We start from the raw sequence: 57,507 nt of genomic DNA, 5'->3' as shown, positions 1-57,507 counted from the left end.
TGGGCGGCGACAGCCTCAAGCTCGGCATGCACGCCCCGGAGGCCTACCGCGGGGACACCGCCCGGGCGCTGGCCGACACCAAGGGCTGGATCGCCGACGGCTGGCACACCGTCTACCTGACGGAGGGCCACGGCCCGGCCGCCCGTACCGTCGAGGTCCTCGCCGGCGAGGGCATCGCGGCCCGGCTGGAGGCGGACCTGCGGGTGCTGGAGCCGTCCGTCGTGCAGGTCGCCTGCGCGTCGCTCGACAACGGGTTCGTGGATCCGGCGCTGCGCCTGGCGGTCCTCACCGAGACCGACCTGACGGGGCAGCGCACGGCGACGAAGGACCTGGGCCGGATGCCGACCCGGCGCCGCAAGTCCGTCGACCCGCTGACCCTGGAGGTCGGCGACTACATCGTGCACGAGCAGCACGGCGTGGGCCGCTACATCGAGATGGTGCAGCGCACCGTGCAGGGCGCGACCCGCGAGTACCTCCTCGTCGAGTACGCGCCCGCCAAGCGCGGCCAGCCCGGCGACCGCCTGTACATCCCCACGGACCAGCTGGAGCAGGTCACCAAGTACGTGGGCGGTGAGGCCCCGACCCTGCACCGGCTCGGCGGCGCCGACTGGACGAAGACCAAGGCGCGCGCGAAGAAGGCGGTCAAGGAGATCGCCGCCGACCTGATCAAGCTGTACAGCGCGCGCATGGCGGCCCCCGGCCACACCTTCGGCCCGGACACCCCCTGGCAGCGGGAGCTGGAGGACGCCTTCCCGTACGCGGAGACCCCCGACCAGCTCACCACCATCGCCGAGGTCAAGGAGGACATGGAGAAGTCGGTCCCCATGGACCGCCTGATCTGCGGCGACGTCGGCTACGGCAAGACCGAGATCGCGGTCCGCGCCGCCTTCAAGGCGGTGCAGGACGGCAAGCAGGTCGCGGTCCTGGTCCCCACCACGCTGCTGGTGCAGCAGCACTTCGGGACGTTCTCCGAGCGGTACGCGCAGTTCCCGGTGAACGTGAAGGCGCTGTCGCGCTTCCAGAGCGACACCGAGTCCAAGGCCACCCTGGAGGGGCTGAAGGAGGGGTCCGTCGACATCGTCATCGGTACCCACCGGCTGTTCTCGCAGGAGACGAAGTTCAAGGACCTGGGCCTGGTCATCGTCGACGAGGAGCAGCGGTTCGGCGTCGAGCACAAGGAGCAGCTGAAGAAGCTGCGCGCCAACGTGGACGTGCTGACCATGTCGGCGACCCCTATCCCGCGCACCCTGGAGATGGCGGTGACCGGCATCCGCGAGATGTCGACGATCACCACCCCGCCGGAGGAGCGGCACCCGGTGCTCACCTTCGTCGGCCCGTACGAGGAGAAGCAGATCGGCGCGGCCATCCGGCGCGAGCTGCTGCGCGAGGGCCAGTGCTTCTACATCCACAACCGGGTCGAGTCCATCGACCGGGCGGCCGCGAAGCTGCGTGAGATCGTGCCGGAGGCGCGGATCGCGACGGCCCACGGGCAGATGTCCGAACAGGCCCTGGAACAGGTCGTGGTGGACTTCTGGGAGAAGAAGTTCGACGTCCTGGTCTCGACGACGATCGTCGAGTCGGGCATCGACATCTCCAACGCCAACACCCTCATCGTGGAGCGCGGCGACAACTTCGGCCTCTCGCAGCTGCACCAGCTGCGCGGCCGTGTCGGGCGTGGCCGCGAGCGCGGGTACGCGTACTTCCTGTACCCGCCGGAGAAGCCGCTCACGGAGACCGCGCACGAGCGGCTGGCCACCATCGCCCAGCACACCGAGATGGGTGCGGGCATGTACGTGGCGATGAAGGACCTGGAGATCCGCGGCGCGGGCAACCTGCTCGGCGGCGAGCAGTCCGGTCATATCGCGGGCGTCGGCTTCGACCTGTACATCCGCATGGTCGGCGAGGCCGTGGCGGACTACCGGGCGGCGATCGAGGGCGGGCCGGAGGAGGAGCCGGCGCTGGAGGTGAAGATCGAGCTGCCGGTCGACGCGCACGTCCCGCACGACTACGCGCCGGGCGAGCGGCTGCGCCTGCAGGCGTACCGTTCGATCGCCTCGGCGAACTCGGAGGCCGACATCAAGGCGGTGCGGGAGGAACTCACCGACCGCTACGGCAAGCTGCCGGAGCCGGTGGAGAACCTGCTGCTCGTGGCCGGCCTGCGGATGCTGGCGCGGGCCTGCGGGGTCGGGGACATCACCCTCCAGGGCCCCAACATCCGCTTCGGACCAGTGGAGTTGCGCGAGTCGCAGGAGCTGCGGCTGAAGCGGCTCTACCCGGGGACGGTGCTCAAGCCCGCGACCTCGCAGGTGCTGGTCCCGCGCCCGAAGACCGCCCGGGTCGGCGGCAAGCCGCTGGTCGGCCGCGAACTGCTGGGCTGGACCGGGGAGTTCCTCACCACGATCCTCGGCTCGTAGCCGCGGTCCGTATGTACGCGCGCGGGGAGGGCGCCGGCCGTGGCCGACGCCCTCCCCGCGTGTGTGTGCGGGCCTACTTGTTGGGATCGTCGTCGATACCGAGCCGCTCCTCGGCCTGCTGCTGGGCCTTGTCGATCTGATCGGCGTACTTGTTGCCGGTCTTTTCGTTCGCCTCTTGTTCGAGGTTGTCCGAGATGCCCTTGCCCTTGGCCTTGGCCTGGTCCCTGAACTTGTCGAAAATCCCCATACGGGAGCTCCTTCCGTGTCCCGTTTGCGACGGTACGCCGGTTCCCGCCCCCGTGCGCGCCGAGCCCGGCGGGCCCGGCGGGCCCGGCCGGAGGGAAGGTCAGGACTTCTTCCAGGGGGCGCAGCCCGTCGTCTTGAAGTAGCCGTCGCCGGCGGCGATGGTCACTACCGCCGGGCCTTCCGGGTTCTCGTTGGCGATGATCGAGTCGGTCTGGTGGTCGGCGGACTTCGAGCGTTCCCAGTAGCAGCCGGCCGAACCCTCGGCGGGGCCGGTGGACTTGTAGGTGCCGGGGGCTATGTCGAGGCCCACCTTGGCCATGCCGCCGTCGGCGGGGATCTCCGTCTTCGGGGTGCCGGTGGCCTTCGGGTCGACGGTCTCCCAGTCCTTGCAGCCGGTGGACTTGAAGATCTTGTCGGCCTCGCCGATGGTCACGTAGCTCGTGCCCGACACGTTGTCGTTGGCGATGATCGAGTCGAGTTCGCCCGTGGAGTCCTTGGCGCGTTCCCAGTAGCAGCCCAGGCCCTTGTTGCCGGTGGTGCGGTAGGTGCCGGGCTTGACGTCCGAGCCGACCTGGAAGGTGCCGCTGCCCTTGATCGCGGCCTTCTTCTTCTCCTCGGACGGCTTCGCGCCCGACTGCGGCGTGCCGCTCTGGGCCGGGTCCGCCGGCTTGCCCGCCCCGGGGGTGCCGGCGGCCGCCGGCTTCTGGGCCCCGGCGTCCTTCCCGTCCTTCGCCGTGTCCGTGCCGCCGCCACCGCAGGCGCCCACCACGACGAGGGCGAGGACCGCTCCGCAACCCGTGAGCACCTTGTGGCGGGCGATCCAGCTCTTGCGCGGGGTGTGGGACTGGGACATGGGGATGCTCCTGTTCCTGCCGGGTGGTGTCGGTGGGTTGCCGGTCCAGTCCTGCGTGACCGGTTCGCTCCGCCGGGTGACGGGATCATCACAACAGAGGGTGTGAACCGAGTCAACACGATTCACAGGAAATTTCAGATTCACGCTGTGAAGCGGTCTCACAGCTGTGTACGGGTATGCTCCCGTCATGCAGGAGGAGAACGCGGCGGCGAACGCCGCAGAGGTCACGGCCGCCGAGATCGCCCGCCTGGCCGGGGTCGGCCGCGCGGCCGTGAGCAACTGGCGCCGCCGCCACCCCGACTTCCCCAGACCCGTCGGCGGCACCGAGACCAGCCCCTCCTTCGCCCTGCCCGAGGTCGAGGACTGGCTCCGCGCCCAGGGCAAGCTCGCCGAGGTACCGCTGCGCGAACGCGTCTGGCAGCAGATCGCCGCCCACCCCGGCGGAGCCGTCACCGCACTCGTCGAAGCGGGCGCCGCGCTGCTCGTCGTACGCGACCGGCCCGCGCTCTGGCTCGAGCTGACCGGCGCCCCCGACGAACGGATGGCCGCCGCGCTGCCCCCCGTACTCGACGAGGTGCTCACCGCCCGGCTCGGCCCCGGCCACCCCCTCGCCGCCGGCTACGGCCACCCCGTCGGCCCCGCCTCCGTACCGCTGCTGCGCGCCGTCGCCGAACTCGCCGTCGCCGAACTCGCCGCCGGGCACGGCGCCCGCAAGGCCTTCGAGTTCCTCCTCGGCCGCCACCTCGACGCCAACCCCCGCCAGTACACCCTCACCCCCGACGGCTGCGCCGCCCTGATGGCCGCCCTCGCCGGACCCGGCGTCCGCACCGCACTCGACCCCGCCTGCGGCACCGGCAGCCTGCTGCGCGCCCTGCGCGGGGTCACCGTCCTGCACGCCGAGGAGGTCTCGCCCGAACTGGCCGCGCTCGCCGCGCTGCGCCTGGCCCTGCACGGCACCGCCCAGGTCCGCGCGGCCGCCGCCGACAGCCTGCGCGCCGACACCTTCGCCGGGACCGCCGTCGACGCCGTGCTCTGCCACCCCCCGTTCAACGAACGCAACTGGGGCCACGAGGAACTGGCCTACGACCCCCGCTGGGAGTACGGCCTCCCCGCCCGCACCGAATCCGAACTCGCCTGGATCCAGCACGCCCTGGCCCACCTGCGCGACGGCGGCACCGCCGTGCTGCTCATGCCGCCCGCCGCCGCCGCCCGCCGCTCCGGCCGCCGCATCCGCGCCGACCTGCTGCGCCGGGGCGCCTTGCGGGCCGTCGTCTCGCTCCCGGCCGGGGCCGCGCCCCCGTACGGCATCCCGCTCCAGCTGTGGGTGCTGCGCCGGCCCGCCCCGGGCGGCCAGGCCCCCGCCGGGCTGCTGCTGGTGGACACCGCCGGGCTGGTCCCCGAGGGGCAGGCCCGGGCCGGGTGGCCCGCCGTGCACGAAGCGGTGCTGTCCGCGTGGACCGCGTACGAGGCCACCGGCGCGGTGCGGGAGGTCCCCGGGGTCAGCCGGGTCGTACCCGTCGTCGAGCTGCTGGACGACGACGTGGACCTCACCCCCGCCCGCCACCTGCCGCCCCCCGCCGCCGGCGGCGGCCTCGCCGAACTGGCCGCCGTACGCGAGCGGCTCGACGACACCCTGGCCCGCGCGGCCCGCCTCACCCCGCAGCCCGCCGCCCCCGCCGCCGGATCCGAGTCCCGGCTCCCGCAGACCACCATCGGCGAACTCGCCCGCGCCGGAGCCCTCCTGCTGCGGGCAGGCGCCGGCGGCGCGAGCGGACTCGGCATCGGCTCCGGCATCGGCTCCGGCTCCGGCGAGCTGCCCGTCCTCACCGAGCACGACGTCCACATGGGCACCGCCCCCTCCGGCACCCTCGCCCCCGCCACCGGGCCCGGCGCCGAGGAACCCTTCCTGGTGCGGCCCGGCGACGTCGTCGTCCCCGTCGTCGGCGCCGCCGGCACCGCCCGCGTCATCGCCGCCGACCCGGCGGGCGGCGCGGGCGCGGTCCTCGGCCGCAACCTCCAGCTGCTGCGCCCCGACCCGGCCGCCCTCGACCCCTGGTTCCTGGCCGGATTCCTGCGCGGCACCGCGGGCACCCGCCGCGCCAGCAGCCACGCCTCCACCGCCACCCGCCTCGACGTACGCCGGCTGCGGCTGCCCCGGCTGCCGCTGGCCGAGCAGCACCGCTACGGGGCGCGCTTCCGCGAGCTCGCCGAGTTCGAGGACGCGCTGAGGCTGGCGGGACGGCTGGGGGAGCAGCTCGTACAGGGCCTGTACGACGGCCTGTCGGACGGATCGGTCACCCCGGGCTGAGCCCGTACTGCGACCTCACAACGGTTGGGCGCATCCCCTCACGGACGGCCGGAAACCCTGTATACGCTCAGACCCTCGACCCTTTCCGTACGCCCCGTCAGGAGCAAGCGATGCACGGCCCCGGCCTCCCGCCGCAGCAAGGCCCCTACGGGCGTCGGCCCCTGTCCGGGGCCGCGATGACGCTGCGCGTGCTGTTCACGGCCCTGCCCGTGCTGAGCTGCGGGTTCCTGGCCTGGGGTTCGCTGCTGCGGCTCGCGCTGCTCACCCGCAAGGGGCGGGACTGGGCCCTGCTCGTGCTCAGCGGGCCGCTGGCCGTCCTCTGGATCGTCTTCATCGAGATGGACCCCTCCGCCGAGACCAACGGCTGGCAGGGCAACGTCGGTGCCGGTGGCTCGCTCTTCACCGGTTTCGCGATCTGCGTGTACTACCTCGTCTCCGACATCCGCCACCACGAGGCGGCGGCCCGGTCCCTGGCCCCGGCCGCGCAGCCCGCGCCCTGGTACCCGGCGCCGCAGACCCCGTACGGACAGCACCAGCCGCCCCACCAGCAGCACCAGCCGCCCCACCAGCAGCAGCACCCGTCGCTCCAGCAGACCTCACCCTCCTACGGCTACCCGCCCGTGCAGCAGCCCCCCGCCGCCCCGGCCGCCCAGCCGGCCGCGCCGGTCCCGCCGCAGCCCACCCCGCCCCCGCGCCTCGGGCAGGTCCGCGCCGAACTCGACGAGCTCAGCGAGCTGCTGCGCAAGCAGACCCCGGCCCGGCCCCCGCAGCCCGGCGGCCCGTACCAGGACCCGAACAGCACCGCCGTCCAGGGCCCGGAGCAGTGACCGGCCCCGTGACCGGAGCGGAACGCCTCATCGGTGAGCGCTACCAGCTCGCCACCATCCTCGGCCAGGGCGGCATGGGCCAGGTCTGGACCGCCTACGACCGCCGCCTGGACCGCCGCGTCGCCGTCAAACTGCTGCGCCCCGACAAGGTCGCGGGCCCCGGCAGCGTCGCCGAGGAGCTGCGCCGCCGCTTCGTGCGCGAATGCCGGGTCACGGCCCAGGTCGACCACCCCGGCCTGGTCACCGTCCACGACGCGGGCAGCGACGGCGACGAACTCTTCCTCGTCATGGGCTACGTCGAGGGCTCCGACCTCGCCGACCACCTCGCCGAACACGACCCCTACCCCTGGCCGTGGGCGGTCGCGGTGGTGGCGCAGCTGTGCGCGGTGCTGTCGGCCGTGCACGCGGTGCCGATCGTGCACCGCGACCTCAAGCCCCGCAACGTGATGGTCCGCCCCGACGGCACCGTCCTGGTGCTGGACCTCGGCGTCGCCTCCGTGATGGACACCGACACCACCCGCCTCACCAGCACCGGATCCCCGATCGGCAGCCCCGCCTACATGGCGCCCGAACAGGCCATGGGCGGCGCCGTCGGCCCGTACACCGACCTGTACGCCCTCGGGGTGCTGCTGTACGAACTCCTCAGCGGCAACGTCCCCTTCGCCGGCTCCACCGCCCTCGGCGTCCTGCACCGCCACCTCTACGAGCCCCCGGCGCCCGTGCGCCCGCTGCGCCCCGAGGTCCCGCAGGAACTGGAGGCGCTGATGCTGCGCCTCCTCGCCAAGGACCCCCAGGACCGGCCCGGCAGCGCCCAGGAGGTCTACGAGGCCCTCCAGCCGCTGCTCCCGGCACGCGGCAGCGCCGCCCCCGCCGGCCCCCTCGACCCCACCCGGCCCTTCCTGCGCCCCCAGGCCCCCTGGCCGGACCGGGCCGCGTCCGTGATCCCGCCCCGGCCGGCGACGCCGCCGCGCCCCGACATCCCCGGCGCGGTGGACGAGGCCCGCAAACTGCTGGACCAGGGCCGCCTCACCCAGGCCGTGGACATCCTCGGCGGGATCCTCCCGGCGGCCGTCGCCGAGCACGGCGAGCACTCCCCGGTGGTGCGCAGCCTGCGCAAGCAGTACGCGGCCACGCTGATGGACGACGGCCAGTACCGCCGCGCCCTGCCCGAACTGCGCCGCCTCGCCGAGGAGTTCCCGGCCGGGGACCCGCAGTCGCTGCGCTTCCGCTACGACGCCGCCCAGTGCCTGGAACAGCTCGGCGAACCGGCGGCGGCGCTGGCGGAGTACCGCTCGCTGCTGCCGCTGTTCGAGAACCACTACGCCAACCCGGACCCGGGCCTCTCGCTGGAGGTCCGCCGCCGCATGGCGCACCTGCTGCTCTCGCTGGGCGACCGCCCGGCCGCCCACGACACCCTGGTCCGGCTCCTGTTCGACGCGGACCGCATCCACGGCCCCTCCCACCCCCTCCCGGTGGAGATCCGCCGCACCCTGCAATGGCTGGGCCAGGTCCGCTGAGCTAGGGCCTCGTCAAACTCCCGTCTGCCCCGGGCGACGACGCGAGTTTGACGACAGGCCCTAGTGCTGGACGGCGGCCCGGCGCCGCCGGAGTACGGCCAGCGCCAGGACGGTCAGCACCGTCACCCCCGCCAGGGCCGAGCCCGCGACCAGGCCCGGCGGGCGGAAGGTGCAGTTCACGGTGGTGGTGCGGCCGTCCAGCGGGACCGCCAGCAGGCCCAGGTGCGCCGAGGCGGGGCGGCCGTCGCAGGTCCAGCCCGCGACGGCGGGGGTCGCGACGAGCGCCGTGCCCGTGCTGCCCGGGGGCAGGGTGGCGCGCAGGCCCGCGCCGCTCACCTCCACCGAGGTGGCGGCCGAGGCGCGCAGCGCCGCCACCGCCAGGGTGAGGCGGGAGCGGTCCAGGCAGGACAGCTCCCACCGGTCGGGGGCCGGCCGGTCGAACTCCAGCGCCGAGGCGGCCCCGTTGGAGCGGCCCAGCGGCTGGAGCGCCGCCCGGTTGCGCGGGGCGTTGCCGTTCAGGCGGGAGGGCTTGCCGTCGGCGAGGCGGGCCGTGGCGTTGTACTCGGGGGCCCACAGGAAGGCGTCGGTGCCGGCCCGGCACACCCCGGGCGCGACCGGGGCCTCGTAGACCTTCGCGCCCAGCAGCAGTTCCTGGTTGGCGAACGGGTCGTCCCCGTAGGCGGCGGCGGGGCCCGCCGGGCGGACGGTGACCAGCGGCGGGACCTCGGCCCGTACGACCTTCTCGGCCCGCAGCCGGGCGCCGACCGAGAACACGGCGTCCGTCACCGGGTTGTCGAGGCTCTGGACGTTGCGTCCGCGCGAGGTCCAGCCCGCGCCGAGCGCCGCCATGGTGCGGGTGAACACGTCCGGGGTGTGGCTGCTGTAGTAGGAGCCTCCCTCGCCGCCGAGCAGCATCGGGTCGTTGCCCGACAGCGCGGGCCGGCCCGCGTCGGTGCGGTACGCCGGCCAGCCGTCGGCCGCCGCGAGGGCCTCGGCGCGCACGGTGTGCTTGCCGCTCCAGGACGGGTAGTCGTCCAGCCCGGCCAGCTTGCCCTTGTGGCCGTACGCCGTCGTCGCGGCGGCCTGCGCCACCAGTACGGCCGCCAGCAGCGCCGCCGCGGGCAGCACCAGCCGTGGCCGGCGCACCGCCCACCAGGCCGCCGCCGCCAGCGCCAGCCCGCCGCAGAACAGGGCGGAACCCCAGGCGGTGGCCAGCGCGCTGCCGCTCGCCCACAGCAGGGCCGCCGCCAGCACCCCGGCCCCGGCCGCCGTGGCCCGCAGCCCGGGCGGGCCCGCCGCCAGCCCCGTCCAGGCGGCCATCACCACGATCCCGGCCAGCACGAAGGTCTGCCGGTACGGGCTGCCGTTCGGGGTCGCGAAGACGTGCCAGGCCAGATGGGTCGGCGCCCACTGCAAGGACAGCAGCACCGCCGCCACCAGCCCCGCCCACCACCGCCGGGTCCGCGCCGGGACCGCCCGGTGGAAGGGCAGCGCCGCCACCAGCAGCAGGGTTCCGGTGCCCACGAACACGGCGGGGGAGCCGAAGGAGTACGTCGCCGGCATCAGCCGCGCGAACAGGTCCGACCACGGCACCGGCCCGAACTGCTTGAACCAGCCCGGGTAGGCCTGCTTCGAGCTGAGGAACAGCGGCACCAGCACCGGCGCCGCGAGCGCGATCCCCAGCAGCGTCGCCGCCGCCCCCCGCCCCACGGCCGCGGCCCGCTCCCGCAGCCCGTCCTGGGTGAGCACCACCCGCACCAGCAGCACCAGCGCCGCGCCCAGCGTCGCCATGTACGCGGTGTAGAAGTTCGCCGTCCAGCAGAGCGCCACCACGAGCACCGCCGCCACCGGCCGGCGCGAGCGCAGCGCCCACTCGCCCGTCAGGCACAGCAGCGGGAGGGCGATCAGCCCGTCCAGCCACATCGGGTTGTAGGAGGCCTCGATCACCGACCAGCCGCACAGCGCGTACGAGGCCCCCAGCAGCCCCGCCGCCCACCACGGCCCCCGCCGCTGGGTGCGCAGCAGCCAGGCCATGGCCGCCGCCGCGGCCGTCATCTTCAGCACGGTGACCACGTACACCGCGAGGTCGATGTCCTCGCGCGGGAACAGCGCCACCAGCACGGCGAACGGGCTGCTCAGGTACGTCCCCAGGTCGGGCAGGAAGCTGGTCCCGTACCCGGACTGCCAGTTGAAGAGGAGGCCGCCCTCGGCCCGCCCGTGCAGCAGGTCCCACAGGTGCGCGTGGAACGGCACGAACTGGTTGCCGAGGTCATTGACGCTGCGGTGGCGCGGACCGTACGGGAAGACCCGCGCGACGGCGTCCCCGGAGCACACGGCCACCGCCGTGAGCAGGGCCGCGAGGCCCGAACCGAGGAGGGAGGACCGCCGCGCGGACCGCCGTGGAGGGACCGGCGCGGTGGGTCGGCCGGTGCGGTGCGGTGAGAGCTGCGAAGTCGACATGGTGGCCCGACCTTCGCAGGAACGCAGGACCCGGCGGTAGCCGGGGGGTGAACACGCATCTCGACACCCCCGGAATCGTTGGTCGAACCGGTGGCCCGGACCACCCTGACCTCATACCATCGATCACCGCACGGCCCTTGTGCATGAACGCACAATCTCCCGGCCCTGGAGGCTCCTTTGCACCGTCGCACAGCGCTCTCCGTCTCCGCCGCCCTCCTCGCGGCGGCTCCCCTGCTGGCCGCCTGCTCCGGCGGTACCCGCCCCGGCACCGCGGCCGTCGTCGGCGGGGAACGCATCACGACCTCCGCGCTCCAGGCCCAGGTCAACGACGTCCGTGCCGCGCAGAACCGTTCCGAACAGGGCGCCCAGCTCATCGGGGCGACCCCCGGGCTGGAGCGGATCAAGCTCAACAAGATGATCCAGACCGCCGTCCTGGAACGCGCGGCGAAGGACGCCGGGGTCGGCGTCAGCACCAAGGAGATCGAGGACGTCCGCAAGGCGCAGCTGGAGCAGGCGGGCGACGCGAAGACCCTCGCCTCGGCCGCCCTCCAGCAGGCGCAGCTGGCCCCGGACCAGATGGACGCCGACACCCGCTTCAAGCTGCTGCGCGACAAGCTCTTCGCGCACTACGGCAGCCAGGACAAGGCGCTGGCCGAGCTGGGGAAGGCCGCACAGTCCCTCGACATCGAGGTCAACCCCCGTTACGGCCGCTGGGACGCGCAGCAGATCCTCCTCGGCGACCAGGAGACCCCGTGGATCACCCAGCGGACCCGGCCCGAGCAGGCGGCCCCCGCCGGAGCCTGAGCCCCGCGCCCGGAGGTAGGTTCGGAGGGTGACCGACCACACCGCCGAACCCGCCCCCGCCGCCGGAGCCGATGCGGAGGCCGATGCCGCCGCCGCGTCCACCGGCCGCATCGTCCTGCTGACCGCCAGCCACCGGGTCGCCCCGGGCCTGCTCTCCTGGCCGGCCTGGGAGGCGCTGCGCGGCGCCGACCGGGTGCTGTGCGCCGACCCGGCCCACCCGCAGCTGCCGTACCTGCGCGAGGCGGGGGTGGAGGTGGCGCACGAGGTCCCCGACGCGCACGCGCTCGTCGACGCCTGCGCCGGGGGCCGCACGATCGTGCTGATCCCGGCCGGCGAGGGCGACCAGCGGCTCACCGACGGCCTGGCCCGCCTCGCCGGCTCCGGCCGCGTCGCCATGCCGGACCTGGAGCTCCTGCCCGGCTCCTACGACCTGCCGGGCGCGCGGCTGCTCGACCTGGTCCAGGTGATGGACCGGGTCCGGCGCGAATGCCCCTGGACCTCCCGGCAGACCCACGAGGGGCTGGTCAAGTACGCCATCGAGGAGGCGTACGAGCTGGTCGAGGCGATTGAGGACGGCGACCGCGAGGCGCTGCGCGAGGAGTTGGGCGACGTCCTGCTCCAGGTGTTCTTCCACGCCCGCATCGCGGAGGAGGGCGGCCCCGGTGAGGACGACGAGCCGTTCTCCGTCGACGACGTCGCCGGGGACCTGGTCGAGAAGCTGATCCGCCGCCACCCGCACGTCTTCGGCGACGCCGAGGCGCACTCCCCGGAGGACGTCAGCGCGCACTGGCAGGCCACCAAGGCCGTCGAGAAGCAGCGCGAGTCGGTCACCGACGGGATCCCGCTGGGCCAGCCCGGCCTCGCGCTCGCGGCCAAGCTCGCCGGCCGGGCCCGCGCGGGCGGCATCGGCGTACCGCTGCCCCGGGGCGAGGGCATCGGGTACGAGCTGCTGGAGCTGGCGGCGCGCGCCGAGGCGGCCGGCACCGACCCGGAGACGGCGCTGCGCGCGGCGGCCCGCGTCTACCGGGACGCGATCCGGGCGGCCGAGGGCGTCGACGTCCCCTAGGCCCTCGGCCCTCAGTACTCGCGCGGGGCGCGGCCCGAGGGGTTGTGCCAGTGCGGGTCGGGGCGGTTGAGGAACCACTCGCCGGAGCCCAGCGGCCGGGTCCGGGCGGAGCCGGAGGCGGGGAGGGCGTCGTAGAAGAGGCGTTCGGGGAGGGCGCCGAGCTCCTCCAGGAGGTAGGCGGTCTCCTCGACGAACTGCGGGGGGCCGCTCAGGTAGACGTCCTGCTCCCGCCACAGGCCCCGGTTGCCGAGCGCGGTCGTCAGCCGGTCGGTGGCCTGGTTGCGGTGCTGCCCGGGGGCGGGGGTGATGTAGGTGACGCCGAGCCAGCCGAGGGCGGCGGCGTACTCGTCGATCAGCGGGCGGTCGTAGAGGTGCGCGGAGTCCCGGGCGACCACGAAGAGGCGTACGTCGTGATCGGGAGGGTGTTCCGCGAGGTCCTCCAGCATGGCCCGGACCGGCGCCCAGCCCGTGCCGGCGGCGATGAAGGTGACGGGCCGGTCCGCGCGGCGCAGCGCCAGCTGCCCGCCGGGGGCGCCGAGCCGCAGCATTTCGCCGAGCTGTACGTCGCGCACCAGCGCGGTGCTGAGCCGGCCGCCCTCGATCCGGCTGACGTGCAGGTCGACGGTGGTGTCGGGGCGCGGGGCGTTGCCGAGGGAGTACGTGCGCCAGGTGGTCGGGACCCGGTCGCTGCTCACGCTCACGTACTGGCCGGGGACATAGGGGAGAGGCGCGTGCGGGCGCAGGGTGAGCACCCCGATGTCCCGCCCGTACTGGAGGTGGCGGACCACCTCGGCGTCCCACCAGGGCGGCTCGGTGCCGTCGGCCGCGCCGGCCGTCATGGCGTCGGCGATCACCTGGTACGCCTCGGTCCAGGCCTTCTCGACGTCGGGGGTCCAGGCCTCGCCCGAGGTCTCGGCGAGGGCGGCGAGCAGGCTGGCGCCGACGGCCGAGTAGTGCTCGGGGCCGACGAGGAACTTGCGGTGGTCGCGGCCGAGGTCGCGTAGATAAGGAGCGAGGGTCTCGCTCTCCAGGTGCGCGACGACATGGGTGAGCGCCGCGAAGAGCCGGTCCCGCTGCCTCTCCATGTCCTGGAAGGAGGCAGGAAAGAGTTCACGCACCCCGGGGTTGTGCCAGAAGAGGTGGGAGTAGAAGAACTTGACCGCGTGCTCGGCCCGTCTCTCCACCACCGCGAAACTGCTTTTCAAGATCCTCACATCCACAAACCCGAAAGTAGGAATGCCCGCGAACCTGAGGTCAAGTCATGTCCGATCTACGGACAGCCGCGACGAACCACCTATATGGGGCCACCGCCGCGGGCCGGGATACGGTCGTCGGGTGCACGATCAGACCTCCGCGGACCCCGCCGACTCCTCCTCCCCCGAGGGCCCGACCCTCTTCGACTGGGAGTTCGCCACCGACCCCTATCCCGCCTACGCCTGGCTGCGCGAGCACTCCCCGGTGCACCGCACCAAGCTCCCGAGCGGCGTCGAGGCCTGGCTCGTGACCCGCTACGCCGACGCCCGCCAGGCCCTCGCGGACCAGCGCCTCAGCAAGAACCCGGCGCACCACGCGGAGCCGGCGCACGCCAAGGGCAAGACCGGGATTCCGGGGGAACGCAAGGCGGAGCTGATGACGCATCTGCTGAACATCGACCCGCCGGACCACACCCGGCTGCGCCGCCTGGTGTCGAAGGCGTTCACCCCGCGCCGGGTCGCCGAGTTCACCCCGCGCGTGCAGGAGCTCACCGACCACCTCATCGCGCAGTTCGAGGGGAAGGGGGAGGCGGACCTCATCCACGAGTTCGCGTTCCCGCTCCCCATCTACGCCATCTGCGAGATGCTCGGCGTACCGCGCGAGGACCAGGACGACTTCCGCGACTGGGCCGGGATGATGATCCGCCACGGCGGTGGCCCGCGCGGCGGGGTCGCCCGCTCCGTGAAGCAGATGCGCACCTACCTCGGGGAACTGATCCACCGGAAGCGGGACGATCTGGGCAACGACCTCATCTCGGACCTGATCCGGGCGAGCGACCACGGCGACCACCTGACGGAGGCCGAGGCCACCGCGATGGCCTTCATCCTCCTCTTCGCCGGCTTCGAGACGACCGTGAACCTCATCGGCAACGGCGTCCACTCCCTCTTCATGAACCCCGGCCAGCGCGAGCTCCTCCAGGCCTCCCTGGCGGCCGGGGAGAGCGCCCTGCTGGAAACCGGAATCGAGGAGCTGCTCCGCTACGACGGCCCGGTGGAGCTCGCCACCTGGCGGTTCGCCACCGAGCCGCTGACCCTCGGCGGGCAGGAGATCGCGGCCGGCGACCCCGTGCTGGTGGTCCTCGCGGCGGCCGACCGCGACCCCGAGCGGTTCACCGACCCCGACACCCTGGACCTCTCCCGGAGTGACAATCAGCACCTCGGATACGGGCACGGAATCCACTACTGCCTGGGCGCTCCGCTGGCCCGGCTCGAAGGGCAGACGGCGTTGTCGACTTTGCTGACGCGTCTGCCGGATCTGGAACTTGCCGTTCCCCCTTCGGACCTGCGGTGGCGCGGCGGACTCATCATGCGTGGCCTGCGCACGCTCCCCGTCCGCTTCACACCCCGAAACGACTGAGTCGCGCGAGCGGGCCGTAGCGGAACCCCGACTGACCGGAAGTCAGCCCCCGGTCGAACTTGTGACATCCGTTCGAAGGCCGCTAGGTTCTGCCGTTACCCCGCCGTTATGCGAAAGGTGCAGCCTCATGCTTCCCGGGAACGGCCGCCACAGACGCCCCCGCCAGGTCCCTGCCCTGGTCGTCACCGCCGGAGTCACCGGCTCAGCCCTGGCCCTGCCGCTGCTCGCCGCCACGAACGCGAGCGCCGCCGACACCGCCACGTGGAACAAGGTCGCCGACTGCGAGAGCGGCGGCACCTGGAGTGCCAACTTCGGCAGCGGAGCCTACGGAGGACTCCAGTTCACCCTGGAGCAGTGGCGCAACGCGGGCGGACTCGCCTACGCCGAGCGCCCCGACCTCGCCAGCCGCTCCCAGCAGATAGCCGTCGGCGAGCGGGTGCTCGCCTCCCAGGGCCCCCAGGCGTGGCCGCTGTGCTCCGCCTCGGCCGGGCTGACCCGCGAGGGGCCGGCCGCCGACGTGGACCCGGGCGACGCCGCGACCCACAAGCCGGTCGCCCCCACCCCGTCCCGGCCGGACGACTCGGTGCCGGTCACCGGGACCGGCCGTACGCCCACGGACTTCGGCGCCCCGACCCCGAAGCCCGGCCAGGGCCAGGGTCCCGTCGCCCCCAGCCCGAGCGTGCTGCCGGACTACCCGCTTGGCCCCTCCAGCGGACTGCCCGTCATGCCGGATCCGGACTACACGACGCCGCCGGTCCAGCCGACGGTTCCGCCGACCACCGCCCCGGGCACCCCGACCGCCCCGGCGACCCCGGGCACTCCGGGAACCCCCGGCGTCCCGGTGGACCCCACGGCCCCGGTCACCCCGGGCGCCTCCGGCACCCCGAGCACCGCGCCGACGGGCACCCCCGCCCCCGGCGCCCCGGCCACCCCGGGAGCCACTCCCGGAACTCCGGCCGCCGGAGCGGTCGACGGGGCGGGCAAGCACCGCGGCCCGGCCGCGGTGGAGGTGCCGGCCGCTCCTGGCACCGCGTCAGCGACCGCCGCACCCACGTACACGGTGAAGGAGGGCGACAGCCTGGCGGCCATCGCCGACGCCAAGGGGCTCAAGGGCGGCTGGGGCCAGCTCTACAAGTCCAACGAGCAGGTCATCGGTGGGGACGCGGACCTCATCAAGCCCGGTCAGAACCTGGATCTAACCAAGAAATAGGGGCAGTTCGGTCATCCGGAAAGAGCTGAATGTCCGTTATCGGTAAGTGAGACATGCGTCTCTTCCGGTCAACTGGGGTGTCTCATTCCGGAACTTCCGAAAACCCCGCCCCCACCTGCGTAAACGTGGTCCGGAAGGGGGCAAGTGGGCCGGTTTCTCCCCGATGTCGCGCGTTGAACATCGGGGGGAGACCTGTCTACCTTCTGAATCGCTCGCCACCGCGAGCTCCCTCGACCGCATCGCCGAATCCTGCCGGCGGACGGGGGGAACAGTCGTCGCGCAAGCGCCGAAGGCAGGAGCGGGGGAACCAAGGTAGGCGCCGGGAAAGGCCGTTGAGAGACGGCCGGGACCGGCTAGGGGTTAAGCCACGCGCCAGTCGCGTGACCGGGCACTCATCCGCCCGAACCCGACAGCTCACCTCGAAGGCGTCGGTGAGGAGAACTCCATGCTGCTTTCCGGCAAGGGCAAGCACCGTCGCGGCTCCAAGGCCGTCCGCATCGTCACGCTCGCCGGTGTCGCCGGTGTCGCCGTCGCGGCGCCGCTGATGACCGCGGGCGCCGCTTCCGCCGCGACCGCCGGCGAGTGGGACCGCGTCGCCCAGTGCGAGTCCAACGGCAACTGGTCCATCAACACGGGCAACGGCTACTACGGCGGCCTGCAGTTCTCGTCCTCCACGTGGGCGGCCTACGGCGGCAAGGCGTACGCCTCGCAGGCCAACCAGGCCAGCAAGTCGCAGCAGATAGCCATCGCCGAGAAGGTCCTCAAGGGCCAGGGCAAGGGCGCCTGGCCGTCCTGCGGCGTCGGCCTGTCCAACTCCTCGTACAACGGCGGCGGCTCGACCACCACCCCGGCCAAGCCGAAGCCCGAGACCAAGCCGGCCCCGGCCAAGCCCGCTCCGGCGAAGCCGTCCACCCCGAAGGCCGACACCGGGACCAAGGCCGGCGGCTCCGGCTCCGGCTGGACCCCGTCGAAGCCCGCTCCGGCCAAGCCGTCCACCCCGAAGGCCGAGACCCCGGCGACCGGCGGCACCGTGCAGACCGGCAACGGCTCGTACGTGGTCAAGGAGGGCGACACCCTGGGCACCATCGCCGAGGCCAACAAGGTCAAGGGCGGCTGGGAGAAGCTCTTCGAGCTGAACAAGGACACGGTCTCCGACGCGGACCTGATCTTCCCGGGCCAGAAGCTGAAGCTCAGCTGAATGCTCGTGTAACACCCGCACCACCCGCAGCATCCCGCCGCCCGGCGCGTGCCTCCACGCGCCGGGCGGAGGCGTGTCCGGGGCCCGTCCGGGGCCGCCCGGAACCGCCCGGTCCTCCCGATCCGCTCGAAGAATCCAGAGCCGTATGTCCGGGAAGAGGGGTATTCGGTCCCTTTTTCGTCCCAGGACCCGGGCGGTCGGCCGGTCGAGTGCCCGGAGCCGGTTAGGCTCTAGTCGGCAAGGCCGTCCCACGGCCTGACACGCCACCGCACACCCAGCGTCACATCCCAGAAGGAGATGCTCGTGCCGTCCATCGACGTCGTCGTAGCCCGGGAAATCCTGGACTCCCGAGGCAACCCCACGGTCGAGGTCGAGGTGGGCCTCGACGACGGCAGCACCGGCCGTGCTGCCGTTCCGTCCGGCGCCTCCACCGGAGCGTTCGAGGCCATCGAGCTGCGTGACGGCGACCCCAGCCGTTACTTCGGCAAGGGTGTCGAGAAGGCCGTCCTCGCCGTCATCGAGCAGATCGGCCCGGAGCTCGTCGGCTACGACGCCACCGAGCAGCGCCTGATCGACCAGGCCATGTTCGACCTGGACGCCACCGACAACAAGGCCTCCCTCGGCGCCAACGCCATCCTCGGCGTGTCCCTCGCCGTCGCGCACGCCGCGTCCGAGGCCTCGGACCTGCCGCTGTTCCGCTACCTCGGCGGCCCGAACGCGCACCTGCTGCCCGTTCCGATGATGAACATCCTCAACGGTGGGTCGCACGCCGACTCCAACGTCGACATCCAGGAGTTCATGATCGCCCCGATCGGCGCGGAGTCCTTCTCCGAGGCGCTGCGCTGGGGTGCCGAGGTCTACCACACCCTCAAGAAGGTCCTGCACACCAAGGGCCTCTCCACCGGTCTCGGTGACGAGGGCGGCTTCGCCCCGAACCTGGACTCCAACCGCGCCGCGCTCGACCTCATCGTCGAGGCCATCAAGCAGGCCGGCTACACCCCGGGCAAGGACATCGCGCTCGCGCTCGACGTCGCCGCGTCCGAGTTCTACAAGGACGGCAAGTACGAGTTCGAGGGCCAGTCCCGCTCGGCCGCCGAGATGACCGAGTACTACGAGGAGCTCGTCTCCGCGTACCCGATGGTCTCCATCGAGGACCCGCTGTACGAGGACGACTGGGCCGGCTGGAAGACCCTCACCGACAAGCTGGGCTCCAAGGTCCAGATCGTCGGTGACGACCTGTTCGTCACCAACCCCGAGCGCCTGGCCCGCGGTATCGAGGAGGGCTCCGCGAACGCCCTGCTCGTGAAGGTGAACCAGATCGGTTCCCTCACCGAGACCCTCGACGCCGTCGAGATGGCCCAGCGCAACGGCTTCAAGTGCATGATGTCGCACCGCTCCGGCGAGACCGAGGACGTCACCATCGCCGACCTCGCCGTCGCCGTGAACTGCGGTCAGATCAAGACCGGCGCCCCGGCCCGCTCGGACCGCGTCGCCAAGTACAACCAGCTGCTGCGCATCGAGGAGATCCTCGACGACGCCGCGGTGTACGCGGGCCGCTCCGCCTTCCCGCGCTTCAAGGGCTAATCACGGCCTGCAAGGTCTAGCCTCCGTACGTCCCCGCACTCGGTCCCGTACCGTGTGCGGGGACGTATTGCGTAGTACGCACCAGGGGAGGCGGAACCATGGCCGGGAACCGGGACCGGTTCTCCACCTTCTCGACGGCGACCAGGCTCAAGCAGTTCGGCGAGCGGACCGCCGCGCACGTCTACCGGTCGCAGTCCCGCCGGCACATCCGCCGCAGCCGGCTCACCGGCCGCGCGGCCCTGCTGGTGCTCGTCCTCTGTACCCTGGTCGTCGCCCTCGCGTATCCGATGCGCCAGTACGTCTCCCAGCGCTCGGAGATCGCGGAGCAGCAGCGGTCCGCCGCCGACGCGCGCAAGCGCCTCGAACAGCTCCGCGACGAGAAGGCCCGCTGGCAGGACCCGGCCTACGCCGAGCAGCAGGCGCGCAAGCACCTGCACTTCCTGCGCCCGGGGGAGACCGGCTACATCATGCACGACCCCGGGGCCGCGGCCGCGGAGCACCGTCGAGGCGGACAGACCGGGTCCGACCGCCCCTGGTACTCCAACGTCTGGGACGGCGTCGACAAGGCCGACCGGCCCGGCGACTGACCCGACCCGCCCCGCCCCGCACCCATCCACGAGAACGAAGAGACTTCCTCCAGGCATGCAGACGCCCCCGCCCCAGACCGACCGGACCGAGCCGACCGACGCGGACATCGAAGCGTTCGAGCAGCAGCTCGGCCGCCCGCCGCGCGGGCTGCGCGCCATCGCGCACCGCTGCCCCTGCGGGCAGCCGGACGTCGTCGAGACCGCCCCGCGCCTCCCCGACGGCACCCCCTTCCCCACGCTGTACTACTTGACGTGCCCGCGCGCGGCCGGTGCCATCGGCACGCTCGAGGCCAACGGCGTGATGAAGGAGATGCAGGCCCGGCTCGCCGAGGACCCGGAGCTCGCCGCCGCCTACCGGGCCGCGCACGAGGACTACATCCAGCGCCGCGACGCCATCGAGGTGCTCCAGGGCTTCCCGAGCGCCGGCGGCATGCCGGACCGGGTCAAGTGCCTGCACGTGCTCGTCGGCCACTCGCTGGCCGCGGGGCCCGGCGTGAACCCGTTCGGCGACGAGGCCCTCGCGATGCTGCCCGAGTGGTGGGCCAAGGGCGCCTGCGTCACCCCGTGCGGGGAGAAGACGGAGGAGGGCGCATGACCCGGGTCGCCGGCATCGACTGCGGTACGAACTCCATCCGCCTCCTCGTCGCGGACTATGAGCCGGCCACCGGCGAGCTGGTCGAGCTGGACCGGCGGATGACCGTCGTCCGCCTCGGCCAGGGCGTCGACAAGACCGGCCGGCTGGCCCCGGAGGCGCTGGAGCGCACCTTCGCCGCCTGCCGCGAGTACGCGGCGGTCATCAAGGAGCTCGGCGCGGAGAAGGTCCGCTTCGTGGCGACCTCCGCCTCCCGGGACGCCGAGAACCGCGACGACTTCGTCCGGGGCGTCCTGGACATCCTGGGCGTCGAGCCCGAGGTGATCTCCGGGGACGACGAGGCCGAGTTCTCCTTCACCGGCGCCACCAAGGAGCTCACCGGGCGCACCGACCTGGAGCGGCCGTTCCTGGTCGTGGACATCGGCGGCGGCTCGACGGAGTTCGTGGTCGGCGAGGAGCACGTACGGGCCGCCCGGTCCGTGGACGTGGGCTGCGTCCGGATGACCGAGCGCCACCTCGTCGTCGACGGGGTCGTCACCGACCCGCCGACCGGGGCGCAGGTCGCCGCGATGCGGGCCGACATCGAAGCGGCCCTGGACCTGGCGGCCGGGACGGTCCCGCTGGCCGAGGCCCGCACCCTGGTCGGTCTGGCCGGATCGGTGACCACGGTCGCCGCGATCGCGCTGGGTCTGTCCGAGTACGACTGGGAGGCGATCCACCACTCCCGGATCTCCTACGACCAGGTCCGCGCGATCAGCGAGCGCATGCTGACCTCCACCCACGCCGAACGCGCCGCGATCCCGGTGATGCACCCGGGGCGGGTCGACGTCATCGGGGCCGGCGCCCTGGTCCTCCTGGCGATCATGGAGCGCACCGGCGCCACGGAGGTCGTGGTCTCGGAGCACGACATCCTCGACGGAATCGCGATCAAGACCGCAGAAGAGGTTGAGGCCGACAAGCGGCGTTCTGACCTGCTGAATCGCTGAACGAAGGCGCTCCGGCCAGCTGATCGGAGCGCCCTCATCGCGGTACGGATCGTCTCCCAGCGCGGTCAGTGCAGCGAGGATGCGCATCGCGGCCGCCTCTTCGAGCGCGTTGAAGTACCTGTCCCGGCGCCGAGTCGATGCGGGTTCACCGGAGGTGCTCGACGGAATCGCCTGGTCCGCAGCCTGAGCGGGGCTGGACCGGGCCTGGACGGGAGCCCGTCGGGGGCTCGTCCGGGGGCCGAAAGTCCCCCCGTCCGAACGAACTTCGTGAAGTTCTTCACAAGGAAAAAGGGTCTGTCGGCCCCACGGAAGGGTCCGTCGGGGTCCTCCGGAGGCCCGCAGGCCCTTTTCTGCGTCCGTTTGTGCGAATCGGGAGCGCGACGGGATCCGTGTCGGAGGTAAGGACGAAGGCCCGTGGTCCAGTCCGGTTAAGGCCCTACGGGCCAGTTCAGACCTGGTGAACAACGACTCCGGCAGGGCCGCGGTTCCCGTTGCGGCTCATGATCTGGGTCACGTGGGCCGCGCAGTGTAACAGAGGCCTTGTGGCACCTTGTGAAGGGGCTCACGAGCGTCACCCCTTGGGGTGCTGGATACTCATTCCATGAGCACCACGGAGCGTCCCAGGATCCTCGTTGTAGGAGGTGGGTACGTAGGCCTGTACGCGGCCAAGCGGATCATGAAGAAGATGCGCTATGGCGAGGCGACCGTCACGGTCGTCGACCCGCGGTCGTACATGACCTACCAGCCCTTCCTCCCCGAAGTGGCCGCAGGCAGCATCTCGCCTCGGCACGTCGTCGTCCCGCTGCGACGCGTGCTGCCCAAGGCAGAGGTTCTCACCGGCCGGGTCACCACCATCGACCAGGACCGCAAGGTCGCCGTCGTCACGCCGCTGGTCGGCGAGGCGTACGAGCTGCCCTTCGACTACCTGGTGATCGCGCTCGGCGCCGTCTCCCGCACCTTCCCGATCCCCGGCCTCGCCGAACAGGGCATCGGCATGAAGGGCGTCGAAGAGGGCATCGGCCTGCGCAACCACGTCCTCGAGCAGCTCGACAAGGCCGAGTCCACGACGGACGAGAACGTCCGCCGCAAGGCACTCACCTTCGTCTTCGTCGGCGGCGGCTTCGCCGGCGCCGAGACGATCGGCGAGGTCGAGGACATGGCCCGCGACGCCGCGAAGTACTACTCCACGATCAAGCGCGAGGACATGCGCTTCATCCTGGTCGACGCGGCCGACAAGATCCTCCCCGAGGTCGGGCCCAAGCTCGGCACCTGGGGCAAGGAGCACCTCGAGTCCCGCGGCATCGAGATCTACCTCAACACCTCCATGGACTCCTGCGTGGACGGCCACGTGGTGCTGAAGAACGGCCTCGAGGTCGACTCCAACACCCTGGTGTGGACCGCGGGCGTCAAGCCCAACCCGGTGCTGGCCCGCTACGGCCTGCCCCTGGGCCCGCGCGGCCACGTCGACGCCGAGCCCACCCTCCAGGTCAAGGGCACGGACTACATCTGGACCGCCGGCGACAACGCCCAGGTTCCCGACATGGCGGCCCGCAAGGCCGGCGTCGAGAACGCCTGGTGCCCGCCGAACGCCCAGCACGCGCTGCGCCAGGCCAAGGTCCTCGGCGACAACGTCATCTCCGGCATGCGGGGCTTCCCGCAGAAGGAGTACGCGCACTCCAACAAGGGTGCGGTGGCGGGCCTCGGCCTCCACAAGGGCGTCGCGATGATCGTCATGGGCAAGATGAAGATCAAGCTCAAGGGCCGGCTCGCCTGGTACATGCACCGTGGCTACCACGGCATGGCCATGCCGACCTGGAACCGCAAGATCCGCGTCTTCGCCGACTGGACCCTCGCCATGTTCCTCAAGCGCGAGGTCGTCTCCCTCGGAGCGCTGGAGACCCCGCGCGAGGAGTTCTACGAGGCCGCCAAGCCGGCGCCGGCCCCGGCCGCCGCCGCTGCCCCGGCCGAGAAGGCCAAGGCGTCCTGACCCGGGTCTGACCCCGAGTACCTCCGCGTGTCCCCGAAGGGGCCGCCCGCCATCCGTGGTGCGGGCGGCCCCTTCGGCGTGTCCCGGGCGCGCGGGCGGGTCGCTGGAGTACCTCTGGAGTGCCCCTGGAGGCCCCGGGCGCCACTGATTGCCCCGGCCCCGGAGTGGGTAGGCCGTCCGGCCGGAGCCTTCTGGAGGTGCCTACGATGACCGACGCCGCGCCGCGGCTGGCCGCAATCGCCGAAACCCTGCTGGGCGCCCCCCTGCCCGTCCGCATACGGGCCTGGGACGGCAGTGAGGCCGGCCCGGCCACCGGGCCCACCCTGATCCTGAACCACCGGCGCGCCCTGCGCCGCGTCCTGTGGAAGCCCGGCGAACTCGGGCTCGCCCGCGCCTGGGTCGCCGGGGACCTCACCGCCGACGGCGACCTCTTCGAACTGCTGGACCGCGTCGGCGGGCTGCTCTGGGAACGCGAGCCCGCCCCCGCCCCGGCCGCCCTCCCCCCGCGTACCGGGCTCGCCAAACTCGCCGCCCTGCGCCCCCACCTGCCCGCCCGGGCCTCCGGCGCCGCCGGGACGGCCGCGCTGCTGCGCGACCCGGCCGCACGGGCCGCCGTACGGGACCTCGTGGCCCTCGCCCGCCCCTGGGCCGCGCCCGCGCCGCCCGCCGAGGAGGCACCCCGCCGCGGCGGGGTCGCACACTCCAAGATCCGCGACCGCCAGGCCATCAGCCACCACTACGACGTCGGCAACGAGTTCTACGCCCACGTCCTGGGCCCCTCGATGGTGTACTCCTGCGCCTACTGGAGCCCCGGCGGCACCCTGGAGGACGCCCAGCGCGACAAGCTCGACCTGGTCTGCCGCAAGCTCGGCCTGAAGACCGGCGACCGGCTCCTCGACGTCGGCTGCGGCTGGGGCTCCATGGCCCTGCACGCCGCCCGCGAGTACGGCGTCCGGGTCACCGGCATCACCCTCTCCCGCGAACAGGCCGCCTTCGCCCGCAAGCGGATCGCCGAAGAGGGCCTGACCGACCGGATCGAGATCCGCGTCCAGGACTACCGCGACGTCAAGGACGGCCCGTACGAGGCCATTTCCTCGATCGGCATGGCCGAACACGTCGGCGCCGACCGCTACCGCGAGTACGCCCGCACCCTGTACGCCCTGCTGAGCCCCGGCGGCCGGCTGCTCAACCACCAGATCGCGCGGCCCCCGGAGCCGGACGAAGAGGCGTACCGCATCGACGAGTTCATCGACGCCTACGTCTTCCCCGACGGGGAGCTGTCCCCGCTCGGCACCACCGTCGGCGAACTGGAGCGGGCCGGCTTCGAGGTCCGCGACGTGGAGGCGCTGCGCGAGCACTACGCGCTCACCCTGCGGGCCTGGGTGGCCCGGCTGGAGGAGCACTGGGAGGACGCCGTACGGCTCACCTCGCCCGGCCGGGCACGGGTGTGGCTGCTGTACATGGCGGCCTCCGCCCTCGGCTTCGAGCACGGCCGCCTGGGCGTCAACCAGGTCCTGGCGGTCCGGCCCGCGCAGGGCGGCGGCTCGGGGCTGCCGCTGCGCTCCCGGGCCTGGGGCGCCGGGCAGTGACGCCGGAAGGGCCCGGGGCGTGGCGCCCCGGGCCCTTCCGTGTCCCGCTCCCGCTACGGGGGTTACTCGGTCTTGATGGCGGTCAGCATGTTCAGCCGGGCGGCGCTGCGGGCCGGCCACATGGCGGCCAGGACGCCGACCAGTCCGGCGAGGGCGAAGAAGATCCCGATCCGGTCGAAGGGGATGACCAGCTCGTAGCCCGGGATGGCGCCTGCGATGGTCCGGCCGCCGGCCCAGGCGAGGAAGACGCCGACACCGATGCCGAGGACCGCGCCGAAGAGGGAGATGACCACGGCCTCCAGGCGGATCATGTTCTTGACCTTGCCGCGGTCGAGGCCGACCGCCCGCAGCATGCCGATCTCCTGCTGGCGCTCGTAGACGGACATCGCGAGGGTGTTGACCACACCGAGGACGGCGATGATCAGGGCCATGCCGAGCAGGCCGTACATGACGTTCAGGGCCATGTTCATCTCGCCGGCCATCTCGTTGCGGATCTCCTCCTGGGTGGAGACCTTCACGGCCGGGTTCTTGCCGAGGGCGTCGATCACGGACTGCTGGTTCGCCTTGGAGGAGCCGCCGTCGGTCTTCACGAGGACCTCGGGCAGGTACTGCATCTCGTTGTGCGAGGCGAGGATCTTGTTGTCGAGGACGTAGTCCGACAGCTGGCCCTTGTTCTCGAAGAGCGCGCCGACCTGGAGCTTGCCCTTCTGGCCGTCGTCGTACTGGACGTCGAGGGAGGAGCCGACGGCCAGACCCTTCTTCTTCGCCTCCTCGGCGGAGACCATCAGCTTGCCCTGGCCGAGGGAGGCGAGGTCACCCGCGGTGGTACGGACCGTCAGGACCTGCGGCAGGGCCGCCGGGTCGACGCCGTTGACGCCCTGGTGGCCGCCGCCGAGCTTCACGTACTCCATGGTCTTCGGCGAGACCGCGGTGACGCCCTTGCCCTTCGCCAGGGCGGGCAGCACCGACTTGTCGAGGTTCATGCCCTCGCCGGCCATCGTGACCTTGTAGTCGGCCTTGATGTTCTGGACGCTCGCCTTGTCGACGGCCTGGCCGACGGTGATGCCGATGACCGACATCGCGGTGACCAGGGTGAGCCCGATGGTCAGGGAGGCGGCGGTGACGGCGGTACGGCGCGGGTTGCGGACGGCGTTGAGCGCGGCGAGCTTCCCGGAGACCCCGAAGACCTTCTCGAGCAGCGGGCGGATCAGCGCGATGACCGGGCGCGACAGCATCGGCAGCAGCACGAACAGACCGATGATCAGGAAGAACGCACCGCCCGCGATGGTCGTGCGGCCGTCGCTCTTCTGGCCGGCGCCGAGCAGGACCAGGCCGACACCGACGACGGCGAGGACGCTGCCGATGGAGTTGCGCAGCACCAGGGACTTCATGGTGGCCGGGAGGTGGGCGCTGCCCATGGCGGCGACCGGGGCGATCTTGGCGGTGCGGCGGGCGGGCAGCCAGGCGGCGAGCATGGTGACCACGACGCCGATGACCAGGGCGGCCACGACGGTCGTCGGGGCGATGATCAGCGCGCCGGCCGGGATCTTGGCGTCGAAGAGGTCCATCGCGGAGCGCATCGCGACCGCGAGGCCGATGCCGGAGACCAGGCCGATGACCGAGGAGACGGCGCCGACGACGGCGGCCTCGGCGAGGACGGAGCGCTTGACCTGCCCGCGGTGGGCGCCGACGGCGCGCAGCAGGGCGAGCTCCTTGGTGCGCTGCGCGATCAGCATGGTGAAGGTGTTGTAGATCAGGAAGATGCCGACGAAGAGGGAGACGCCGGCGAAGATCAGCAGGCCCTGGCTCATGCCCTGCATGGCCTTCTCGATGAACTTGGCCTGCTCGGCGGCGAGCGCGGCGCCGGTCCTGGCGTTGGAGCTCTCGCCCAGCAGGGGCTTGATGTCGGCCAGCAGCTGGTCGGCGGTGGCGCCGGCCTTGGCGGCGACGGAGAGCTCGCTGTAGAAGCCGGGCTGGAGGTACAGCTCCTGGGCGATCTTCGTGTCGAACAGGACCAGGCTGCCGCCCGCGTTGACCGCGCCGTCCTCGGTGGTGAAGACGCCGGAGAGGGTGAACTCCTTGACCGGGCCGTTGGTGGCGACGCGGATCTTGTCGCCGGTCTTGTAACCGCCCTTGGCGGCGCTGTCCTTGTCGAGGGCGACCTGATCGTCGCGGACCGGGCCGGAGCCGTCGGTGAAGGTGTAGCGCGGGTCCTTGCCGTCCTTGACGGGGGCGAAGTTGGAGCCGGCGTTGGCCCAGCCGCTGCCGATCAGCTTGCCGTTCTCGTCGCCGACGCCCGCGAAGCCGGTGACCCGGCCGGAGACGGAGTCGACGCCCTTGACGGCCTTGATCTTCTCGAGGGTCTGCTGGCTGATCCCGGGATCGCCCTGCTTCTGGCCGTCCTCGGAGCGGCCGGGGCCGTGGTCGGTGACGGAGACCGCGACGCCCTCGTAGGACTTCGCGGACTGGTTCGACATCGCCTTGCTGAGCGTGTCGGTGAAGACGAGGGTGCCGGAGACGAAGGCGACGCCGAGGGTGACGGCGAGCACCGTCATCAACAGCCGGGCCTTGTGCGCGAGGACGTTGCGCAGGGCGGTACGGAACATGGGGATCTCAGTCCTGGGGCTGGAAAGTCTGGAGGAAGCCCCGGGCGGCCACGGGGGCCTCGCGGGGGCTTCGGAGGGCTTCGGGAGCCGCCGGGCGGCGCCGGTTCAGCTGGTGCGGCCCTTGGCGTCGAAGGCCTTCATCCGGTCGAGCACGCCGTCGGCCGTGGGGCTGAGCATCTCGTCGACGATGCGGCCGTCGGCGAGGAAGATGACGCGGTCCGCGTAGGAGGCGGCGACCGGGTCGTGGGTGACCATCACGACGGTCTGGCCGAGCTCGCGGACGGAGTTGCGCAGGAAGCCGAGGACCTCGGCGCCGGAGCGGGAGTCGAGGTTTCCGGTGGGCTCGTCGCCGAAGATGATCTCGGGGCGGGAGGCCAGGGCGCGGGCCACGGCCACGCGCTGCTGCTGGCCGCCGGAGAGCTGCGTCGGACGGTGGGAGAGCCGGTCGGAGAGGCCGACCATGGCGATCACGGTGTCCAGCCACTGCTTGTCGGGCTTGCGGCCCGCGATGTCCATGGGCAGCGTGATGTTCTCCAGGGCCGTCAGGGTCGGCAGCAGGTTGAAGGCCTGGAAGATGAAGCCGATCTTGTCGCGGCGCAGCTGGGTCAGCTGCTTGTCCTTGAGGCTGCCGAGCTCGGTCTCGCCGATGCGGACCGAGCCGGAGGAGAAGGTGTCCAGCCCGGCGACGCAGTGCATCAGCGTGGACTTGCCGGAGCCGGAGGGGCCCATGATCGCGGTGAACTGGCCCTGCGCGAAGTCGACGGAGACGTTGTCGAGTGCGACCACCTGGGTCTCGCCCTGGCCGTACACCTTGGAGAGGCGGTCGGCGCGGGCGGCCACGGCCTGGGTGGTGTGCGGGGCGTAGTTCATGGCGGTCACGGAGGTACTCCTGTCGAGCGGCTGCTGCCTGGGGCGGGACCCTCCCATCGTCTCCGCGCCCACCCCCGCCGGGGATCAGCCCCGGTGCCCGTTCGGTGGCCCACTGGAGTCTGACCGGCGGAGGCGCGGAGTCCTCCTCTGGTATGACAGGGCCCCCGAGAGCCGGCCGTGCGCCGCGGCCGCGGCCGGGGCGGTCCGGGGCGGTCCGGGGGGTGGCACACGGGGTGGTCCGGGGTGGCGGACGGGGTGGCGCGCGGCAGCGAAATTCCGTCAATCCCACGGCGGGGGGCAGCCTCGCCCGGAGCGGTGCCACCGCGACTTATCGGCTCTGACGCCCCCTCAAGCGCCAATAAAATCAGACAACATCGGATAGACGTCCGTCTGTCGTCCTGGGGGTTCCGGATAGGGTCGGCATAGCGTTCAAGGCTTTTCTACGGGGGCCCGCTGCGCCTTGCCCGGATGGTGGAATGCAGACACGGCGAGCTTAAACCTCGCTGGCCCTCGGGCCGTGCCGGTTCGAGTCCGGCTCCGGGCACTTCAGCGGCTCCCTCCGTTTATCCACTGCGGTTCGCCGCCACTTCTCCTAAGATCCTCCTCCAGCAGTAGGGTGCTTCCTTTGCGAGCGCATTACTCTGAGAGCAAGGCTGCGCACCGTGGCCATGGAGGAGTGAGATGAGGAGCAGTAACCCGGTCTTCTCGCGACGGGGGTTCAGCCGCGACAACGGCGGCTACGCGGGCTTCGAGGCGCAGCACGCGCAGGCCGGGACCGCGACCAACCCGTACGCGACGAATCCTTACGCCACCGACCCGGCCACCGGCATGCCGGCGGCCCCGGTGCGCGGCAACGCGATGACCATCGACGACGTCGTGACCCGCACGGCCATGACGCTCGGCACCCTGATCGTCACCGCGACCATCGCCTGGCTCGCCCTGCCGGTCGACCCGGCCCGTCTCGGCGTGTCGTACGGCATCGCGATCGGCTCCGCCCTCGTGGCGTTCGTCCTCGCGATGGTCCAGAGCTTCAAGCGCAAGCCGTCCCCCGCGCTGATCCTCGGCTACGCGGCGTTCGAGGGTGTCTTCCTCGGCGTCATCAGCATGGTCACCAGCACCTACATCAGCCCCGGCGTGGTCGTCCAGGCCGTCCTGGGCACGATGTGCGTCTTCGGCGCCGTGCTGTTCGCGTACAAGATGCGCTGGATCCGCGTCACCCGCCGGTTCACCGGCTTCGTGATGGCGGCCGCCCTCGGCTTCGTCCTGCTGATGGTCGTGAACTCGCTGTTCATGCTCTTCGGCGGCGGTGACGGCCTCGGCTTCCGCAGCGGCCCGCTGGGCATCGTCTTCGGCATCATCGGTGTCATCCTCGGTGCCTGCTTCCTCGCCCTGGACTTCAAGCAGGTCGAGGACGGCGTGACCTACGGCGCCCCGCGCGAGGAGTCCTGGCTGGCGGCCTTCGGCCTCACCCTGACCCTGGTGTGGATCTACCTGGAGCTGCTGCGCCTGTTCCAGATCCTCTCGGGCGACGACTAGTCGTACCGGTAGACGCATGGGGAAGGCCCCGCGAGCACGCCGCTCGCGGGGCCTTCCCGCATCTCGGGGACGTCGGGTCGGGGACGGTCCGGGTCGGGGACGTTCGGCTCGGGGGAGGGGAGTCGGGGGACGGACCCCGGGGGACGGCCGCTCAGCCGAACCGGCGGGCCGCTCTGCGCAGGTCGTACTCGTGGATGATCGCCTTCGCCTGGCCGTACGACAGCTCGTGCGCGCCGCGCAGCCAGCTGACCTTCTCCTCGAACCGGACGAGGGAGGGGCCCTCGTCCACGGCGCGGAGCCAGTCGGAGATGTCACGACCGGTGGCCTGGGGGATTCTGTCGATCATGTTGCGGTGGGTCTGCTCGGAGAACTCTACGGACATGGGCGCCTCCGGAAGGTTTGCCGTGCTGTCGTGCTGTTCCCTTCACGTCACCGTGCCGGAGAGTTCGCCCGTTGGCAATGGTGCCGGGGCGCCGCTTGACGTGCTCCCAGGTCGAAGGCCTGGGATTCCTGCCACGGCCGGGTGGCCGTCTGGGTGGCTTCCTGCTTCACCGCGCGGTGCCGGGACTCTCGTCGCGGTCTGACCTGCGCTCCACGAGGCGTTTAGCCTGTCCGCACGCCCGGCGGCCAGGGTGTTGATCGCTGCGTTCTCGTCCCGGTCGTGGACCGTCCCGCACTGCGCGCACGTCCATTCGCGGACGTGGAGCGGCTTAGGGCCGTCTCTGTGGCCGCATGTGGAGCAGATCTGGGAAGTCGGCTCGAAGCGGCCGATCCTCCCGAAGTGGCGGCCGTGCTTTGAGGCCTTGTACTCCAGCATGCTTACGAAGGTGCCCCAGCCTGCGTCGTGCACCGACTTGGCGAGCCGGGTCCGGCCGAGGGCGTGCACCGCGAGGTCTTCTACGTACACCGCTTGGTTGTCGCGGATGATCTGTGTGGACGCCTTGTGGTGCCAGTCCCGCCGTCGGTCGGCCACTCGCGCATGCTGCCGGGCGACCTTGATCCTGGCCTTCGCCCGATTCCTCGACCCCTTCACCTTCCGCGACAGATCACGCTGAAGCCGCTTCAGCTTCTTCTCCGCCCGCCGTAGGAATCGTGGGGAAGAGATCTTCGTACCGTCGGAGAGGACGGCGAACGTCGTCAGGCCGAGATCGATTCCGACCTCGGTGTCCAGCTCCGCAAGGATGTTCGGCTGGGTGTCGACGACGAAGCTGGCGAAGTACCGCCCCGCCGCGTCCTTGACGATCGTCAGGGAAGTCGGATCGGCCGGTAGTGGCCGCGACCACCGCACCCTCAGGTCGCCAATCTTCGCCACGTACACCCTGCCGTTGGCCCTCACGGTGAAGGCGTTGGTGTTGAGGCGGATCGACTGACGGGCGTCCTTCTTCGACTTGAACCGGGGAGGCGCAACCTTCCAGCCTGGATGTCCGCCGGAGATCGACTCGAAGAAGTGGGTGAACGCGCGATCGAGATCGCGTAGGGACTGCTGGAGCACGACAGCCGATACAGCAGCCAGCCAGTTGCGTGCCTCGGTGCGCTTGGCCTGGGTGATGTACACCTTCGACAGCTCGGACGACGACACGTATGGCCGACCCTCCGCCTGTGCCTTGCGGCGAGCCCGCAGGCAGTCGTTCCACACCACGCGGGCACACCCGAACGCCCGCGTCAGGGCGTGACGCTGACCGGCGTCCGGGTACACCCGGTAGTTGTAGCGCAGCTGCAAGCGAGGGACGGTATGCCCCTCCCTCGCCTTCATGTACGAAGACAGCTGCATTGATCTGATTTTTCTTGGTCTGACGACTTATGTGAGATAGCTGCTCGCACGGGATCGCCGGTAAGGTCGGCCGCGTGCTGGATACCTCGCCCCTGAGCGCCGCCGTGGAACGATTCGCCGACCGGCTGCGGGCGGCCCCGCAGAGCCGCCTGACGCGCGGCGCCGCCGCCGAGGCGCTGGAGCTGGCCCGGGAGCTCGCCGTCCGCGCACAGCGCCTGGAGGACCCTCGGGGGGCGGCGCCGGCGCGGCGGATGCCGGACGCGGGCGTCTTCGTCGTCGGGGACCAGGTCGCGGTCGCCGGTCAGGACCTCGCCGAGGCCCTGCGCGCCCTGAAGGAGGGCGACAGCACGAAGGCCCCGTCCGAGATGCTGGACGAGGCCGTGGCGCTGGTGGAACAGGCGGAAGTCAGAGCGATGCGATGACGCGGTCCGCGAGGATGTAGACGTTGCTGTCGGGGTCCTCGGCGTCACCGCAGGAGAAGGTCAGGGCGTAGGCGCCCGAGATGCCCGAGCCGCCCAGCAGCACCGGAGCGGTACCCGAACGCAGGGCGTGCGCCAGCCGCTCCGCCGTCTCCCGGTGGCCCGGGGTCATGCACAGCGTGGTGCCGTCGGTGAACACGTACACGTCGAGGGTGCCCAGCGGGCCCGGGCGGACGTCCGCGAGGGCCGTACGGGCCTCCGCGAGCTCCTCCAGGCGGCTGACCGTGCGCTCGTGGTCGGCGCCGGGGTGCGCCTGCACCGGGACGAAGTCCGGGTGCGAGGGGTGGCGCCGGCGGGCCGCGGCCAGCTCGGCCGAGTCCTCCGGGTACTCGTCGGCGAGGTCGTCACCGAGCACCGGCTCCAGCCCGACCATGTCCGCCTGCCGGGGCAGGAAGACCGGGCTGTCCTCGCCGAGCCCGGGCAGGCCGCCCAGCAGCGACGGGGCGTCGGCGGCGTCACGGGCCTCCTGCGCGGCCCAGAAGGCCCGCGCCTCGGCCAGCTCGCGCTCACGCTCCTCGGCGAGGGCTTCGGCCACGGCGGCTCGTATCTCGGCGGCGGGCGACTCCACGGCGCCGCGGGCGTGCGGGACGGTCGCGGCACGCGGGTGGGCCGACACCGTCAGCTCACCGCGCAGGGCCGTGACCTGCTTGCGCAGTCCGTGTACGGCGTGCAGCGCAGCAGCGCCCACGGCCGTGGCAGCGGCCGTGGTCAGCAGCAGGGCAAGAGACATGGCGCTCACTGACTAACTCCTGATTGATTCGATCCCCCGACTTCCTACATCAGCTTGTCCTGTGCTGGGAATGGCGTGCAGTGCATTACGTCATGAATTGGACAGGTCTTTCGTCCTTGCGGGACCCGGGGGATACCGTCTGACCTGCGTAAATACCGATCCCCCAGGACAAAGGTCACATCCTGGGGGAGATTCGGTCACAGGTCGGCCGCGACGCGATTAGATTCGACGCCAGTACACCGCATCGATCTAGAGGATTCCTTGCGGGGCCTGGGTGCGGTACTGGAGCGGGTAGCGGAGGTCCTACCCTCCGCTACGACGCGGCCAGTATTAGCTCAGCCGCTCGATCTTGTGGTCGCGCTGAGCTTCGCCACCGCTGCGGGCAGGTGCCACCCTCCGCTACGGCTCAGCTCAGCCGCTCGATGACCATCGCCATGCCCTGGCCGCCGCCCACGCACATGGTCTCCAGACCGAACTGCTTGTCGTGGAACTGCAGGCTGTTGATCAGGGTGCCGGTGATGCGGGCACCGGTCATCCCGAACGGGTGACCGACGGCGATGGCCCCACCGTTGACGTTCAGCTTGTCGAGCGGGATCTCCAGGTCCCGGTACGACGGGATGACCTGCGCCGCGAAGGCCTCGTTGATCTCGAACAGGTCGATGTCGCCGACGGTCAGACCGGCCCGCTTCAGGGCCTGCTTCGACGCCTCGACCGGGCCCAGGCCCATGATCTCGGGCGAGAGGCCGGTGACACCGGTGGAGACGATCCGGGCCAGCGGGGTCAGGCCCAGCTCCCGCGCCTTGGTGTCGCTCATGATGACGAGGGCGGCCGCGCCGTCGTTCAGCGGGCAGCAGTTGCCGGCCGTGATCAGGCCGTCGGGGCGGAAGACGGGCTTCAGGCCCTGGACGCCCTCCAGCGTGACACCGGCGCGCGGGCCGTCGTCGGTGGAGACGACCGTGCCGTCCGGGGTGGTGACCGGGGTGATCTCGCGGGCCCAGAAGCCGTTCTTGATGGCCTCTTCGGCCAGGTTCTGCGAACGGACGCCGAACTCGTCCATGTCCTGGCGGGTCACGCCCTTCAGCCGCGCCAGGTTCTCGGCGGTCTGCCCCATCGCGATGTACGCGTCCGGGATCAGGCCGTCCTCACGCGGGTCGTGCCAGGAGGAGCCCGTGCTCTGCGCGACCTCGGCCGTACGGGCCTCCGCGTCCGCGAACAGCGGGTTGTGGGTGTCCGGCAGGCCGTCCGAGGAGCCCTTCACGGAACGGGAGACCATCTCGACGCCCGCGGAGATGAAGACGTCGCCCTCGCCCGCCTTGATGGCGTGCAGGGCCATCCGGGAGGTCTGGAGCGAGGAGGAGCAGTAGCGGGTCAGTGTCAGGCCCGGCAGGTGGTCCATGCCCATCTGCACCGCGACGATCCGGCCCAGGTTGTGGCCCTGCTCGCCACCCGGCAGGCCGCAGCCCAGCATCAGGTCGTCGATGTCGCGCGGGTCCAGCCCGGGAACCTTCGCCAGGGCGGCCTGGATGATCGTCGCCGTCAGATCGTCCGGCCGGACGTCCTTCAGGGAGCCCTTGAAGGCGCGCCCGATGGGAGAGCGGGCGGTGGAAACGATGACGGCTTCGGGCATCGGGACTCCAAGGGGTGCGTCGTTGCGGGACCGCAAGCGAAGTTACCGCTCCGTACGGTCGAGGTCATCGGCCTGGGCATGTGATGCCGGTGACGTTTTCCGGAGCCGGGGCCTCAGACCGACTCCGGGGTCGGGGCGGAGGCTTCCGGGAGGTCTTCGGCCGGGACGCGCCGGCGCCGGCGGTGTTTGAGGAGGGCCCAGGGGCCGCGGGCGCCCGTGACCTCGGTGCCCGCCTCGCCGGCGGCGGCGGAGGCCGCCTTGGCCACCAGCAGCATGTCCTCGTCCCGGGAGACGTCCAGGCGGTCCGACTCCGGCCACAGGCCCAGCGCCGCGCACAGGGTGGGGAGGACCGCCATCGCGGCGGTCGCGTACCCCTCCGCCGAGGGGTGGTAGGAGTCCGGGCCGAACATCTCGCGCGGGTTCGCCGCGAACTCCGGGCCCAGCAGGTCCCCCATGGACAGGGTGCGGGCGCCCAGCGCCACCACACCGATCGTCTGCGCGGCGGCCAGCTGCCGCGAGACCCGCCGCGCCATCCACCGCAGCGGCTGGTAGACCGGCTCGATCGTGCCCAGGTCAGGACAGGTCCCGACCACCACCTCCGAGCCCGCCAGGCGCAGTCTTCGTACCGCGGAGGTGAGCAGGCGCACCGACTGCGTCGGCGGCATGCGCCGCGTCACGTCGTTCGCCCCGATCATGATCACGCACACGTCCGGGGGCGGCCCGTCCCCGTCGAGGAGGAGGCCCACCTGACGGTCCAGGTCGTCGGACATCGCCCCGGACAACGCCACGTTGCGCAGCTCCACCGGCCGCTCCGCCACCGCCGCCAGTCCCGAGGCCAGCAGCGCGCCCGGCGTCTGACGGGCCCGGCGCACACCCAGGCCGGCCGCCGTGGAATCACCCAGCATGCCCATCCGCAGCGGGCCCGGACTCAGCTCGGGACCGCCGAACTCGCCCCCGTACAGCCCGTCGGCGCGCGGCGGATCCGGCAGCCCGGTCCCCACCGTCCGCTTCGCGAACTGCACCTCCGCGAGCACCAGTCCCACCGCGGCGGCCCCGACCAGCCCGAGTCCGCCCCCGCCGTACGCTGCCCCCGCCGCGATCCGGCGGGCCGTTCTCGCCCTGGACACCCTTCAGGCCACCTCGATTCCGTCTCGGGCCTTGTTGACCTTCCTGCCCCGTACGGCCGGTCGGCCAATCCCTTTCCGCATACTCTGGCCGGACCTCCCGGAGAACCCGTGGAGTCCCCTCCTTGGAGAACATGGTGCAATTCCACGACTCGATGATCAGCCTCGTCGGCAACACCCCGCTGGTGAAGCTCAACCGTGTGACCGAAGGCCTGCAGGCCACCGTCCTTGCGAAGGTCGAGTACTTCAACCCCGGTGGATCCGTGAAGGACCGGATCGCCGTCCGGATGATCGAGGCCGCCGAGCAGAGCGGTGCCCTCAAGCCCGGCGGCACCATCGTGGAGCCGACCAGCGGCAACACCGGCGTCGGACTCGCCATCGTGGCCCAGCAGAAGGGCTACAAGTGCATCTTCGTCTGCCCTGACAAGGTGTCCATGGACAAGATCAACGTGATGCGCGCGTACGGCGCCGAGGTCGTGGTCTGCCCGACCGCCGTCGACCCCGAGCACCCGGACTCGTACTACAACGTGTCCGACCGCCTCGCGCGCGAGCCCGGCGCCTGGAAGCCCGACCAGTACAGCAACCCGAACAACCCCCGTTCGCACTACGAGACCACCGGCCCCGAGCTGTGGGACCAGACGGACGGGAAGATCACCCACTTCGTCGCGGGCGTCGGCACCGGCGGCACCATCTCCGGCACCGGCGGCTACCTCAAGGAGGTGTCCGGCGGCAAGGTCAAGGTCATCGGCGCCGACCCCGAGGGCTCCGTCTACTCCGGCGGCTCGGGCCGCCCGTACCTCGTCGAGGGCGTCGGCGAGGACTTCTGGCCGACCGCCTACGACCGCAACGTGACCGACGAGATCATCGCGGTGTCCGACAAGGACTCCTTCCAGATGACCCGCCGCCTCGCCAAGGAGGAGGGCCTCCTCGTCGGCGGCTCCTGCGGCATGGCCGTCGTCGCCGCGCTCCGCGCCGCCGAGGGCCTCGGCCCCGACGACGTGGTCGTCGTCCTGCTGCCCGACAGCGGCCGCGGCTACCTCAGCAAGATCTTCAGCGACGAGTGGATGGCCGGACACGGCTTCCTGGAGGAGGCCGGGCCCGCCGCGCGCATCGGCGACGTCCTCGCCGACAAGGAGGGCGGCATCCCCTCCCTCGTCCACATGCACCCCGAGGAGACCGTCGGCGAGGCCATCGAGGTCCTGCGCGAGTACGGCGTCTCGCAGATGCCCATCGTCAAGCCCGGCGCCGGCCACCCTGACGTCATGGCCGCCGAGGTCATCGGCTCCGTCGTCGAGAAGGAACTCCTCGCGGCGCTCTTCGCGCAGCGGGCCTCCCTGACCGACCCGCTGGAGAAGCACATGAGCTCCCCGCTGCCGCAGGTCGGCTCCGGCGAGCCCGTCTCCGAACTGATGGCGGTGCTCGGCGAGGCCGACGCGGCGATCGTGCTCGTCGAGGGCAAGCCCACCGGTGTGGTGAGCCGTCAGGACCTCCTGGCGTTCCTCGCCAAGGGCGCGAAGTAACACCCTTCGCGCAAACGGTACGGGCCCGACACGTAGCGGCAGCACCGGCTTAACACGGTGCGGGCACAGTGGTGGTTGTCGGCGGGGAACACCGGGAGACCGGACACCCGGCCGACACCACGAACGGCGTCCACGCAGCTCCGGAGCGGCTCCCGGACCGCGAGGCCGCCAAGGACGCGGACGGCCCTGACCCGGCCCGTGTCCCGTGAGGGGACCGCCGTCGTCCCGCCCCCTGGGCAACCAGGGGTGCCGGCGGTCCCCCTTTTTTTCGGCTCGCGGTGCGAGCCGGGGCCGCCCGAATCCTGCCTCGACGGCGCCGCGCCCAACCCGCTGCGTCGGCCAAATAAGCCCCTCCGGCATTTGAGGAGCGGGGGTCCGGGGGCTGGCCCCCGGGAACGGACCCGCACCCGGACGGCGACGGTGGGCGGGCCTGGAGGCCTGGGCGCAGCCCGGGGTCGTGCGGGATCAGCCGCGGGGGTTCGCGTCGCCCCGGCGGAGCCGATGGGCCAGGTTGACGCCCACGATGCCGCCCCAGGCGACCAGCAGCCCGCCGAGCCCCGCCTGCGCGGCCCCGATCGCGGACAGCGGGATCGCCAGCACCAGGGTCACGACGGCGAAGCCGAAGCGTTCCGCGAGGCCGCCCTCCGCCGCCCAGCCCGGCTGCGTCCCGCCCCGGGCGGTCAGCAGGCGTTCCTCGGCGAGGCGCCGGCGGACCTGTGTGTCGATCTTCTCGACGAACGACTCCACCAGCGCGGCCTCGTACTCGGGACCCAGCTCGCGCCGGGCGTCGAGGGTCGCGGCGAGTTCCTTCTTGAGCTCCTGGGCCTGCGGCGAGAGGGCTGTCATGACCCCCACCGTAGGAACCGGCGGAGCCCCCCGCACTGGGGTTAGCCCCCGTATCTCCGGGGTGCGCGGGTCCGGATCGCGGGCGCGGGTTGCCGAGCTGCATAACCACATGCAGAGTGCAGCGTGACTGAATATCTCACCGGGGACGGGACGGAGGGGACGGCTATGAGCGACAGCCCGGCCGCGCGGCTGCAGAAGCTGTTCGAGGGGCACCGGCTGACGCCGACCCAGAGGCGCATCGCGCACTGCATGGTCCGCGGCGCCGCGGAGGTGCCGTTCCTGTCGAGCGTGGAACTGGCCGAGCTGGCCGGGGTGAGCCAGCCGTCGGTGACCCGCTTCGCGGTGGCCCTGGGCTTCGACGGGTACCCGGCGCTGCGCCGGCACCTGCGCGAGGTGGCGCCCGCCGGGCGGCCGGAGCCGGTGCGCGAGGAGTCGTACAACGAGTACCAGCAGGCCGTCCAGGGGGAGATCGAGAACCTGCGGCGGCTCGCGGCGATGCTCGCCGACCCGGCGCCCGTCGAGGAGGCCGGCCGGGTCCTGGCCGCCTCGCGGCCGCTGCCGGTGCTCGGGCTGCGGGCGGCGTCCTCGCAGGCGCGCGGGTTCGCGTACTTCGCGGGGAAGGTGCACCCGGACGTACGGCTCCTCGACGAGGGCGGCTCCATGCTCGCCGACCGGATCGACGCGGCCGCCTCGGCCGGGGCCTCCGCGCTGCTGTGCTTCGCGCTGCCCCGCCACCCCCGTGAGGTGGTGGAAGCCCTGGACCACGCCCGCGCGGCCGGGCTGACCGTGGTGACGGTCGCCGACTCGGCCTTCGCGCCCGTCGCCCGCAGCTCGGACCTGCTGATCCCGGCGCCCGTCGGGACGGGGCTGGCCTTCGACACGGCGTGCGCGCCGATGCTGCTGGGGCGGGTGCTGCTGGAGGCGATGGCGGACGCGCTGCCGGACGCCCAGGCACGACTGGAGGCCTTCGACGCGCGGGCCGCGGCGCGCGGGCTGTTCGTCGAGTAGGCCGGGCGGGCCCTAGAGCGGCGGCTGGAGCAGCGCGTCGCGCAGGGCGCCGCCCGCCTCCGCCACGAGGGCGGCGGCCGACTGTGCCGGGCGGGCCAGGGTGAAGCGGACGCCGCCGTCCGGGCCGGCCGTGAACCCGTGGACGGCCGGGCGGGGGAGGCTGTTGTAGCCGTAGTGGGCCGTGAAGAAGTACGCGCCCGTGTCGGGGACGGCCAGCACGTCGCCCGGCGCGAGTTCCGGCAGCTCCCGGGCGGTGGCGAGGAGGTCCCCCGCGAAACAGGCCGGGCCCGCCACGTCCTGGGCGACCGGCGGGCCGTCCTTGGGGGCGCCCTTCGCGTCGTACGGGAGGATCCGCAGCGGCCAGGCCGCCGGGGCGTACACGGTGCGGGTGGCCAGCTGGACGCCCGCGTGGGTCACGGCGATGGGGCGGCCGCCCGTCACCTTCGTGTACTCGACCCGGGTGAGCACCGTGCCGTGCTTGGCCAGCAGTGACCGGCCGAACTCCGTGACCAGGCCGTACGAGCCGTCGAACAGTGCCGGCACGGCCTCGCGCAGGGCCCGCGCGTACTGCCCGTACGTGGGGGTGTGCGCGTCGGAGGCGAAGTTCACGGGCAGGCCGCCGCCGATGTCCAGGGTGTCGACCTGGCGCCGCCCGGCCGCCGCGTTGATCTCCTCGGCCAGCGCGTGCAGCTCCCGCACGCCCTCCGCGATCAGCGCCAGCGGCACCCCCTGCGAGCCCGAGTGGGTGTGCAGCCGGGTCAGCCACGGCCGCCGCACGTAGGCCCGTACGAGCCACTCGCGGGCGCCGGGGTCCCGCAGGGCGATCCCGAACTTGGAGGTTGCGGTCGCGGTGGAGAGGGCGTCGATGGTGCCCGCGCCCGTCTGCGGGTTGATCCGGACGCCGAGCGGGGACGCCGTCGGTGCCGCCGCGACGAGTGCGTCGAGCCGCTCCAGCTCCTGGCGGTTGTCGGCGTTGACGGCGACGCCCAGGGCGAGGGCCTCGCGCAGCTCGGCCTCCGTCTTCGCGGGGGAGTCCAGCACGATCCGCTCCGCCGGGACCCCGGCCGCCCGGGCCAGCGCCAGCTCCCCGGGGCTCGCGACCTCGCAGCCGATGCCCGCGTCGGCGAGCAGCCGCAGGACCGGGACCAGTGGGGCGGCCTTCACCGCGAAGGCGTGCAGGACCGGGGTCCCGGGCGCCACGGCGGCGGCGAAGGCCCCGTTCAGCGCGGCGGCGGAGGCGCGGATCCCGGCCGCGTCCAGCAGGCAGACCACCGGCTCGGAGTCCAGCAGCCCCTGCTCCACGGCGGCCCGTACGACCAGGTCACGGGGCGGGGACGCGGGGGCGGAGGGGTCGGGGTACGTGCCGTGTGCGTGCGTCTCGGCGGCCATGTCCGCCATCCCATCATCCGGCGGACCCGCCCGCAGCTGTTGACTGGATCTATTCATGCCGCCAGGATGTGAATAGATTGACCAACACCGGAGGAGGCACCGCCATGTCAGGACCCCGCCCCGTACGGGCCGCGCGAGGCACCGAGCTCAGCACCCTGGGATGGCAGCAGGAGGCCGCCCTCCGGATGCTCCAGAACAACCTCGACCCCGAGGTCGCCGAGCACCCCGACAAGCTCGTCGTCTACGGCGGCACAGGCAAGGCCGCCCGCGACTGGCGCTCGTACGACGCCATGGTCCGCACCCTCCAGACCCTCAAGCAGGACGAGACCATGCTGGTCCAGTCCGGCCGCCCGGTCGGCGTCATGCAGACCCACGAGTGGGCGCCGCGCGTCCTGCTCGCGAACTCCAACCTGGTCGGCGACTGGGCCAACTGGGAGGAGTTCCGCCGCCTGGAGAACCTGGGCCTGACCATGTACGGCCAGATGACGGCCGGTTCCTGGATCTACATCGGCACCCAGGGCATCCTCCAGGGCACCTACGAGACCTTCGCCGCCGTCGCCGCGAAGCTGCATTCAATTGGTAAGGGAGGGGTCAACGGGACCCTCGCCGGCACCATCACCCTCACCGCCGGCCTCGGCGGCATGGGCGGCGCCCAGCCGCTGGCCGTGACGATGAACGACGGCGTCGCCATCTGCATCGACGTCGACCCGCGCGCCATCGACCGCCGCATCGAGCACCGCTACCTGGACGTCAAGGCCGACAACCTCCGCCACGCCCTCCAGCTGGCCGTCGAAGCCCGCGACGCCCGCAAGCCCCTCTCCATCGGCCTCCTCGGCAACGCCGCCGAGCTGCTCCCGCAGATGCTGGCCGAGGGCGCGCCGATCGACATCGTCACCGACCAGACGAGCGCCCACGACCCGCTGGCCTACCTGCCCGTCGGCGTCGACTTCGACGACATGGCCTCCTACGCCGCCAAGGACCCGGCGGGCTTCACCACCCGCGCCCGCGAGTCCATGGCCACGCACGTCGAGGCCATGGTCGGCTTCATGGACGCCGGCGCCGAGGTCTTCGACTACGGCAACTCCATCCGCGGCGAGGCCCAGCTGGCCGGCTACGACCGCGCCTTCGCCTTCCCGGGCTTCGTCCCCGCCTACATCCGGCCGCTGTTCTGCGAGGGCAAGGGCCCCTTCCGCTGGGCGGCGCTGTCCGGCGAGGCCTCGGACATCCACAAGACCGACAAGGCGATGCTCGAGCTCTTCCCGGAGAACGAGTCCCTGCACCGCTGGATCAAGATGGCCGGCGAGCGCGTCCACTTCCAGGGCCTGCCCGCGCGCATCTGCTGGCTCGGCTACGGCGAGCGCGACAAGGCCGGCGAGCGCTTCAACGAGATGGTCGCCGACGGCACCCTCGCCGCGCCGCTGGTCATCGGCCGCGACCACCTCGACTGCGGCTCGGTGGCCTCCCCGTACCGCGAGACCGAGGCCATGCTCGACGGCTCCGACGCGATCGCCGACTGGCCGCTGCTCAACGCCATGGTCAACGTCGCCTCCGGCGCGTCCTGGGTCTCCATCCACCACGGCGGCGGCGTCGGCATGGGCCGCTCGATCCACGCGGGCCAGGTCACCGTCGCCGACGGCACCGCGCTCGCGGGCGAGAAGATCCGCCGCGTACTGACCAACGACCCCGGCATGGGCGTCATCCGGCACGTCGACGCCGGCTACGACATCGCCGAGTCCGTCGCGGACGAGCGCGGCGTCCGCGTCCCGATGCGCGAGGGCGACTCCGCGTGAGCGAGGCCGAGATCCCGGGCGCGGCGCCGCTCCCGGGGCTCCGCCCCGGACCCCGCGCCTCGAACGCCGGCGAGGCTGAATTTGCCTCCGGCGGCGCCTCGAACGCCGGCGGGGCCGGCTCGTTCCACGCCATGTGGGCCGACCTCGCCCCCATCGGCCGCGACAGCGGCAGCCGCGGGTACCGCCGGTACGCATGGACCGGCGCGGACCAGGACTGCCGCGCCTGGTTCCGGGCGCAGGCCGAGTCCCGCGGGCTCACCTACGAGGTGGACCGCAACGGCAACCAGTGGGCCTGGCTCGGCGACCCCCTCGCCGGGGACGCCGTCGTCACCGGCTCGCACCTGGACTCCGTCCCCGACGGCGGGGCCTTCGACGGCCCCCTCGGCGTGGTGTCCTCCTTCGCGGCCCTGGACGAACTCCGCGCCAGGGGTGCGGAGTTCTCCAGGCCGCTGGCCATCACCAACTTCGGTGACGAGGAGGGCGCCCGCTTCGGCCTCGCCTGCGTCGGCTCCCGGCTCGCCGCCGGACAGCTGACCAAGGAGAAGGCGTACGAGCTCCGCGACGCCGACGGCACCTCCCTGCCCCAGGCCATGGAGCGGGCCGGGTACGACCCCGAGGCGATCGGCGCCGACCCCGAACGCCTCGCCCGCATCGGCGCCTTCGTCGAACTGCACGTGGAACAGGGCCGCGCCCTCGACCTGTCCGGCGACCGCGTCGGCATCGCCTCCGCGATCTGGCCGCACGGCCGCTGGCGGTTCGACTTCCACGGCGAGGCCAACCACGCGGGCACCACCCGCCTGGTCGACCGCCGCGACCCGATGCTCACGTACGCGGCGACCGTGCTGGCCGCCCGCCAGGAGGCGGCCCTCGCCGGTGCCGTCGCCACCTTCGGGAAGATCTCCGTCGAACCCAACGGGGTCAACGCCATCCCCTCCCTCGTCCGGGGCTGGCTCGACTCCCGCGCCGCCGACCAGGCCACCCTCGACACGGTGGTCACCGCCATCGAGAAGGCCGCCCGCGAGCGCGCCGGCCAGGACGGCACCGACCTCGCCGTCGTCCGGGAGTCCTTCACCCCGGTCGTGGAGTTCGAACACGCCCTGCGCGACGAGATGAACCGCATCCTCGGCGGGTCCCTGCCCGTCCTCGGCACCGGGGCGGGACACGACGCCGGAATCCTCTCCGCCGCCGTCCCGACCGCGATGCTGTTCGTACGCAACCCCACCGGCGTCTCCCACTCCCCGAAGGAGTTCGCCGCCGAGGACGACTGCGTGGCCGGAGTCCTCGCCCTCGCCGACGTACTGGAAGGACTCGCGTGCAGTTGAACGCGGAGAAGACGTACTGGCTGGAACACGCCTGGCTCGGCACCCACGTCGAGCCGGGCGTGGCCCTGGCGACCGGCGCCGACGGGCGGATCGCCGCCCTGCGCACCGGCGTGGACACCCCGCCGCCCGGCGCGGAGGTGCTGCGCGGACTCACGCTCCCCGGCCTGGCCAATACCCATAGCCATGCCTTCCACCGCGCACTTCGTGGAACGGTGCAAGCCGCCAGCGAGTCCCTTCCCGGACTGGCCAACGCTCACTCGCACGCGGGTTCATCCCCGCAGTGGAGGGGAGCAAGCGCGGTGGGAGGCATGGGGCGAGCCCCGGATTCATTCTGGTCCTGGCGTGAGGTGATGTACGGCGTAGCGCAGAAACTCACCCCCGACAGCTACTTCTCGCTCGCACGTGCGACTTACGCCGAGATGGCGCTGGCCGGCATCACGAACGTCGGCGAGTTCCACTACGTCCACCACGCCCCCGGCGGCGCCCCCTACGCCGACCCCAACGCGATGGGCGAGGCCCTGATCGAGGCGGCCGCCGCCGCCGGGATCCGCATCACCCTGCTGGACACCGCGTACCTGGCCTCCGGTTTCGGCGAGGCCCCCAACGCCCACCAGCTGCGCTTCTCCGACGGCACCGCCGACGCCTGGGCCGAGCGGGTCTCCGCCCTCAAGCCCCGCGAGCACGCCCTCGTCGGCGCGGCGATCCACTCGGTGCGGGCCGTCCCGGCCGGGCAGCTGTCCACCGTCGCCGCCTGGGCCCAGGAGCGGCGGGCCCCGCTGCACGTCCACCTCTCCGAGCAGACCGCGGAGAACGACGCCTGCCGGGCCGCCCACGGCCGCACCCCCACCGAGCTCCTCGCCGACCACGGGGTGCTCGGCCCGCGCACCACCGGCGTCCACAACACGCACCTCACCGACACCGACATCGCCCTCCTCGGCGGCACCGGCACCGGTACCTGCATGTGCCCCACCACCGAACGCGACCTCGCGGACGGCATCGGCCCGGCCACCCGCCTCCAGCGCGCGGGCAGCCCGCTGTCCCTGGGCAGCGACAGCCACGCGGTGATCGACCTGCTGGAGGAGGCCCGCGCGATGGAGCTCAACGAGCGCCTGCGCAGCCACACCCGGGGCCATTGGACGGCGAACGCCCTGCTCACCGCGGCCTCCGCCGACGGCCACGCAGCCCTCGGCCTGTCCGACGCGGGCCGCCTGGAGGCGGGCGCGCTCGCCGACTTCACCACCGTCGCGCTGGACTCCGTACGCACGGCCGGGCCGCTGCCGCGGCTCGGCGCCGAGACGGCCGTCTTCGCCGCGACGGCGGCGGACGTCCGCCACACGGTGGTCGGCGGCCGCCACGTCGTCCGCGACGGCGCGCACACTCTTGTCCCCGACGTCCCCTCGGCCCTGGCCGAATCCATCGCAGCCGTGCGCGGCTGACGCTGCTGTTCCCCCACCCCGCCCCTTCCCGAAACCGGGGGCTCCGCCCCCGGACCCCCGCGCCTCAAGCGCCGGCGAGGCTGGGATGTGCGCAGCACATCCCAGCCCGCGCGGCGTTTGAGCGCACCGGGCGCGCAGCGCCCGGGACGGGTGCCGGGCGAAGCCCGTGCACCCTGCGGGGCCCGGGGCCGCAGGCCCCGGTTTCGGGAAGGGGCGGGGCGGGGGAGAAGAACCCTCCGAGAGGAACCATGACCACCACCGCGATCACCAACATCGCCAGCCTCGTCACCAACGACCCGTCCGTCGGCGACGGCAGCCCCCTCGGCCTGATCGAGAACGCCGCGGTCGTCATCGACGGCGAACGCATCGCCTGGGTCGGCCGGACCGCCGACGCCCCCGCCGCGGACACCGCCTTCGACGCGCAGGGCCGCGCCCTGATCCCCGGCTTCGTCGACTCCCACTCGCACCTGGTCTTCGCCGGCGACCGCACCGCCGAGTTCAACGCCCGGATGTCCGGCCGCAGCTACTCCGCCGGAGGCATCCGCACCACCGTCGCCGCCACCCGCGCCGCCTCCGACGCCGAGCTGGAGGCGAACCTGCTGCGCCACCTCGACGAGGCCCGCCGCCAGGGCACCACCACCTTCGAGACCAAGTCCGGCTACGGCCTGACGGTCGCCGACGAGGCCCGCGCGCTGCGCATCGCCGCCGCGCACACCGAGGAGGTCACCTACCTCGGCGCGCACATCGTTTCCCCGGACTACGCCGACGACCCGGCGGCCTACGTGGACCTCGTCACCGGCGAGATGCTGGCGGCCTGCGCCCCGTACGCCCGCTGGGTCGACGTCTTCTGCGAGAAGGGCGCCTTCGACGGGGACCAGGCCCGCGCGATCCTCACCGCGGGCGCCGCCGCCGGGCTCATCCCGCGCGTCCACGCCAACCAGCTCACCTACGGGCCGGGCGTGCAGCTCGCCGTGGAGCTGGAGGCCGCCTCCGCCGACCACTGCACCCACCTGACCGACGCGGACGTCGACGCCCTCGCCCAGGGGTCCGCGACCACGGTCGCCACCCTGCTGCCCGGCGCCGAGTTCTCCACCCGCGCCCAGTGGCCCAACGCCCGCCGGCTGCTCGACGCGGGCGCCACCGTCGCCCTGTCCACGGACTGCAACCCGGGGTCCTCGTACACGAGTTCCATGCCCTTCTGCATCGCGCTCGCCGTCCGGGACATGCACATGACCCCCGACGAGGCCCTGTGGGCCGCCACCGCCGGCGGCGCCCGCGCCCTGCGCCGCAGCGACGTCGGGACCGTCACCCCCGGGGCCCGCGCCGACCTGGCTCTGCTGGAGGCCCCGAGCCACGTCCACCTCGCGTACCGCCCCGGCGTCCCGCTGGTGTCGGCCGTCTGGCAGCGCGGGGTCCGAGCCGCCTGAACCCGGCCCGGGGGAAGCCCCCGGCCGCCGCGAAACCGTCCCCGGGACGGCCCGAAAACGTACGGTCGGCAGGCCGTTGATCCGGGCCGTCCTTTGTCTTCCCTCCGTAAGGTCCCGGGCGTACCTTGAGCCACCAATCTGATGTGTCGTCAGTAACTTGTGGCCCGAGGGGAAGACGAAGGTGTCCGACCGGAAACGCTCCACCGCGCTCGCGCTGGCCTCCGCGCTGGCCGGATCGGCCGTACTGCTCGCCGCCCCCGCGGCCCACGCCGACGTCGTCGACGTGCAGTACAACTGCCAGACCCCCATCGGGGACAAGTCGGCGGTCTCGCCCATCGACATCAAGGCCGTCAAGGAGGGCGACGGCTACAAACTCACGATGTCCTTCCAGAAGGGCGTCTCCTCCAGCCCCATCGAGCTCGGCAAGGGCGCCATGAGCCCCAGCGCCGTCGTCATGGCCGACGGCGCCGAGAAGGCCTCGATCCCGGTCTCCGGACCGCCCAACCCCGAGGCCGCGCCCGCCAACACCCCCATCAAGATCACCGACCTCTCGGGCACCTGGACCCCCAAGAAGAGCGGCAAGGTCACCTTCACCGCGGGCGTCCTCACCATCAAGGCCATGGGCACCACCACCACCTGCACCCCCGGCAACAGCCCCAAACCCTCCCTCGAACTGGAGGTCACCGCGGCCGGCGGCGGCAAGGACACCGCCCCGCCCCCCGCCGCCGGCGGCGACACCCTCCCGCAGACCGGCCCCGCCGACTCCGCACTCGCCCTCGGCACCCTCGGCGCCACCGTGCTCCTGACCGGCGCGGCCGGCGTGCTCTGGCTGACCCGGCGCGGCGGGCGGGCCCCGCGGGCCCGGTCCTGAACGGAGCAGCCCCGGCCATGCCCGCGCTCCACACCCTCAAGAGGCTCGGCGCCCTGCTCCTCACCACCGCAGGCCTGTACCTCCACGCCGCCGCGGCCACCCCGGCCGCCGCCGACGAACCCGGCTGGACCGCCGAACCGGCCACCGGCCGGCCCGGCGCCGCCCGCCCGTACTTCTACCTCGCCGGCACCCCCGGCACGGTGCTGGAGGACCGGCTCGCCCTCGTCAACACCACCGACCGGGAACGCAGCATCACCCTGCGCGGGGCCGACGCCTACAACACCCCGGACGGCGCCCTCGCCGTCCGCCCGGCGGATGCGGCCGGGGCGGGCGGCCCGGGCTCCTGGATCAGCTTCGGCGCCGGGACCACCGTCCGGATCCCGCCCCGCACCCGCGCCGTGGTCCCCTTCACCGTCACCGTGCCGCCCGCGTCCGCACCCGGAGACCACCCCGCCGCCGTCGTCGCCACCGAGGACGGCCGCGAGGCGGGCGTACGCGTCCACCTGCGGGTCAGCGGCCCCACCCTGGCCGCCCTCACCGTCGAGGACGTCTCCGTACGCGGCCGGGGCGCGGCCACCGTCATCGCGTACACCCTGGTCAACCGGGGCAACGTGGCCCTCGCCCCCGAGCTCGCCGTCGACGCCGACGGCCGCTTCGGCGAGGTCCCCGGCCGCAGTGCCCGCGCCCTGCCGCTGGAACTCCTGCCCGGCCAGCGCGTCGAGCTGACCGAACCCTGGCCCGGCGCACCCCTCCTGGACCGCGTCGCCCTCACCCTCACCGCGACCGCCCCCGGCGGCGCCCGGGCCACCGCCACCGCCTCGGCCTGGTTCCTGCCCCGGGGCGCCGCCTGGACCGGCGCCGGGCTCCTCGCCCTCGGCGCGGCCACCACGGCCGCACTGCTCCTCGTACGCAACCGGCGGGCCGGCCGCGAGCAGCCCGCCGGGCCGCCCGCCGCCGAAGAGCTCCGCACCCCGCACCCCGAGCTGACGGGAGCATCCAGGTGAGCCGCGACCGCGCACTCCCCCTGCTCGGCGCGGTCCTGGCCGCGCTCGCCCTGGCACTGCTCCCGGCCACCGCCCGCGCCGCCGTCCCGGCCACGGCCGAGGAGGGCAAGCCCACCGTGGCGCTCTCGCTCCAGGAGGCCGCCATGGGCACCGAGATCACCGTCACCGGCACCGGCTGGCGGGCGAAGACCATGGTGATGCTGCTGGTCTGCGGCCAGAACATGATCGGCGGCACCAACAGCTGCGCCAACGCCGACGGAGCCGCCGTGTCCGTCGCCGACGACGGCCGCTTCACCGCCCGGCTGGCGGTCGTGGCACCGCCCAAGCCCTGCCCCTGCGTGGTCGACGTGGCCTCCGTCAACGGCGACCAGTCCACCGTCGCCGTCCCGCTGAAGATCACCGGCCACCCGGTGGCGGACCTGCCCGCCGAGTCCGGCACGCCGCGCCTGGCGATGCTCACCGGGGTCCGCCTCAAGGGCGAGGACGGGGTGCTGACCTGGTTCGGGGCCCCGCCCGCCCGGAAGTTCACCGCGACCGTCGGCAACCTCGGCTCGGCCCCCGTCAAGGACCCCGTCTTCCAGCTCGGCACCGCCCACGGGGTGTTCGCCCCGACCTGGGAGGAGGCCCGCTGGAAGGGCACCATCGCGCCCGGCGGCAAGGCCGAGATCGCCCTCGACGTGGCCCTGCCGGCGGGGGCGCACGGCGACTGGACCGTCTCCCTCAAGTACGGGGACACGGTCCTCGCCGCCCAGCCCTGGGGCGTGGACCGCCCGTACGGGGTGCTGCTCTTCTGGGGTCTGCTGCTGGTGGTGATCCCGACGGCGCTCTTCCGCATCGGCATGGCCGTCGTCGACCGGGTCCGTCCGCGCGCCGGGGCCGCCGGCCGCCACCGGGGCGCGAAGACCCTCGACGCCGCTTCGGCGGTGACGGCCCGGCTGCCGCGCGTCCCCGCCCTACGGGGCCCCGCGCGCCCCCGCCCGCCCGGCGAGAGCGGGCCCCCCGAGACCTCCACCGCCGTCCTGCCCTGGTTCGCACCCGAACCCCGGGCCGCGGGACCGGCGGAGGAACCAAGGACATCCGCACCGTCCGAGACACGTCCGACGACGAAGGGACATTCGTGAAGATCCGACGGAGGGTGAGCGCGGCCCTGGCCGCGCTGCTGCTCAGCGGCGCGGGTATCGCCATGGCGGCTTCCCCCGCCCAGGCTGCCGAGGCCACGTTCAAGGTGAAGTGCGTACCGCCCGCGGGCGGCGGCGACCCGGTGGAGGGCGAGACCACCGCCAAGATCACGGCCCCCGCCACGGCCAAGGTGGGCGACGAGGTCGACGTGTCGTGGGAGACGGTCAAGCCCGCCTCCAACAACACGGACCTGATGGTGATCCCGCAGGACTCCGTGCTGCCCACCGGCTGGTTCACGGTGGGCGGCGGCGGGGGAGGCGAGCTGAAGGTCGTCGGGGAGAAGAAGAACCCGGAGATCCCGAAGAAGGCCCCCATGGTCATGTCGACCATGAAGGGCAAGCTCAAGCTCACCAAGGCGGGCAAGGTCACGCTGACGCCCGGCCGCTACGAGGTCGCCGTCACCTTCTCCTTCGGCACCTTCGTCACCAAGTGCGCCCCGATCGGCACGGTCACCGGCGGCGCCACCATCGACGTCGCGGAGGGCACGACGGGCGGGACCACGGGCGGCACGACGGGCTCGACGACCACGGGCGGCACGACCGGCTCGACCACGACCGGCGGCACCACGGGCTCGACCACCTCGGGCTCCACGTCCGGCGGCACCACCGGCTCCACCACCGGCGGCAGCGGCGGCCAGACCGACTTCCCCGGAAAGCCCGTCGAGGTCGCCTACGACTGCGGCGCGGTCGTCCCGGGCGGCATCAAGACCCCGGTCACGGTCAGCGCCAAGAAGAACACCTCCGGCGGCTACGACCTCACCGTCAAGACCGCCAAGGGAGCCATGGCCGCCCCCATGGCCCTGCCCGCCGGGGCCCTCAAGCCCTCGATGGCCATCAAGCTCGGCGGCGCCGACAGCGGCACGGTCAAGGTCTCCGGCCCCGCCAACGCCGAGCCCATCCCGGACAAGGCCCCGGTCAGCCTCAGTGACATGACCGGCACCTACAAGCCCGGCAAGACGGGCAAGGTCACCCTCAGCCCCGACCAGCTGACGATCGACGTCACCATGGCCCCGGGCTCCACCCCGATCGTCGTGCCCTGCAAGGCGTCCAGCAGCGGGGTCTCCCTGGAACTGGACACCGCCGCCCAGCCGGGCGGCTCGGGCTCCACCACGGCCGGCACCACCGGCAGCTCCTCCTCCACCACCACCTCGGGCGGCCTCGCCGACACCGGCGCCGACGACGACGGCGGCATCAAGGCCCTCGCCCTCGTCGCGGGCACCGTCATCCTCCTCGGCGCCGCCGTCTTCACCTTCACCCCCTGGCGCCGCCTGCGCGGCACCCGCTAGGCACCCCGCACACGGCAGCGGCCCGGCACACCGAGTGGTGTGCCGGGCCGCTGCCGTGCTCGAAGGGGGTGCGTCAGTGCACGTCGCCCATCAGGCCCTTGACCTTCTGGCGGTACGAGTACACCGCGAAGCCGGCCAGGACCGCGGCGGCCGCCTGGAAGGCGATCACCCAGGTGCCGTTGAGGTCCACGCCCGCGAGGGACAGCAGACCCGTGGTGCAGTCACCGGCGGTGACCGCGAGGAACCAGACACCCATCATCTGGGAGGCGTACTTGCGCGGCGCCATCTTCGTGGTCACCGAGAGGCCGACCGGGGACAGGCACAGCTCGGCGATGGTCTGGATCATGTAGATCGAGACCAGCCACATCGGCGACACCTTGGTGCCGTCGCCCGCCATGCTCATCGGGACGATGAAGATGAAGAAGGACGCGCCGACCAGGACCAGACCCATCGCGAACTTCACGATGGTGTTCGGCTCCTGGTTCTTGCGGGCCAGCCACAGCCACAGCCAGGCGAAGAGCGGGGCCAGCGCCATGACGAACAGCGGGTTCAGGGCCTGGTACAGCACGGTCGACGGGGTCCAGCCGAAGATCGAGCCGGTCTTCGAGTCGGCGAACAGCGACAGGGTCGAACCGCCCTGGTCGTAGATCATCCAGAACACGGCGGCGGCGACGAAGAACCAGATGTACGCCGTCATCTTCGACTGCTCGGGGGCCGAGAGGTCCTTGTCACGCTTGATGCGGACCAGCACGGTGACCGGGATGATCAGACCGGCGATGGTGATCGGGTACAGCGCCCAGTTGATCGTGAACATGCCCATGGCGGTCACGGTGCCGTAGAAGGCGGCGACGATCGCGAAGACGGCGACGGCCTTGACGATGAGGCCGTTGCGCTCGCTGTCCGACAGCGGGTGCGGGACGACGCTGCTCTCGGGGCTCAGCGTGCGGCCGAACACCAGGAACATGACCAGGCCCGCGCCCATGCCGATCGCGGCGAGCAGGAAGCCGAGGTGCCAGTTGACGACCTCGCCGACGATGCCGATCACCCACGGCGCACCGAAGGCGCCCAGGTTGATGCCGACGTAGAACAGCGTGAAGCCGCCGTCACGGCGCGGGTCGTCCGGGCCGTTGTACAGGTGGCCGACCATCGTGGAGATGTTGGCCTTCAGCAGACCGGAGCCGACCGCGACCAGCAGCAGACCGGCGAAGAACGAGATCTGGCCGGGCAGCGCCAGCGCCACGTGACCGGCCATGATCACGCAGCCGGCGATGGTGACGGTCTTGCGGGCACCCCAGACGCGGTCGCCGAACCAGCCGCCCGGCATGGCCATCAGGTACACCATGGCCACGTACACGGAGTAGATCGCCGTGGCGACGCCCATCTTGAAGCCCAGGCCACCGCCCTGGCTTCCGGTCGCCGCGTCCGTACCGCCGGAGACCAGGTACAGGACGAGAAGCGCACGCATGCCGTAGTAGGAGAACCGCTCCCACATCTCGGTCATGAAGAGTGTCGCCAGGCCGATCGGGTGGCCGAAGAGAGTCTTCTCGTGCGCAGAGCTCGGAGAGCCCGTCGTCAGGCTGGAAGCCATGTCGATCCTTGCTTGCTCGGGACGCTTGGCTTCGTGAGCTGAACAGCGCCCGGTGGGGGGTGGCCGGCACCGGCGAAAGGAGCCCCACCCCACGCCCTGGGGTCTCGACCTCCGGGTGAGGAGACGAAGGGACAGCATTCACCGGGATCCACACCCCTCGCGCAGCATCGCGCTCAGGGCCCGGCCCACAGGTCATTCACTGTCATCTGGGCCGGACGAAGCCGACCAGAGCAGAATTTGAGGTCCCAGGCTCGCTTTTCGGCACAAAGGACCCCTGGGTAGTGCATCAGGCGTCTCGCCACCATACGACAGGACACTGCGGCATATGGAAGGACTTGAGATATGGATCACAGGATTCCGGGGAACCGTTTGACCATATTCGAAGGCCGTTAGTAGTTCATAAGCCCAGTTCGTGAGGGGTCTGTGGGCAGGGGCCTCCTTTCAGCCGCCGCGGACTACCATCACCCACATGACGCGTGTACTGCTCGCCGAGGACGACGCATCCATCTCGGAACCCCTGGCCCGCGCCCTGCGCCGGGAGGGTTACGAGGTCGAGGTCCGCGAGGACGGCCCCACCGCCCTGGACGCCGGACTGCAGGGCGGCGTCGACCTCGTCGTCCTGGACCTCGGGCTGCCCGGCATGGACGGCCTGGAAGTGGCCCGGCGCCTGCGCGCCGAAGGACACGGCTTCCCGATCCTGGTGCTCACCGCCCGGGCCGACGAGGTCGACACGGTCGTCGGCCTGGACGCCGGCGCCGACGACTACGTGACCAAGCCCTTCCGGCTCGCCGAGCTGCTGGCCCGCGTCCGGGCCCTGCTGCGGCGCGGCGCCAACGAGACCGCCCAGGCCCCCGCCACCCACGGCGTGCGCATCGACGTCGAGTCGCACCGCGCCTGGATGGGCGAGGAGGAGCTCCAGCTCACGGCGAAGGAGTTCGACCTGCTGCGCGTCCTGGTCCGCGACGCCGGCCGGGTCGTCACCCGCGACCAGCTGATGCGCGAGGTCTGGGACACCACCTGGTGGTCCTCCACCAAGACCCTCGACATGCACATCTCCTGGCTCCGCAAGAAGCTCGGCGACGACGCCGCGAACCCCCGCTACATCGCCACCGTCCGCGGCGTCGGCTTCCGCTTCGAGAAGAGCTGACCCCGCGCCCCGCCGCATCTAGGGCATCCTCGGATCCATGCGCCGCCGCCTGATCAACTCCACGCTCGCCGTGGTGCTCGTCGTGATCGCCGTGTTCGGGGTCTCCCTCGTCATCGTGGAGACCCGGACCATCACCAGCAGTGCCCAGGACCGCATCGGCTCCGAGGCCCTGCGGCTGCTCGGCATCGTCGAGGCGGACTTCTTGGAGCACAAGCCGGTCGATGCCCACGCCCTCGCCGAGCAGCTCGACCTCGGCACGTACGCCCGCATCACCGTCCCCGGGCAGCCGGCCGTCGAGGTCGGCTCCCCGATCCAGGACAGCGTCATCCGGGGCACCGCGCGCGGGGAGCAGGGCGAGTCCGTGGTGGTCGAGGGGTCCCGCTCCACGGTCACCAGGGAGGTCGGCCGCACCCTGGCCGTGGTCGGGGCGGTGGCGCTGCTGGCCGTCGTCGCGGCCGTCCTGCTCGCCGTACGCCAGGCCAACCGGCTGGCCTCCCCGCTCACCGACCTCGCCGAGACCGCCGAACGCCTCGGCTCCGGCGACCCCCGGCCCCGGCACAAGCGGTACGGGGTCCCCGAGCTGGACCGGGTCGCGGACGTACTGGACTCCAGCGCGGAGCGGATCGCCAGGATGCTGACCGCCGAACGGCGCCTCGCCGCGGACGCCTCGCACCAGCTGCGGACCCCGCTGACGGCCCTGTCGATGCGGCTGGAGGAGATCACGGTCACCGAGGACCTGGAGACCGTACGGGAGGAGGCGACCATCGCCCTCACCCAGGTGGAGCGGCTCACCGACGTGGTGCAACGGCTGCTGACGAACTCCCGCGACCCCCGGACCGGCTCCGCGGTCCCCTTCGACCTGGACGAGGTCGTCAAACAGCAGGTGGAGGAGTGGCGGCCGGCCTACCGCAGCGCCGGACGGGCCATCGTGCGCTCCGGGAAGACGGGCATGCGGGCCGTCGGCACCCCCGGCGCCGTCTCACAGGTCCTCGCGACCCTCGTGGAGAACGCCCTGATGCACGGCGGCGGCACCGTCGCCCTGCGCACCCGCGTCACCGGCAACCAGGCCGTACTGGAAGTCACGGACGAGGGCCCCGGCGTCCCCCCGGACCTCGGCAACAGGATCTTCGAGCGGGCCATCAGCGGCCGCAACTCCACCGGCATCGGCCTGGCCGTCGCCCGTGACCTCGCCGAGGCCGACGGCGGCCGCCTGGAGCTCCTCCAGGGCCAGCCGCCGGTGTTCGCGCTGTTCCTCAGCCGCACCGCACCAGAGCCCACCGAACCGGAGCGCACGGTCCGGTAGCGGGAGCCGGGAGCCGGGGAGCTGGGCGTACCAGGGGAACTAGTTGCTGGCGGGCTCGGGCGTACGCGGGGTGACCGGCGCGTCCGCGCCGCCGTCACGCTGCTCCACGACCAGGGACGGCGCGGCGGTCGTCGGCAGGGCCTTGAACACCCACGTCCGGTACGACCAGAAACGGAAGACCGTCGCCACGGCCATGCCGAAGAACTTGAAGACGTTGTTCTGCAGCGAGCTGTCCAGGCCGAACCCGTACGTCGCCACGTAGAGCACACCGCTCTCGATGACCATCCCGATCGCGCTGAACAGCACGAACAGGATCATCTCGCGACGCCGGCTGCCCAGGTCGCGGTCCCGGTAGGTGAAGTAGCGGAAGCCGATGTAGTTGGTGACGATGGCCACCACGATGGCTATGACGTTCGCGCGCACGGTCTGGAGGTCGGTCGTGCTCCGGAGCAGGTTGAACACACCGAAATTGACCAGGACGCCCAGCCCGCCCACCGCGCCGAACTTGACGGCCTCCCGGGCGAGACCGCGGAAGCGCTCGGACAGCGGTGCTGCTTTCGGCGTGCTCATGTGAAGGTTCAGTCCCTGTCCGTCGTCGGCGCCCGCGCGTCACGGCGTAGGCGTAGGCGTCTCTCGATCTCGTCAACCCGTCCATGTTAAGTGTCGCCCCCACGGTCCGTACGTGCCTTCGGGGGCCGTGCGACGCACGGCACACGGGGACGCGCCAGGCCACGTCCAGATGGCGGAATACCGACGGATACCCTGGAGCGGTGACGTTCCCGGTAGTCGGCATGGTCGGCGGCGGACAGCTCGCCCGCATGACCCACGAGGCGGGTATCCCCCTCGGCATCAGATTCAAGATCCTCAGTGACACCCCACAGGACTCGGCGGCCCAGGTCGTGAGCGACGTCGTCATCGGCGACTATCGCGACCTGGAGACGCTGCGCGCCTTCGCGCGCGGCTGCGACGTGATCACCTTCGATCACGAGCACGTACCCACCGAACACCTCAGGGCCCTGGAAGCGGACGGCATCCCCGTCCGCCCGGGGCCCGACGCGTTGGTGCACGCCCAGGACAAGGGGGTGATGCGCGCCAAGCTCGACGAGATCGGCGCGCCCAGCCCCCGCCACCGGATCGTGAGCGATCCGGCGGACGTGGCGGCCTTCGCGGACGAGGTGGGCGGCTTCCCGGTCATCCTCAAGACGGTGCGCGGCGGGTACGACGGCAAGGGCGTGTGGTTCGTCCGCACGCCCGAGGATGCGGAGGCCCCCTTCAGGGCGGGCGTGCCGGTCCTCGCGGAGGAGAAGGTCGATTACGTCCGCGAGCTCGCGGCCAACATCGTCCGCTCCCCCCACGGCCAGGCCGTGGCCTACCCCGTCGTCGAGTCCATCCAGGTGGACGGCGTGTGCGACACGGTCATCGCACCCGCCCCGAACCTCTCCGAGGCCCTCGCGGGCGAGGCGCAGGCCCTGGCCCTGCGCATCGCCAAGGAGCTCGACGTGACCGGCCACCTGGCCGTGGAACTGTTCGAGACCACCGACGGCCGCATCCTCGTCAACGAACTGGCCATGCGCCCGCACAACAGCGGCCACTGGAGCCAGGACGGTGCCATCACCTCCCAGTTCACCAACCACGTCCGCGCGGTCCTGGACCTCCCCCTGGGCGACCCCCGCCCCCGGGCCCGCTGGACGGTCATGGCCAACGTGCTCGGCGGTGACTACCCCGACATGTACGCGGCGTACCTGCACTGCATGGCCCACGACCCGCAGCTGAAGATCCACATGTACGGCAAGGACGTGAAACACGGCCGCAAGGTCGGCCACGTCAACACCTACGGCGACGATCTGGACGATGTGCTGGAGCGCGCACGTCACGCAGCCGGCTACCTCAGAGGAACCATCACCGATTGACCTGCCCCCTCCCTAGCGGGAGGGGGTCCCCACCCTCGCGGGTGGGGTTTCCTGCTTCGCCACGGACCGCCCCGGCCGAGAGGAGGACTCCCGTTGAGGTCTGACGTCCGCTCCACAGGCAGTGACCGCCAGCCCGGCGGCCAGAAGGTTGATCGCTGCGTTCCCGTCCCGGTCATGGGTCGTCCCGCAGTTCACGCAGGTCCACTCGCGGACGTCCAAGGGCATCGCGTCGGCGACGGCCCCGCAGGCCGAGCACCGCTTGGTGCTGGGGAACCAGCGGTCCACGGTGATCAGCTCACGCCCGTACCAGGCGGCCTTGTACTCCAGCATGCGCCGCAACTCCCGCCAGCCCGCGTCGCCGAGGGCGCGCGCGAGGCGGTGGTTCCCGAGCAAGCCGTGCACGGCGAGGTCCTCGATCACGAGCGTTTGGTTCTCGCGCACGAGTCGAGTCGTCAGCTTGTGAAGATGGTCCCGTCGCCGGTCGGTGATCCGGGCGTGGACCCTCGCCACCCGGGTGCGGGCCTTCGCCCGGTTGTTGCTGCCCTTCTCTTTCCGGGACAGCGCCCGCTGGGCGCGCGCCAGGCGTTTCCGGTCCCTGCGCTCGTGCCTCGGGTTCTGGGTCTTCTCTCCGTTGGAGAGCGTGACCAGGGACGTCAATCCGACGTCGATGCCGATCGCGTTCGTCGTGCCGGGCATCGGGGCCGGGGTGTCCTCGCAGAGCAGGGAGACGAACCAGCGCCCGGCAGGGTCACGGGAGACCGTGACCGTGGACGGCATCGCCCCGGTGGGCAGGGGACGGGACCACACGACGTCCAGCGGCTCGGCCATCTTCGCCAGTGTCAGCCTGCTGTCCGTGTAGCGGAAGGCACTTCGCGTGTACTCGGCGCTAGCCCGAGACCTC

Annotated in this window: 47 protein-coding genes, 1 tRNA gene and 1 riboswitch (2 of these 49 only partly in view); of the genes, 32 read left to right on the top strand and 16 right to left on the bottom strand. The window is 72.2% G+C overall.

Features of this window, described 5'->3' with window-relative positions; genetic code table 11:
- Positions 1–2,414 carry the 3' portion of a transcription-repair coupling factor gene (gene mfd, locus OOK31_RS34360; protein WP_267091325.1) on the top strand. It extends 1,126 nt beyond the left edge of the window, so the window shows 2,414 of its 3,540 coding nt (coding positions 1,127–3,540); its start codon lies beyond the left edge, outside the window; it ends in the stop codon at positions 2,412–2,414.
- A gap of 73 nt (positions 2,415–2,487) precedes the next feature.
- Here mfd and OOK31_RS34355 read toward each other — a convergent pair whose 3' ends face one another.
- Positions 2,488–2,661, bottom strand: a complete 174-nt coding sequence (locus OOK31_RS34355) for an Rv0909 family putative TA system antitoxin (protein ID WP_267091324.1) — start codon at positions 2,659–2,661, stop codon at positions 2,488–2,490.
- Between the two features lie 99 nt (positions 2,662–2,760).
- Positions 2,761–3,513 (bottom strand): hypothetical protein, encoded by a 753-nt coding sequence (locus OOK31_RS34350; RefSeq protein WP_267091323.1) that lies wholly within the window; start codon positions 3,511–3,513, stop codon positions 2,761–2,763.
- Positions 3,514–3,700: 187 nt separating this feature from the next.
- Between OOK31_RS34350 and OOK31_RS34345 the strand changes: the two genes are divergently transcribed.
- The 3 genes from OOK31_RS34345 to OOK31_RS34335 all read left to right on the top strand — a co-directional run bounded on the left by OOK31_RS34345 (position 3,701) and on the right by OOK31_RS34335 (position 8,165).
- Positions 3,701–5,821, top strand: a complete 2,121-nt coding sequence (locus tag OOK31_RS34345) for an N-6 DNA methylase (RefSeq protein ID WP_267091322.1) — start codon at positions 3,701–3,703, stop codon at positions 5,819–5,821.
- 110 nt (positions 5,822–5,931) lie between these two features.
- Complete coding sequence (locus OOK31_RS34340; protein WP_267091321.1) at positions 5,932–6,648, top strand: hypothetical protein; 717 nt, start codon at positions 5,932–5,934, stop codon at positions 6,646–6,648.
- 8 nt (positions 6,649–6,656) lie between these two features.
- Complete coding sequence (locus OOK31_RS34335) at positions 6,657–8,165, top strand: serine/threonine-protein kinase (RefSeq protein WP_323188285.1); 1,509 nt, start codon at positions 6,657–6,659, stop codon at positions 8,163–8,165.
- A 60-nt stretch (positions 8,166–8,225) separates the two neighbouring features.
- On the opposite strand, the gene OOK31_RS34330 is transcribed toward OOK31_RS34335, so the two are convergent.
- A complete protein-coding gene (locus tag OOK31_RS34330; RefSeq protein WP_267091320.1) occupies positions 8,226–10,625 on the bottom strand; it encodes a YfhO family protein in 2,400 nt (799 codons plus the stop codon).
- Positions 10,626–10,802: 177 nt separating this feature from the next.
- On the opposite strand from OOK31_RS34330, the gene OOK31_RS34325 reads away from it, so the two are divergent.
- On the top strand, positions 10,803–11,429 hold the full coding sequence (locus OOK31_RS34325; protein ID WP_267091319.1) for a SurA N-terminal domain-containing protein: 627 nt from the start codon (positions 10,803–10,805) through the stop codon (positions 11,427–11,429).
- A 28-nt stretch (positions 11,430–11,457) separates the two neighbouring features.
- On the top strand, positions 11,458–12,495 hold the full coding sequence (locus tag OOK31_RS34320) for a nucleoside triphosphate pyrophosphohydrolase (RefSeq protein WP_267091318.1): 1,038 nt from the start codon (positions 11,458–11,460) through the stop codon (positions 12,493–12,495).
- Between the two features lie 11 nt (positions 12,496–12,506).
- On the opposite strand, the gene OOK31_RS34315 is transcribed toward OOK31_RS34320, so the two are convergent.
- Positions 12,507–13,709 carry a globin domain-containing protein gene (locus tag OOK31_RS34315; protein ID WP_267091317.1) on the bottom strand — a complete coding sequence of 401 codons (1,203 nt, stop codon included), beginning with the start codon at positions 13,707–13,709 and terminating at the stop codon, positions 12,507–12,509.
- Between the two features lie 121 nt (positions 13,710–13,830).
- On the opposite strand from OOK31_RS34315, the gene OOK31_RS34310 reads away from it, so the two are divergent.
- The 9 genes from OOK31_RS34310 to OOK31_RS34270 all read left to right on the top strand — a co-directional run bounded on the left by OOK31_RS34310 (position 13,831) and on the right by OOK31_RS34270 (position 24,838).
- Entirely contained in the window at positions 13,831–15,105 is a 1,275-nt protein-coding gene (locus OOK31_RS34310; RefSeq protein ID WP_267091316.1) for a cytochrome P450, read from the top strand.
- A 127-nt stretch (positions 15,106–15,232) separates the two neighbouring features.
- Positions 15,233–16,315, top strand: a complete 1,083-nt coding sequence (locus tag OOK31_RS34305; protein ID WP_267091315.1) for a transglycosylase family protein — start codon at positions 15,233–15,235, stop codon at positions 16,313–16,315.
- A 274-nt stretch (positions 16,316–16,589) separates the two neighbouring features.
- Positions 16,590–16,758: riboswitch (cyclic di-AMP (ydaO/yuaA leader) on the top strand.
- 2 nt (positions 16,759–16,760) lie between these two features.
- Positions 16,761–17,513 (top strand): transglycosylase family protein, encoded by a 753-nt coding sequence (locus OOK31_RS34300; protein ID WP_267091314.1) that lies wholly within the window; start codon positions 16,761–16,763, stop codon positions 17,511–17,513.
- 297 nt (positions 17,514–17,810) lie between these two features.
- Positions 17,811–19,097, top strand: coding sequence for a phosphopyruvate hydratase (eno, locus tag OOK31_RS34295; protein ID WP_267091313.1), 1,287 nt, complete (start codon positions 17,811–17,813; stop codon positions 19,095–19,097).
- Between the two features lie 98 nt (positions 19,098–19,195).
- Entirely contained in the window at positions 19,196–19,684 is a 489-nt protein-coding gene (locus tag OOK31_RS34290; RefSeq protein WP_267091312.1) for a septum formation initiator family protein, read from the top strand.
- A gap of 55 nt (positions 19,685–19,739) precedes the next feature.
- Complete coding sequence (locus OOK31_RS34285; RefSeq protein ID WP_267091311.1) at positions 19,740–20,279, top strand: DUF501 domain-containing protein; 540 nt, start codon at positions 19,740–19,742, stop codon at positions 20,277–20,279.
- A complete protein-coding gene (locus OOK31_RS34280; protein WP_267091310.1) occupies positions 20,276–21,262 on the top strand; it encodes a Ppx/GppA phosphatase family protein in 987 nt (328 codons plus the stop codon). Before OOK31_RS34285 ends, OOK31_RS34280 begins: the two co-directional genes overlap by 4 nt.
- 601 nt (positions 21,263–21,863) lie before the next feature.
- Positions 21,864–23,249, top strand: a complete 1,386-nt coding sequence (locus tag OOK31_RS34275; protein ID WP_267091309.1) for an NAD(P)/FAD-dependent oxidoreductase — start codon at positions 21,864–21,866, stop codon at positions 23,247–23,249.
- A gap of 206 nt (positions 23,250–23,455) precedes the next feature.
- The gene (locus OOK31_RS34270) at positions 23,456–24,838 is read left to right on the top strand and encodes a cyclopropane-fatty-acyl-phospholipid synthase family protein (protein WP_267091308.1); all 1,383 of its coding nucleotides are present in this window, start codon (positions 23,456–23,458) and stop codon (positions 24,836–24,838) included.
- A gap of 62 nt (positions 24,839–24,900) precedes the next feature.
- Here the strand turns inward: OOK31_RS34270 and OOK31_RS34265 are convergent, their stop codons facing one another.
- Together OOK31_RS34265 and OOK31_RS34260 are read right to left on the bottom strand one after the other, a co-directional pair.
- Positions 24,901–27,444, bottom strand: coding sequence for an ABC transporter permease (locus OOK31_RS34265; RefSeq protein WP_267091307.1), 2,544 nt, complete (start codon positions 27,442–27,444; stop codon positions 24,901–24,903).
- Positions 27,445–27,549: 105 nt separating this feature from the next.
- The gene (locus OOK31_RS34260) at positions 27,550–28,314 is read right to left on the bottom strand and encodes an ABC transporter ATP-binding protein (RefSeq protein WP_267091549.1); all 765 of its coding nucleotides are present in this window, start codon (positions 28,312–28,314) and stop codon (positions 27,550–27,552) included.
- A gap of 462 nt (positions 28,315–28,776) precedes the next feature.
- On the opposite strand from OOK31_RS34260, the gene OOK31_RS34255 reads away from it, so the two are divergent.
- Positions 28,777–28,858: transfer RNA gene (locus OOK31_RS34255), tRNA-Leu, on the top strand.
- A gap of 137 nt (positions 28,859–28,995) precedes the next feature.
- A complete protein-coding gene (locus OOK31_RS34250) occupies positions 28,996–29,850 on the top strand; it encodes a Bax inhibitor-1/YccA family protein (protein WP_267091306.1) in 855 nt (284 codons plus the stop codon).
- Positions 29,851–30,001: 151 nt separating this feature from the next.
- On the opposite strand, the gene OOK31_RS34245 is transcribed toward OOK31_RS34250, so the two are convergent.
- A complete protein-coding gene (locus OOK31_RS34245; RefSeq protein WP_267091305.1) occupies positions 30,002–30,232 on the bottom strand; it encodes a DUF4287 domain-containing protein in 231 nt (76 codons plus the stop codon).
- Positions 30,233–30,274: 42 nt separating this feature from the next.
- Complete coding sequence (locus OOK31_RS34240; RefSeq protein ID WP_267091304.1) at positions 30,275–31,570, bottom strand: RNA-guided endonuclease TnpB family protein; 1,296 nt, start codon at positions 31,568–31,570, stop codon at positions 30,275–30,277.
- Positions 31,571–31,695: 125 nt separating this feature from the next.
- Between OOK31_RS34240 and OOK31_RS34235 the strand changes: the two genes are divergently transcribed.
- Complete coding sequence (locus tag OOK31_RS34235) at positions 31,696–32,043, top strand: hypothetical protein (RefSeq protein WP_267091303.1); 348 nt, start codon at positions 31,696–31,698, stop codon at positions 32,041–32,043.
- Here the strand turns inward: OOK31_RS34235 and OOK31_RS34230 are convergent.
- From OOK31_RS34230 to OOK31_RS34220, 3 genes are all read right to left on the bottom strand, one after another.
- On the bottom strand, positions 32,027–32,830 hold the full coding sequence (locus tag OOK31_RS34230) for a hypothetical protein (RefSeq protein ID WP_267091548.1): 804 nt from the start codon (positions 32,828–32,830) through the stop codon (positions 32,027–32,029). The two genes, OOK31_RS34235 and OOK31_RS34230, sit on opposite strands and share 17 nt — an antisense overlap.
- A gap of 406 nt (positions 32,831–33,236) precedes the next feature.
- Complete coding sequence (locus OOK31_RS34225; protein WP_267091302.1) at positions 33,237–34,457, bottom strand: acetyl-CoA C-acetyltransferase; 1,221 nt, start codon at positions 34,455–34,457, stop codon at positions 33,237–33,239.
- Positions 34,458–34,570: 113 nt separating this feature from the next.
- Positions 34,571–35,584, bottom strand: a complete 1,014-nt coding sequence (locus OOK31_RS34220) for an SGNH/GDSL hydrolase family protein (protein WP_267091301.1) — start codon at positions 35,582–35,584, stop codon at positions 34,571–34,573.
- 134 nt (positions 35,585–35,718) lie between these two features.
- Here OOK31_RS34220 and OOK31_RS34215 point away from each other — a divergent pair, with 134 nt between their 5' ends.
- Both OOK31_RS34215 and OOK31_RS34210 read left to right on the top strand, forming a co-directional pair.
- Positions 35,719–37,101 carry a cystathionine beta-synthase gene (locus OOK31_RS34215; protein WP_267091547.1) on the top strand — a complete coding sequence of 461 codons (1,383 nt, stop codon included), beginning with the start codon at positions 35,719–35,721 and terminating at the stop codon, positions 37,099–37,101.
- Positions 37,102–37,169: 68 nt separating this feature from the next.
- Positions 37,170–37,310, top strand: a complete 141-nt coding sequence (locus OOK31_RS34210; RefSeq protein WP_267091300.1) for a hypothetical protein — start codon at positions 37,170–37,172, stop codon at positions 37,308–37,310.
- 256 nt (positions 37,311–37,566) lie between these two features.
- Here the strand turns inward: OOK31_RS34210 and OOK31_RS34205 are convergent, their stop codons facing one another.
- Positions 37,567–37,947: a hypothetical protein gene (locus OOK31_RS34205; RefSeq protein ID WP_267091299.1), complete on the bottom strand. Its 381-nt coding sequence runs from the start codon at positions 37,945–37,947 to the stop codon at positions 37,567–37,569.
- Positions 37,948–38,112: 165 nt separating this feature from the next.
- Between OOK31_RS34205 and OOK31_RS34200 the strand changes: the two genes are divergently transcribed.
- Complete coding sequence (locus tag OOK31_RS34200) at positions 38,113–38,955, top strand: MurR/RpiR family transcriptional regulator (protein ID WP_267091298.1); 843 nt, start codon at positions 38,113–38,115, stop codon at positions 38,953–38,955.
- Positions 38,956–38,967: 12 nt separating this feature from the next.
- Here the strand turns inward: OOK31_RS34200 and OOK31_RS34195 are convergent, their stop codons facing one another.
- Positions 38,968–40,344: a diaminopimelate decarboxylase gene (locus tag OOK31_RS34195; RefSeq protein ID WP_267091297.1), complete on the bottom strand. Its 1,377-nt coding sequence runs from the start codon at positions 40,342–40,344 to the stop codon at positions 38,968–38,970.
- 104 nt (positions 40,345–40,448) lie between these two features.
- On the opposite strand from OOK31_RS34195, the gene hutU reads away from it, so the two are divergent.
- From hutU to OOK31_RS34155, 8 genes are all read left to right on the top strand, one after another.
- Positions 40,449–42,134 (top strand): urocanate hydratase, encoded by a 1,686-nt coding sequence (hutU, locus tag OOK31_RS34190; RefSeq protein WP_267091296.1) that lies wholly within the window; start codon positions 40,449–40,451, stop codon positions 42,132–42,134.
- A 131-nt stretch (positions 42,135–42,265) separates the two neighbouring features.
- Positions 42,266–43,456, top strand: coding sequence for an allantoate amidohydrolase (locus tag OOK31_RS34185; RefSeq protein ID WP_267091546.1), 1,191 nt, complete (start codon positions 42,266–42,268; stop codon positions 43,454–43,456).
- Positions 43,447–44,892 (top strand): formimidoylglutamate deiminase, encoded by a 1,446-nt coding sequence (locus tag OOK31_RS34180; protein WP_267091295.1) that lies wholly within the window; start codon positions 43,447–43,449, stop codon positions 44,890–44,892. Before OOK31_RS34185 ends, OOK31_RS34180 begins: the two co-directional genes overlap by 10 nt.
- Positions 44,893–45,140: 248 nt before the next feature.
- Positions 45,141–46,319 (top strand): imidazolonepropionase, encoded by a 1,179-nt coding sequence (hutI, locus tag OOK31_RS34175; protein WP_267091294.1) that lies wholly within the window; start codon positions 45,141–45,143, stop codon positions 46,317–46,319.
- Between the two features lie 181 nt (positions 46,320–46,500).
- Positions 46,501–47,190: an LPXTG cell wall anchor domain-containing protein gene (locus OOK31_RS34170; protein WP_267091293.1), complete on the top strand. Its 690-nt coding sequence runs from the start codon at positions 46,501–46,503 to the stop codon at positions 47,188–47,190.
- 17 nt (positions 47,191–47,207) lie between these two features.
- Positions 47,208–48,194 carry a hypothetical protein gene (locus OOK31_RS34165; protein ID WP_267091292.1) on the top strand — a complete coding sequence of 329 codons (987 nt, stop codon included), beginning with the start codon at positions 47,208–47,210 and terminating at the stop codon, positions 48,192–48,194.
- Positions 48,191–49,315 (top strand): hypothetical protein, encoded by a 1,125-nt coding sequence (locus OOK31_RS34160; protein WP_267091291.1) that lies wholly within the window; start codon positions 48,191–48,193, stop codon positions 49,313–49,315. The genes OOK31_RS34165 and OOK31_RS34160 overlap by 4 nt, the downstream gene beginning before the upstream one ends.
- Positions 49,312–50,658 carry a hypothetical protein gene (locus tag OOK31_RS34155; RefSeq protein WP_267091290.1) on the top strand — a complete coding sequence of 449 codons (1,347 nt, stop codon included), beginning with the start codon at positions 49,312–49,314 and terminating at the stop codon, positions 50,656–50,658. The genes OOK31_RS34160 and OOK31_RS34155 overlap by 4 nt, the downstream gene beginning before the upstream one ends.
- A 73-nt stretch (positions 50,659–50,731) precedes the next feature.
- Here the strand turns inward: OOK31_RS34155 and OOK31_RS34150 are convergent, their stop codons facing one another.
- Complete coding sequence (locus OOK31_RS34150) at positions 50,732–52,246, bottom strand: peptide MFS transporter (RefSeq protein ID WP_267091289.1); 1,515 nt, start codon at positions 52,244–52,246, stop codon at positions 50,732–50,734.
- Positions 52,247–52,715: 469 nt separating this feature from the next.
- On the opposite strand from OOK31_RS34150, the gene OOK31_RS34145 reads away from it, so the two are divergent.
- Positions 52,716–53,393, top strand: coding sequence for a response regulator transcription factor (locus OOK31_RS34145; RefSeq protein WP_214933356.1), 678 nt, complete (start codon positions 52,716–52,718; stop codon positions 53,391–53,393).
- 37 nt (positions 53,394–53,430) lie between these two features.
- The gene (locus tag OOK31_RS34140) at positions 53,431–54,696 is read left to right on the top strand and encodes an ATP-binding protein (RefSeq protein WP_267091288.1); all 1,266 of its coding nucleotides are present in this window, start codon (positions 53,431–53,433) and stop codon (positions 54,694–54,696) included.
- Positions 54,697–54,735: 39 nt separating this feature from the next.
- Here the strand turns inward: OOK31_RS34140 and OOK31_RS34135 are convergent, their stop codons facing one another.
- Positions 54,736–55,266, bottom strand: a complete 531-nt coding sequence (locus OOK31_RS34135; RefSeq protein ID WP_267091287.1) for a GtrA family protein — start codon at positions 55,264–55,266, stop codon at positions 54,736–54,738.
- Positions 55,267–55,466: 200 nt separating this feature from the next.
- Between OOK31_RS34135 and OOK31_RS34130 the strand changes: the two genes are divergently transcribed.
- Positions 55,467–56,606, top strand: a complete 1,140-nt coding sequence (locus OOK31_RS34130) for a 5-(carboxyamino)imidazole ribonucleotide synthase (RefSeq protein WP_267091286.1) — start codon at positions 55,467–55,469, stop codon at positions 56,604–56,606.
- A gap of 12 nt (positions 56,607–56,618) precedes the next feature.
- Here OOK31_RS34130 and OOK31_RS34125 read toward each other — a convergent pair whose 3' ends face one another.
- Positions 56,619–57,507, bottom strand: the 3' portion of a protein-coding gene (locus OOK31_RS34125) for an RNA-guided endonuclease TnpB family protein (RefSeq protein ID WP_267091285.1). The gene runs 314 nt beyond the window's last position; 889 of the gene's 1,203 nt are visible here — the last part of the coding sequence; the start codon falls outside the window, past its right edge — the gene reads right to left on this strand; it ends in the stop codon at positions 56,619–56,621.

This window comes from Streptomyces sp. NBC_00249 (assembly GCF_026342355.1).
In the GTDB taxonomy this organism is placed as follows: Bacteria; Actinomycetota; Actinomycetes; order Streptomycetales; family Streptomycetaceae; genus Streptomyces.
This window is presented reverse-complemented; position numbering and strand designations above follow the sequence as displayed.

Excerpts from the sequence above, each read along its gene's own strand:
- OOK31_RS34345 (WP_267091322.1), top strand. The coding sequence starts at position 3,701 with ATGCAGGAGGAGAACGCGGCGGCGAACGCCGCAGAGGTCACGGCCGCC.
- OOK31_RS34250 (WP_267091306.1), top strand. The coding sequence starts at position 28,996 with ATGAGGAGCAGTAACCCGGTCTTCTCGCGACGGGGGTTCAGCCGCGAC.
- OOK31_RS34150 (WP_267091289.1), bottom strand. The coding sequence starts at position 52,246 with ATGGCTTCCAGCCTGACGACGGGCTCTCCGAGCTCTGCGCACGAGAAG.
- OOK31_RS34200 (WP_267091298.1), top strand. The coding sequence starts at position 38,113 with ATGAGCGACAGCCCGGCCGCGCGGCTGCAGAAGCTGTTCGAGGGGCAC.
- OOK31_RS34270 (WP_267091308.1), top strand. The coding sequence starts at position 23,456 with ATGACCGACGCCGCGCCGCGGCTGGCCGCAATCGCCGAAACCCTGCTG.
- OOK31_RS34260 (WP_267091549.1), bottom strand. The coding sequence starts at position 28,314 with ATGAACTACGCCCCGCACACCACCCAGGCCGTGGCCGCCCGCGCCGAC.
- OOK31_RS34285 (WP_267091311.1), top strand. The coding sequence starts at position 19,740 with ATGCAGACGCCCCCGCCCCAGACCGACCGGACCGAGCCGACCGACGCG.
- OOK31_RS34195 (WP_267091297.1), bottom strand. The coding sequence starts at position 40,344 with ATGGCCGCCGAGACGCACGCACACGGCACGTACCCCGACCCCTCCGCC.
- OOK31_RS34305 (WP_267091315.1), top strand. The coding sequence starts at position 15,233 with ATGCTTCCCGGGAACGGCCGCCACAGACGCCCCCGCCAGGTCCCTGCC.
- OOK31_RS34140 (WP_267091288.1), top strand. The coding sequence starts at position 53,431 with ATGCGCCGCCGCCTGATCAACTCCACGCTCGCCGTGGTGCTCGTCGTG.
- OOK31_RS34185 (WP_267091546.1), top strand. The coding sequence starts at position 42,266 with ATGTGGGCCGACCTCGCCCCCATCGGCCGCGACAGCGGCAGCCGCGGG.
- OOK31_RS34355 (WP_267091324.1), bottom strand. The coding sequence starts at position 2,661 with ATGGGGATTTTCGACAAGTTCAGGGACCAGGCCAAGGCCAAGGGCAAG.
- hutU (WP_267091296.1), top strand. The coding sequence starts at position 40,449 with ATGTCAGGACCCCGCCCCGTACGGGCCGCGCGAGGCACCGAGCTCAGC.
- OOK31_RS34290 (WP_267091312.1), top strand. The coding sequence starts at position 19,196 with ATGGCCGGGAACCGGGACCGGTTCTCCACCTTCTCGACGGCGACCAGG.
- OOK31_RS34225 (WP_267091302.1), bottom strand. The coding sequence starts at position 34,457 with ATGCCCGAAGCCGTCATCGTTTCCACCGCCCGCTCTCCCATCGGGCGC.
- OOK31_RS34245 (WP_267091305.1), bottom strand. The coding sequence starts at position 30,232 with ATGTCCGTAGAGTTCTCCGAGCAGACCCACCGCAACATGATCGACAGA.
- eno (WP_267091313.1), top strand. The coding sequence starts at position 17,811 with ATGCTCGTGCCGTCCATCGACGTCGTCGTAGCCCGGGAAATCCTGGAC.
- OOK31_RS34280 (WP_267091310.1), top strand. The coding sequence starts at position 20,276 with ATGACCCGGGTCGCCGGCATCGACTGCGGTACGAACTCCATCCGCCTC.
- OOK31_RS34145 (WP_214933356.1), top strand. The coding sequence starts at position 52,716 with ATGACGCGTGTACTGCTCGCCGAGGACGACGCATCCATCTCGGAACCC.
- OOK31_RS34265 (WP_267091307.1), bottom strand. The coding sequence starts at position 27,444 with ATGTTCCGTACCGCCCTGCGCAACGTCCTCGCGCACAAGGCCCGGCTG.
- OOK31_RS34340 (WP_267091321.1), top strand. The coding sequence starts at position 5,932 with ATGCACGGCCCCGGCCTCCCGCCGCAGCAAGGCCCCTACGGGCGTCGG.
- OOK31_RS34330 (WP_267091320.1), bottom strand. The coding sequence starts at position 10,625 with ATGTCGACTTCGCAGCTCTCACCGCACCGCACCGGCCGACCCACCGCG.
- OOK31_RS34205 (WP_267091299.1), bottom strand. The coding sequence starts at position 37,947 with ATGACAGCCCTCTCGCCGCAGGCCCAGGAGCTCAAGAAGGAACTCGCC.
- OOK31_RS34300 (WP_267091314.1), top strand. The coding sequence starts at position 16,761 with ATGCTGCTTTCCGGCAAGGGCAAGCACCGTCGCGGCTCCAAGGCCGTC.
- OOK31_RS34275 (WP_267091309.1), top strand. The coding sequence starts at position 21,864 with ATGAGCACCACGGAGCGTCCCAGGATCCTCGTTGTAGGAGGTGGGTAC.
- OOK31_RS34230 (WP_267091548.1), bottom strand. The coding sequence starts at position 32,830 with ATGTCTCTTGCCCTGCTGCTGACCACGGCCGCTGCCACGGCCGTGGGC.
- OOK31_RS34135 (WP_267091287.1), bottom strand. The coding sequence starts at position 55,266 with ATGAGCACGCCGAAAGCAGCACCGCTGTCCGAGCGCTTCCGCGGTCTC.
- OOK31_RS34165 (WP_267091292.1), top strand. The coding sequence starts at position 47,208 with ATGCCCGCGCTCCACACCCTCAAGAGGCTCGGCGCCCTGCTCCTCACC.
- OOK31_RS34350 (WP_267091323.1), bottom strand. The coding sequence starts at position 3,513 with ATGTCCCAGTCCCACACCCCGCGCAAGAGCTGGATCGCCCGCCACAAG.
- hutI (WP_267091294.1), top strand. The coding sequence starts at position 45,141 with ATGACCACCACCGCGATCACCAACATCGCCAGCCTCGTCACCAACGAC.